Origin of the sequence: Mucilaginibacter sp. 3215 (assembly GCF_050433785.1) — a bacterium.
In the GTDB taxonomy this organism is placed as follows: domain Bacteria; phylum Bacteroidota; class Bacteroidia; order Sphingobacteriales; family Sphingobacteriaceae; genus Mucilaginibacter.
Genome location: NZ_JBNPWO010000003.1, coordinates 57672 through 114779 on the forward strand (window position 1 = coordinate 57672; position 57108 = coordinate 114779).

Annotated in this window: 59 protein-coding genes and 1 pseudogene (2 of these 60 running past the window's edge); 20 read left to right on the plus strand and 40 right to left on the minus strand. The window is 41.7% G+C overall.

Features of this window, described 5'->3' with window-relative positions:
• The 9 genes from ABIC84_RS06735 to ABIC84_RS06775 all read right to left on the minus strand — a co-directional run.
• Window positions 1-1035, minus strand: partial view of an acetyl-CoA C-acyltransferase gene (locus ABIC84_RS06735; RefSeq protein WP_429263086.1) — the 5' portion only. It extends 141 nt beyond the left edge of the window; only the first 1035 of its 1176 coding nucleotides appear in the window; its start codon is at window positions 1033-1035; its stop codon lies off the left edge, out of view.
• Window positions 1036-1062: 27 nt separating this feature from the next.
• Entirely contained in the window at window positions 1063-3441 is a 2379-nt protein-coding gene (locus tag ABIC84_RS06740) for a 3-hydroxyacyl-CoA dehydrogenase/enoyl-CoA hydratase family protein (protein ID WP_426589685.1), read from the minus strand.
• A 39-nt stretch (window positions 3442-3480) separates the two neighbouring features.
• Entirely contained in the window at window positions 3481-3933 is a 453-nt protein-coding gene (locus tag ABIC84_RS06745) for a DUF2147 domain-containing protein (protein WP_429263087.1), read from the minus strand.
• A 241-nt stretch (window positions 3934-4174) separates the two neighbouring features.
• Window positions 4175-4444 carry an acyl-CoA-binding protein gene (locus ABIC84_RS06750; protein ID WP_429263088.1) on the minus strand — a complete coding sequence of 90 codons (270 nt, stop codon included), beginning with the start codon at window positions 4442-4444 and terminating at the stop codon, window positions 4175-4177.
• An 84-nt stretch (window positions 4445-4528) separates the two neighbouring features.
• The gene (locus ABIC84_RS06755) at window positions 4529-4972 is read right to left on the minus strand and encodes an acyl-CoA thioesterase (RefSeq protein ID WP_413322265.1); all 444 of its coding nucleotides are present in this window, start codon (window positions 4970-4972) and stop codon (window positions 4529-4531) included.
• 12 nt (window positions 4973-4984) lie between these two features.
• Window positions 4985-5962, minus strand: a complete 978-nt coding sequence (locus tag ABIC84_RS06760; protein WP_429263089.1) for an electron transfer flavoprotein subunit alpha/FixB family protein — start codon at window positions 5960-5962, stop codon at window positions 4985-4987.
• A 214-nt stretch (window positions 5963-6176) separates the two neighbouring features.
• Window positions 6177-6920 (minus strand): electron transfer flavoprotein subunit beta/FixA family protein, encoded by a 744-nt coding sequence (locus ABIC84_RS06765; protein ID WP_429263090.1) that lies wholly within the window; start codon window positions 6918-6920, stop codon window positions 6177-6179.
• 225 nt (window positions 6921-7145) lie between these two features.
• Entirely contained in the window at window positions 7146-8942 is a 1797-nt protein-coding gene (locus tag ABIC84_RS06770; protein WP_429263091.1) for an acyl-CoA dehydrogenase family protein, read from the minus strand.
• Window positions 8943-9455: 513 nt separating this feature from the next.
• On the minus strand, window positions 9456-10343 hold the full coding sequence (locus tag ABIC84_RS06775) for a helix-turn-helix domain-containing protein (protein ID WP_112651847.1): 888 nt from the start codon (window positions 10341-10343) through the stop codon (window positions 9456-9458).
• A gap of 215 nt (window positions 10344-10558) precedes the next feature.
• Here ABIC84_RS06775 and ABIC84_RS06780 point away from each other — a divergent pair, with 215 nt between their 5' ends.
• Entirely contained in the window at window positions 10559-11782 is a 1224-nt protein-coding gene (locus ABIC84_RS06780) for an OmpP1/FadL family transporter (protein ID WP_426580645.1), read from the plus strand.
• A gap of 19 nt (window positions 11783-11801) precedes the next feature.
• Entirely contained in the window at window positions 11802-13121 is a 1320-nt protein-coding gene (locus ABIC84_RS06785) for an SGNH/GDSL hydrolase family protein (protein WP_429263092.1), read from the plus strand.
• A 95-nt stretch (window positions 13122-13216) separates the two neighbouring features.
• Here ABIC84_RS06785 and ABIC84_RS06790 read toward each other — a convergent pair whose 3' ends face one another.
• Together ABIC84_RS06790 and ABIC84_RS06795 are read right to left on the minus strand one after the other, a co-directional pair.
• On the minus strand, window positions 13217-13621 hold the full coding sequence (locus ABIC84_RS06790; RefSeq protein ID WP_426580647.1) for a VOC family protein: 405 nt from the start codon (window positions 13619-13621) through the stop codon (window positions 13217-13219).
• A 198-nt stretch (window positions 13622-13819) separates the two neighbouring features.
• Window positions 13820-14641 carry a patatin-like phospholipase family protein gene (locus ABIC84_RS06795; protein ID WP_188833119.1) on the minus strand — a complete coding sequence of 274 codons (822 nt, stop codon included), beginning with the start codon at window positions 14639-14641 and terminating at the stop codon, window positions 13820-13822.
• Between the two features lie 325 nt (window positions 14642-14966).
• Between ABIC84_RS06795 and ABIC84_RS06800 the strand changes: the two genes are divergently transcribed.
• Window positions 14967-16376, plus strand: coding sequence for a hypothetical protein (locus tag ABIC84_RS06800; RefSeq protein WP_429263093.1), 1410 nt, complete (start codon window positions 14967-14969; stop codon window positions 16374-16376).
• A gap of 176 nt (window positions 16377-16552) precedes the next feature.
• On the opposite strand, the gene ABIC84_RS06805 is transcribed toward ABIC84_RS06800, so the two are convergent.
• From ABIC84_RS06805 to ABIC84_RS06820, 4 genes are all read right to left on the minus strand, one after another.
• On the minus strand, window positions 16553-17209 hold the full coding sequence (locus ABIC84_RS06805; RefSeq protein WP_429263094.1) for a phosphatase PAP2 family protein: 657 nt from the start codon (window positions 17207-17209) through the stop codon (window positions 16553-16555).
• Window positions 17210-17413: 204 nt separating this feature from the next.
• Window positions 17414-17974: an isochorismatase family protein gene (locus tag ABIC84_RS06810; protein WP_429263095.1), complete on the minus strand. Its 561-nt coding sequence runs from the start codon at window positions 17972-17974 to the stop codon at window positions 17414-17416.
• Window positions 17975-17996: 22 nt separating this feature from the next.
• Entirely contained in the window at window positions 17997-19256 is a 1260-nt protein-coding gene (locus ABIC84_RS06815; RefSeq protein ID WP_429263096.1) for an MFS transporter, read from the minus strand.
• Between the two features lie 23 nt (window positions 19257-19279).
• Entirely contained in the window at window positions 19280-19717 is a 438-nt protein-coding gene (locus ABIC84_RS06820; protein ID WP_429263097.1) for a MarR family winged helix-turn-helix transcriptional regulator, read from the minus strand.
• 224 nt (window positions 19718-19941) lie between these two features.
• On the opposite strand from ABIC84_RS06820, the gene ABIC84_RS06825 reads away from it, so the two are divergent.
• Window positions 19942-20817 carry a glycoside hydrolase family 25 protein gene (locus tag ABIC84_RS06825; protein WP_429263098.1) on the plus strand — a complete coding sequence of 292 codons (876 nt, stop codon included), beginning with the start codon at window positions 19942-19944 and terminating at the stop codon, window positions 20815-20817.
• A 147-nt stretch (window positions 20818-20964) separates the two neighbouring features.
• Here the strand turns inward: ABIC84_RS06825 and ABIC84_RS06830 are convergent, their stop codons facing one another.
• Window positions 20965-21324 (minus strand): DoxX family protein, encoded by a 360-nt coding sequence (locus ABIC84_RS06830; RefSeq protein ID WP_429263099.1) that lies wholly within the window; start codon window positions 21322-21324, stop codon window positions 20965-20967.
• Window positions 21325-21416: 92 nt separating this feature from the next.
• Between ABIC84_RS06830 and ABIC84_RS06835 the strand changes: the two genes are divergently transcribed.
• Window positions 21417-21812 (plus strand): winged helix-turn-helix transcriptional regulator, encoded by a 396-nt coding sequence (locus tag ABIC84_RS06835; protein ID WP_429263100.1) that lies wholly within the window; start codon window positions 21417-21419, stop codon window positions 21810-21812.
• 61 nt (window positions 21813-21873) lie between these two features.
• Here the strand turns inward: ABIC84_RS06835 and ABIC84_RS06840 are convergent, their stop codons facing one another.
• From ABIC84_RS06840 to ABIC84_RS06850, 3 genes are all read right to left on the minus strand, one after another.
• The gene (locus ABIC84_RS06840) at window positions 21874-22056 is read right to left on the minus strand and encodes a hypothetical protein (RefSeq protein WP_176623380.1); all 183 of its coding nucleotides are present in this window, start codon (window positions 22054-22056) and stop codon (window positions 21874-21876) included.
• 81 nt (window positions 22057-22137) lie between these two features.
• Complete coding sequence (locus ABIC84_RS06845; protein ID WP_429263101.1) at window positions 22138-22641, minus strand: inorganic diphosphatase; 504 nt, start codon at window positions 22639-22641, stop codon at window positions 22138-22140.
• A 9-nt stretch (window positions 22642-22650) separates the two neighbouring features.
• Entirely contained in the window at window positions 22651-23436 is a 786-nt protein-coding gene (locus tag ABIC84_RS06850; protein WP_429263102.1) for a mechanosensitive ion channel family protein, read from the minus strand.
• A 143-nt stretch (window positions 23437-23579) separates the two neighbouring features.
• On the opposite strand from ABIC84_RS06850, the gene ABIC84_RS06855 reads away from it, so the two are divergent.
• From ABIC84_RS06855 to ABIC84_RS06865, 3 genes and pseudogenes are all read left to right on the plus strand, one after another.
• Window positions 23580-23777: a type II toxin-antitoxin system RelB/DinJ family antitoxin gene (locus ABIC84_RS06855; RefSeq protein ID WP_429263103.1), complete on the plus strand. Its 198-nt coding sequence runs from the start codon at window positions 23580-23582 to the stop codon at window positions 23775-23777.
• 61 nt (window positions 23778-23838) lie between these two features.
• Window positions 23839-24066: pseudogene (locus ABIC84_RS06860) on the plus strand (type II toxin-antitoxin system YafQ family toxin); the annotation flags it as partial.
• 122 nt (window positions 24067-24188) lie between these two features.
• The gene (locus tag ABIC84_RS06865; protein WP_429263104.1) at window positions 24189-27224 is read left to right on the plus strand and encodes a glycosyltransferase family 117 protein; all 3036 of its coding nucleotides are present in this window, start codon (window positions 24189-24191) and stop codon (window positions 27222-27224) included.
• Between the two features lie 61 nt (window positions 27225-27285).
• Here ABIC84_RS06865 and ABIC84_RS06870 read toward each other — a convergent pair whose 3' ends face one another.
• The 3 genes from ABIC84_RS06870 to ABIC84_RS06880 all read right to left on the minus strand — a co-directional run bounded on the left by ABIC84_RS06870 (window position 27286) and on the right by ABIC84_RS06880 (window position 31767).
• On the minus strand, window positions 27286-28188 hold the full coding sequence (locus ABIC84_RS06870) for a metallophosphoesterase family protein (protein WP_429263105.1): 903 nt from the start codon (window positions 28186-28188) through the stop codon (window positions 27286-27288).
• 213 nt (window positions 28189-28401) lie between these two features.
• A complete protein-coding gene (locus tag ABIC84_RS06875; protein ID WP_429263106.1) occupies window positions 28402-31515 on the minus strand; it encodes a lantibiotic dehydratase in 3114 nt (1037 codons plus the stop codon).
• Between the two features lie 87 nt (window positions 31516-31602).
• A complete protein-coding gene (locus tag ABIC84_RS06880; protein WP_426580663.1) occupies window positions 31603-31767 on the minus strand; it encodes a hypothetical protein in 165 nt (54 codons plus the stop codon).
• 442 nt (window positions 31768-32209) lie between these two features.
• Between ABIC84_RS06880 and ABIC84_RS06885 the strand changes: the two genes are divergently transcribed.
• Together ABIC84_RS06885 and ABIC84_RS06890 are read left to right on the plus strand one after the other, a co-directional pair.
• The gene (locus ABIC84_RS06885) at window positions 32210-33229 is read left to right on the plus strand and encodes a sensor histidine kinase (RefSeq protein WP_429263107.1); all 1020 of its coding nucleotides are present in this window, start codon (window positions 32210-32212) and stop codon (window positions 33227-33229) included.
• Window positions 33216-33953, plus strand: a complete 738-nt coding sequence (locus ABIC84_RS06890; RefSeq protein WP_429263108.1) for a LytR/AlgR family response regulator transcription factor — start codon at window positions 33216-33218, stop codon at window positions 33951-33953. The genes ABIC84_RS06885 and ABIC84_RS06890 overlap by 14 nt, the downstream gene beginning before the upstream one ends.
• A gap of 1 nt (window position 33954) precedes the next feature.
• Here ABIC84_RS06890 and ABIC84_RS06895 read toward each other — a convergent pair whose 3' ends face one another.
• Window positions 33955-36927, minus strand: coding sequence for a lantibiotic dehydratase (locus tag ABIC84_RS06895; protein WP_429263109.1), 2973 nt, complete (start codon window positions 36925-36927; stop codon window positions 33955-33957).
• A gap of 437 nt (window positions 36928-37364) precedes the next feature.
• Window positions 37365-38615, minus strand: a complete 1251-nt coding sequence (locus ABIC84_RS06900; RefSeq protein WP_429263110.1) for a DUF2130 domain-containing protein — start codon at window positions 38613-38615, stop codon at window positions 37365-37367.
• A 237-nt stretch (window positions 38616-38852) separates the two neighbouring features.
• Here ABIC84_RS06900 and ABIC84_RS06905 point away from each other — a divergent pair, with 237 nt between their 5' ends.
• Window positions 38853-39251, plus strand: a complete 399-nt coding sequence (locus ABIC84_RS06905; protein WP_129568859.1) for a hypothetical protein — start codon at window positions 38853-38855, stop codon at window positions 39249-39251.
• Window positions 39252-39423: 172 nt separating this feature from the next.
• Complete coding sequence (locus tag ABIC84_RS06910) at window positions 39424-39645, plus strand: hypothetical protein (protein WP_429263111.1); 222 nt, start codon at window positions 39424-39426, stop codon at window positions 39643-39645.
• Between the two features lie 77 nt (window positions 39646-39722).
• Here ABIC84_RS06910 and ABIC84_RS06915 read toward each other — a convergent pair whose 3' ends face one another.
• The 3 genes from ABIC84_RS06915 to ABIC84_RS06925 all read right to left on the minus strand — a co-directional run bounded on the left by ABIC84_RS06915 (window position 39723) and on the right by ABIC84_RS06925 (window position 41928).
• Entirely contained in the window at window positions 39723-40298 is a 576-nt protein-coding gene (locus tag ABIC84_RS06915) for a YceI family protein (protein WP_090523809.1), read from the minus strand.
• Between the two features lie 171 nt (window positions 40299-40469).
• Window positions 40470-40691, minus strand: coding sequence for a YdeI/OmpD-associated family protein (locus ABIC84_RS06920; protein ID WP_429263112.1), 222 nt, complete (start codon window positions 40689-40691; stop codon window positions 40470-40472).
• Between the two features lie 415 nt (window positions 40692-41106).
• A complete protein-coding gene (locus ABIC84_RS06925; protein WP_426580677.1) occupies window positions 41107-41928 on the minus strand; it encodes an alpha/beta fold hydrolase in 822 nt (273 codons plus the stop codon).
• Between the two features lie 223 nt (window positions 41929-42151).
• Here ABIC84_RS06925 and ABIC84_RS06930 point away from each other — a divergent pair, with 223 nt between their 5' ends.
• Together ABIC84_RS06930 and ABIC84_RS06935 are read left to right on the plus strand one after the other, a co-directional pair.
• On the plus strand, window positions 42152-42973 hold the full coding sequence (locus tag ABIC84_RS06930; protein ID WP_426580679.1) for an N-acetylmuramoyl-L-alanine amidase family protein: 822 nt from the start codon (window positions 42152-42154) through the stop codon (window positions 42971-42973).
• A 251-nt stretch (window positions 42974-43224) separates the two neighbouring features.
• On the plus strand, window positions 43225-43872 hold the full coding sequence (locus tag ABIC84_RS06935; protein ID WP_426580681.1) for an autotransporter outer membrane beta-barrel domain-containing protein: 648 nt from the start codon (window positions 43225-43227) through the stop codon (window positions 43870-43872).
• Window positions 43873-43924: 52 nt separating this feature from the next.
• Here the strand turns inward: ABIC84_RS06935 and ABIC84_RS06940 are convergent, their stop codons facing one another.
• From ABIC84_RS06940 to ABIC84_RS06975, 8 genes are all read right to left on the minus strand, one after another.
• Window positions 43925-44323 carry a GNAT family N-acetyltransferase gene (locus ABIC84_RS06940; protein WP_426580683.1) on the minus strand — a complete coding sequence of 133 codons (399 nt, stop codon included), beginning with the start codon at window positions 44321-44323 and terminating at the stop codon, window positions 43925-43927.
• A gap of 167 nt (window positions 44324-44490) precedes the next feature.
• On the minus strand, window positions 44491-44862 hold the full coding sequence (locus tag ABIC84_RS06945) for a DMT family protein (protein WP_426580685.1): 372 nt from the start codon (window positions 44860-44862) through the stop codon (window positions 44491-44493).
• A 90-nt stretch (window positions 44863-44952) separates the two neighbouring features.
• The gene (locus ABIC84_RS06950; RefSeq protein WP_429263113.1) at window positions 44953-45603 is read right to left on the minus strand and encodes a hypothetical protein; all 651 of its coding nucleotides are present in this window, start codon (window positions 45601-45603) and stop codon (window positions 44953-44955) included.
• A gap of 284 nt (window positions 45604-45887) precedes the next feature.
• Window positions 45888-46103, minus strand: a complete 216-nt coding sequence (locus ABIC84_RS06955) for a hypothetical protein (RefSeq protein ID WP_354481347.1) — start codon at window positions 46101-46103, stop codon at window positions 45888-45890.
• Window positions 46104-46228: 125 nt separating this feature from the next.
• Window positions 46229-46444 carry a hypothetical protein gene (locus ABIC84_RS06960; protein ID WP_426580689.1) on the minus strand — a complete coding sequence of 72 codons (216 nt, stop codon included), beginning with the start codon at window positions 46442-46444 and terminating at the stop codon, window positions 46229-46231.
• Between the two features lie 106 nt (window positions 46445-46550).
• Entirely contained in the window at window positions 46551-46832 is a 282-nt protein-coding gene (locus ABIC84_RS06965) for a hypothetical protein (protein WP_426580691.1), read from the minus strand.
• 39 nt (window positions 46833-46871) lie between these two features.
• Entirely contained in the window at window positions 46872-47255 is a 384-nt protein-coding gene (locus ABIC84_RS06970) for a VOC family protein (protein WP_429263114.1), read from the minus strand.
• Between the two features lie 5 nt (window positions 47256-47260).
• Complete coding sequence (locus ABIC84_RS06975) at window positions 47261-47851, minus strand: TetR/AcrR family transcriptional regulator (RefSeq protein WP_429263115.1); 591 nt, start codon at window positions 47849-47851, stop codon at window positions 47261-47263.
• A gap of 315 nt (window positions 47852-48166) precedes the next feature.
• Here ABIC84_RS06975 and ABIC84_RS06980 point away from each other — a divergent pair, with 315 nt between their 5' ends.
• Window positions 48167-48388 (plus strand): hypothetical protein, encoded by a 222-nt coding sequence (locus tag ABIC84_RS06980; RefSeq protein WP_426580697.1) that lies wholly within the window; start codon window positions 48167-48169, stop codon window positions 48386-48388.
• Between the two features lie 204 nt (window positions 48389-48592).
• Window positions 48593-50827 carry a tetratricopeptide repeat protein gene (locus ABIC84_RS06985; protein WP_429263116.1) on the plus strand — a complete coding sequence of 745 codons (2235 nt, stop codon included), beginning with the start codon at window positions 48593-48595 and terminating at the stop codon, window positions 50825-50827.
• Window positions 50828-50935: 108 nt separating this feature from the next.
• Here the strand turns inward: ABIC84_RS06985 and ABIC84_RS06990 are convergent, their stop codons facing one another.
• Window positions 50936-51298: a hypothetical protein gene (locus tag ABIC84_RS06990; RefSeq protein WP_429263117.1), complete on the minus strand. Its 363-nt coding sequence runs from the start codon at window positions 51296-51298 to the stop codon at window positions 50936-50938.
• A 170-nt stretch (window positions 51299-51468) separates the two neighbouring features.
• Window positions 51469-51804, minus strand: coding sequence for a hypothetical protein (locus ABIC84_RS06995; RefSeq protein ID WP_429263118.1), 336 nt, complete (start codon window positions 51802-51804; stop codon window positions 51469-51471).
• 198 nt (window positions 51805-52002) lie between these two features.
• Between ABIC84_RS06995 and ABIC84_RS07000 the strand changes: the two genes are divergently transcribed.
• Window positions 52003-52341 carry a hypothetical protein gene (locus tag ABIC84_RS07000; RefSeq protein WP_091163246.1) on the plus strand — a complete coding sequence of 113 codons (339 nt, stop codon included), beginning with the start codon at window positions 52003-52005 and terminating at the stop codon, window positions 52339-52341.
• A 359-nt stretch (window positions 52342-52700) separates the two neighbouring features.
• Here the strand turns inward: ABIC84_RS07000 and ABIC84_RS07005 are convergent, their stop codons facing one another.
• Both ABIC84_RS07005 and ABIC84_RS07010 read right to left on the minus strand, forming a co-directional pair.
• Complete coding sequence (locus tag ABIC84_RS07005) at window positions 52701-53117, minus strand: hypothetical protein (RefSeq protein WP_429263119.1); 417 nt, start codon at window positions 53115-53117, stop codon at window positions 52701-52703.
• A gap of 41 nt (window positions 53118-53158) precedes the next feature.
• Window positions 53159-53377 (minus strand): hypothetical protein, encoded by a 219-nt coding sequence (locus ABIC84_RS07010; protein WP_429263120.1) that lies wholly within the window; start codon window positions 53375-53377, stop codon window positions 53159-53161.
• A gap of 205 nt (window positions 53378-53582) precedes the next feature.
• Here ABIC84_RS07010 and ABIC84_RS07015 point away from each other — a divergent pair, with 205 nt between their 5' ends.
• From ABIC84_RS07015 to ABIC84_RS07025, 3 genes are all read left to right on the plus strand, one after another.
• On the plus strand, window positions 53583-54284 hold the full coding sequence (locus ABIC84_RS07015) for a S24 family peptidase (RefSeq protein WP_426580709.1): 702 nt from the start codon (window positions 53583-53585) through the stop codon (window positions 54282-54284).
• Window positions 54285-54493: 209 nt separating this feature from the next.
• Window positions 54494-55027, plus strand: a complete 534-nt coding sequence (locus ABIC84_RS07020; RefSeq protein WP_426580711.1) for a GNAT family N-acetyltransferase — start codon at window positions 54494-54496, stop codon at window positions 55025-55027.
• A 182-nt stretch (window positions 55028-55209) separates the two neighbouring features.
• Window positions 55210-55557, plus strand: a complete 348-nt coding sequence (locus ABIC84_RS07025; protein WP_426580713.1) for a hypothetical protein — start codon at window positions 55210-55212, stop codon at window positions 55555-55557.
• Between the two features lie 35 nt (window positions 55558-55592).
• Here the strand turns inward: ABIC84_RS07025 and ABIC84_RS07030 are convergent, their stop codons facing one another.
• Window positions 55593-57108, minus strand: the final stretch of a protein-coding gene (locus tag ABIC84_RS07030; RefSeq protein WP_429263121.1) for a gliding motility-associated C-terminal domain-containing protein. 2792 nt of this gene lie beyond the right edge of the window; only the last 1516 of its 4308 coding nucleotides appear in the window; its start codon lies beyond the right edge, outside the window; it ends in the stop codon at window positions 55593-55595.

Consider the following 57108-nt stretch of genomic DNA (forward strand, 5'->3'; position numbering starts at 1 on the left):
AAGGGATATGGCACCGCCGTTTACATTTACAATGTCGGGATTAAGCTCCAACCCTTTTACTATGGCCAATGATTGTGAAGCAAAAGCCTCATTCAATTCTATCAGCTCAATATCCTGTTGTTTCATCCCGGCCATTTTCAACACTTTGGGGATAGCCACCAGCGGACCTATCCCCATGATCCGCGGCGGCACACCTGCAACGGCGTAATTAACCAGCCGGGCTATGGGTTTAAGGTTGTTCTGTTTCATAAAACGTTCGCTAACCACCATGACAAAGGCCGCCCCATCACTGGTTTGTGACGAATTGCCGGCAGTTACCACGCCCTTTGCATCAAATACCGGTTTAAGCTTTGCCAGCGCGTCAATTGAGGTATCGCTGCGCGGACCTTCATCCGTATCTACCTTAAACTCTCTTTTCGCTTTTTTGCCGCTCTCATCTACATAGGTTTCCACAATATTTACCGGCGCTATTTCATCTTTAAACTTGCCTTCTTTAATAGCGTTGATGGCTTTTTGATGTGAATTGTAGGCAAACTGGTCCTGCTCTTCGCGGCCAATATGATATTCTTTAGCTACAGCTTCGGCAGTAAGGCCCATGCCCCAGTAATAATCGGGATGGGCAAGGGCAATATCGGCGTTAGGAACAATGCGCCAGCCCCCCATCGGGATCAGGCTCATACTTTCCACACCGCCCGCGATAATACAATCGGCAATGCCGCTGTGTATTTTTGCTGATGCTATCGCAATTGTTTCCAACCCCGACGAGCAATAGCGGTTCACCGTCATACCGGGTACTTTATCGGTATCAAGCGCCATTAATGAAATCAGCCTCGCAACATTCAATCCCTGTTCGGCTTCGGGTGTAGCATTGCCTACAATTACATCATCAATCTGCTCTTTATCAACATTAGGCACCGATGCCAGCAGATGCCTGATCACATCTGCCGCAAGCGTATCCGGACGGGTAAACCTAAACCCGCCCCGGGTAGCTTTTCCAACAGCGCTGCGGCTGGCTGCCACTATATATGCGTTCATTTTATTGAGATTTTATACTTAAAAAAATTAGTTCCTTAACACTTTTCCGCCGGTTAAAATGGATTGGATCCGTTCAAGCGTTTTCTTTTCGGTACAAAGCGAAACAAAGGCTTCACGTTCCAACCCCAGCAAATATTCCTCGCTCACTATGGAAGGCTGGGACAGATCGCCGCCCGAAAGCACATAAGCCAGTTTCTGCGAAATTTTCACATCGTGCTCGCTTATGTAATTACCGCTGTACATGGTATTTGCCCCTACATAACCTAAACCCAGGGCCTGCTTACCCAGCACTCTGATATCTCCGCGCGGAATAGGCTGTATGTACCCTTCGTTCGCCATCTGCAGGCATTGTTGTTTGGCTTCGGCAAGTAACCGCTCGCGGGATACCACAACAACGTCCCTACCCTTTTTAAGATAGCCAAATTCAAAAGCCTCATAAGCCGAAGTGGATACTTTTGCCTGGCCGATGGTTAAAAAACGGTCACGGAAATTATTGAGTTCTACGTCACCTTCCTGTAGTTCGTCTGAAAGGCGCAGGGCAAACTCTTTCGTTCCTCCACCTCCGGGAATCAAACCAACACCAAACTCAACCAAACCCATATACAGTTCGGCATGAGCTACCACTTTATCAGCATGCAGGCACATTTCGCAGCCACCACCCAGGGCCATTTGATGAGGCGCTATCACCACCGGGATCGATGAATAACGGATGCGCATCATCGTATTCTGGAAGGCTTTGATCACGATATTGAGTTCATCAAACTCCTGCTCAACAGCCATCATAAATATCATACCCACATTGGCCCCGGCACTGAAATTGGCCCCTTCGTTTGAGATCACCAGGCCTTTGTAGCTTGCTTCGGCAAGAGTGATAGCTTTATTTATACCTTCAATCACCTCGCCGCCTATCGTGTTCATTTTGGTATGAAATTCAAGGTTCAAAATACCATCACCAATATCGGTAATGGTAGTACCGCTGTTTTTCCACACGGTATTTGTTTCCCGGATATTGTTAAGCAAAATAAGCCCCTCGGTACCGGGAATCACCTGGTAGCTTTTCGATGGGATATCATAATACAAGCGTTTGCCATCTTCTATTTTATAAAAGCTTTTTGCACCTGCCGCAAGCATGTCATATACCCATTGGGCCGGTTTGTGCCCTGCTGCTTCCATGGCTTTTACCGTCTCCTCAACACCAAGCGCGTCCCATTTTTCAAAAGGGCCCAGCTCCCAGCCAAAGCCTGCATTGGTGGCAGCATCTATTTTATAAAGCTCGTCGGCTATTTCGGGGATGCGGTTACCGGCATAGGCAAATAACTGGTAAAAGGTAGCGCGGTAAAAATCGCCGGCTTTGTCTTTTGCCGCAACCAGGATCCTGAGCCTATCTTTTAAGTTATCAACCGCCTTTGTAGTTTCAAGCGAAGCGAATTTTACTTTTTGAGAGGGCTTGTACTCAAGCGTTTTCAGATCGAGCGCATAAAACTGGTTTCCACCTTCGCCTTTTTCTTTCTTATAAAACCCCTGGCCGGTTTTGCTGCCCAGCCAGTTATTTTTTAGCATTCCCTCAACAAATGAAGGAATTTTGAATAATTCCCTTGCCTCATCATCAGGAGCGTTTTTGTAAAGACCGTTGGCAACGTGTACCATCGTATCTAAACCTACCACATCATTGGTGCGGAAGGTGGCCGATTTTGGGTGACCTATTACCGGCCCTGTCAATTTATCAACCTCTTCCACCGTCATGCCGGTTTGCTGCACATAATGCAGCACACTCATAATGCTGAAAACCCCGATGCGGTTACCGATAAATGCCGGCGTATCTTTGGCTAACACTGTAGTTTTTCCCAGGTATTTTGCGCCATAATCCATCAAAAAACCCACAACGCCCGCTAACGTATCTTTTGTGGGAATAATTTCCAGTAGTTTTAAATACCGGGGAGGATTAAAGAAATGGCTTCCACAGAAATATTTTTTAAAGTCATCGCTCCTGCCTTCTGCCATTAAATGTATCGGGATACCGGATGTATTGGAAGTGATCAGCGTGCCGGGTTTCCGGTATTTTTCTACTGTTTCAAACACATGTTGTTTTATATCCAGCCGTTCAACTACTACCTCTATCACCCAGTCGCAATCCGCAATTTTGGGCATATCATCTTCAAAATTGCCGGTTATGATACGTTTTGCGAATGATTTAAGGTAGATGGGCGAGGGGTTTGACTTTAACGCGAAGTCCAGCGCGTCATTAACAATTTTATTCCGCGCTTTTTTATCTTCCGGGGCATCCTTGGGTACAATATCAAGCAACAGTACCTGTACGCCGATATTTGCAAAGTGGCAGGCGATACGACTGCCCATTACTCCCGACCCCAATACTGCAACCTTTTTTATAATTCGTTTAGCATTCATTAGTATCTGCTTGTGTTATTAAAACTCTTTATCTTTAGTTTACTCTGCCCGCGACCAGGTTGTTGTTCGCCCGAAAAGCGAAATGCCAATGTATCCGCGGATATCCAGGGTTTTACCTTTATAGGTCATTTTGCAGGAGTATGTTTTGCCGTTATTAGGATCGTAAATTGTTCCGCCCGAGTATTTGTTATCCCCATCTTTCACAAAATCAGCCAGTACGGGTAAGCCCAGCCTCGGCCTTGAACGTAATTTTTCGTCGCTATTCATTTCGTCAACTTTCGGCTTCCCATCTTTTAATGGTTCCTTAAGCCATACCACCTTACCATAAAACTTACCGTTGCTTTCTTTAGAGATCTGGATTTTGGCGGTTTTTACATCGTTGTACCATAAACCTTCAATTTTATCGGTTTGCGCTTTTGCGTTGATGCTTACCGCCACAATAGTTAGCAGGATTAATACAAAACGGGTGAAATGTTTTTTTGATGTTGACATTGTCTTAGGTGTTTTTTATCGTTAAAAACAAGTCGGTTTTTAGATCATCTGTCGCATTTACCCCATATCAATACGGGTATCAGAAGCCACCTAAAAAGAGACAGAGTAGAATTATAAAATGGTTAAATAATTTAGTCCCGGCATAGTTACCGGGATGGTTTATAATAACAAATATCTATTTCTGCGGCGCTTTATAAAGGTCTAAACGGCGGAAACATTTGTCAATATTTCGGAATTAAAGTTAGCTGGTTTTATTTGATAATTGCGTTACAAGCTGGATATATTGCTGCATGGCGTGATCGCCGGTAGTGCCCTTCTGTTTTAGCCAGGCATCATATTTTGCTTTAGCTACAAAATCAAACATACCCGGAGGGTTTTCTGTATTTATATCGCCTTCCGTTGCTTGCTTATATAAACTATACAGGCGTAATAATGTTTCATTGTCAGGTTTTGAGGGCAATTGTTTACTTTGTTTAACTGCTTCTTCAAAAGCACTATTTAGATCAGTCATAGTTAAATTATATAAAAGCTAAAAGCGGAAGGCATAAAGCTTAAAGCTGATTATTTTTTTCGGTTAATTGCTATATTAAATTATTCAGGCCGGGTTCACATCTTCTACATAATCGCTGCTCCGGGGCGCCTTCATAAACATCTGGCTTAGTTCGGAGGGCAATATGGCCAACTTACGCTTTTCCATATCTATCCATGAACCTTCGGCATTTACTATTGCAGCTTTAACACCATCGCCCCGGTACAGTTCATGCCTGATTGCCCAGCGCGAACCATCAGGCCGGGATTTGATAAGCTCACAGGTTACCCCGATCTGCTCATTGATCCCTATTTCTCTGAGATAAATCATCTCTTCCCTGAATAATACCGGCCCTATTTTGTATTCATAAAGTGTTGGCAGCTTTAAGCCCAGATTTTCCAGCATAATTATCCGGGCCTGCGCCGCAAAATCGGCATAAGCAGAATGCCGCATGTGCTGGTTCGAATCTATCTGCGACCACAGCACCTGTCCTTCATAAAAAAACTCCATAACCCTGATTATTTATTGATGATGTTCCTTAAACTTTTTTACGGCAGCAGTCAGTCGTGGCAAAACCTCCAGCGCGTCACCAACTACCCCATAATTGGCTGCTTTAAAAAACGGAGCTTCGGGATCTTTATTGATCACTACAATAGTTTTTGAACCGTTAACCCCGGCCAGGTGCTGGATAGCCCCGGATATTCCTACCGCTATATACAGATTTGGACGAACGGTGCCACCTGTTTGCCCCACATGTTCGTGATGCGGTCGCCAGTGCAAGTCGGCCACGGGGCGCGAGCAGGCTGTCGCGGCACCCAATTCTTTTGCCAGATCCTCCAGTATGCCCCAGTTTTCGGGACCTTTTAAACCACGTCCACCCGAAACAACCAGCTCGGCATCGGCCAGCGGAACCTCGCCGGTTACCTTGTTTACCGACTTAACTTTTACACCAAAATCCTTTTCGCTAAAACTTACATCCAGTTGTTCAACAACTGCCTTACCCTCCTGTTTTTCAGGTGGAAATGTATTCGGCATCAACATAATTACCTTTACATCACTCAAAATATTTACATAGGCAAATGCCTTGCCCGAAAACACGGCTTTTTTGATCACAAATCCCTTGTCCAGATCAGGACGTGAAAGTGCACCTGCTACGAGGCCTGCTTTTAACTTCACGGCCACCCGGGGAGCTACCGCCCTGCCCTTAATATCATGAAGGGTTATAATTACTTTACTATTCTCCTTTTGTGCCGCGGCTATTAAGGCGCCGGCATAGGCCCTTGAATGTAACTCGTCCAACCGGCTATCGGCAACGTGCAGCACTTTTTGAGCACCATACTGGCCAAGGTTTTCCATTTCGGCAACTGCAACGCTGCCTAAAGCAACTGCGGTTACTGTGGTTCCCATTTTTTTGGCTATCTGAGCGGCATATTGCACGGCCTCAAAACTTTGTTTTTTTATAATTCCTTCGGTATGTTCTACCAATACTATTACAGACATTTTTTGTTTTTTTAGTTAGATACTCCAGCTCGCACATCATGGGTGTGCGGAAGATACAGATCAGTTGTAAATGTTGGTTTAAAAAGCAATGTCATTGCGAGGAGAAACGACGAAGCAATCTCGTAGCTATACAGATCGGACAGGCCATATTTTTTAGAGGTAATTTCATCTTCCAAACATCTGTGGTGCGCACACCGGGTAATAAATATGATTATTAAATAACCTTTGCCTCTGTATGCAACAGCTCTACCAGTTCATCCATATCATCCGGGCTTACCAGCTTGATACCGGCCTTGGCAGGCGGCAATTCATATGACAGTATTTCGGTTACAGCAGCTATTCCTGAAGGCGTAATGACCTTTAACGGACGCGTACGTGCTGCCATGATGCCACGCATGTTAGGAATGCGGGCTTCGGCAACACCTTTCTGGCAGGAAATAACCAGCGGTAAATTACAGGCATCTGTTTCTTCACCGCTTTCTATTTCACGATTTATCACAGCGGTATTGGCCTCTATGCTGATCCCAGTTGCAAAACCAATGTAATCGAGATCAAGCAATTCGGCCAGCATGGCACCTGTAGTTCCGTTATTGTAATCGATAGACTCTTTGCCGCATAAGATAAGATCATAACCAACACCGGCGGCATATTCAGCTATATAATGGGCAGTTTCATAAGCGTCATTGCTCTCGGCATCAATGCGGATAGCTTCATCACCACCCAAAGCCAGCGCCTTCCTGATCACAGGTTCAACATCTGCTTTACCTACTGTTACCAAATGAATTTCGGTAGCGATACCGCTTGCTTTTAATTCGATAGCCCTAATCAACGCGTACCATTCATCATACGGGTTGATCACATAAGTAACACCATCGCTGTTAACCGAGGTATTGTTATTTTTCAATACAATTTTGGTGCTGGTATCCGGCACCTGGCTTATACACACTAATATTCTCATTATTAGATTTTTGTTTTTCAGGTTGATATTATTCGGAAAATAACAGCGGGATCGTCGTTATTGGCGTTTAACGTAAAAGGCAGGGGATTGTGCGATTCCCCTCTTGAGAGGGGTGGAGGGGTGTGTCTCTGCTTTGATAAGCATACAGCATAAACACACCCCTGCTATCACTCGTTCCTTCGCGCCCCCTCTCAAGAGGGGATTTTTTTTAGCTTAAACGCAGCACTAAAAACAATATTTATTTTCAGCAATCAATTTTGAAGCGATATTTCTGCGTGCCTGGGTAGTATTAATATCTTCGGTTTTGGTGAAACGCTTAAGTCCCATGAGCATCATCCTTCTTTCATCGCCTTCGGCAAATGAGTTCAGTGCTTCTTTACCCGATTTGGCAATATGTTCGGCCGCGTCATTGATGTACACCCGCATCATATCCAATTGTTCTTTACAGGCTTCTTCGCCTCTTAGGCCAACCAATTTCTCTACCCGCAATTGCAGCGATTCGCTTACATAAAGCTCTATCAGCATATCGGCCAGGTTCATCAATACTTCCTGCTCTTTGCTCAATTGCATCATTAGTTTTTGAACAGCGCTACCGGCTACCATCAATATGGCCTTTTTAAAATTGGCTATGTATTTCTTTTCTTTAGTAAACAGGCCATCTTCTTCGGTTGCGCCAAAATCGGGGATGCTCATCAATTCACCGGCTACTTTCTGGGCCGGTCCCATCAGGTCAAGCTCCCCCTTCATGGCGCGTTTCAGCATCATATCAACGGTTAGCAACCTGTTGATTTCATTGGTGCCCTCAAAGATCCGGTTGATCCTCGAGTCGCGGTACGACCTGTCCATCGGTGCCTCGGCACTATATCCCATACCACCATAGATCTGCACACCTTCGTCAGTTACATAGTCCAAAACCTCAGAAGCATGAACTTTTAAAATTGCAGCTTCAATGGCAAATTGCTCAGTGCCTTTCAGTTTGGCTTTGTTTTCATCAAGACCCGATGCCATTAACATTTCTGTAGCCTCTTCCATATTCTGGCTGGCCCTGTATACCGCCGATTCAGCAGCGTAGGTACGGATAGCCTGTTCGGCCAGTTTATATCTTATCGCCCCGTATTTGGAAATAGCGCGACCGAACTGTTCCCGCTCATTGGCGTAACGTACCGATGAGGTGATCACATCCTTACTGGCCCCAACTGTTCCGCCTCCTAATTTAATGCGGCCAAGATTAAGAATGTTAACGGCTATCTTAAAACCGTTTTGCCGTTCGGAAAGCAGGTTTTCAACCGGCACTTTACAATCATTAAAAAACACCTGCCGTGTTGAGCTCCCTTTGATCCCCATTTTATGTTCTTCCGTATTTAACGAAAGACCCTCAAAATCCTTTTCAACAATAAACGCGCTCAGGTTTTCATCGTCATCTATCTTGGCAAAAACCGTAAACACATCGGCAAAACCAGCATTGGTGATCCACATTTTTTGCCCGGTGATAAGATAATACTTACCATCTGCAGAAAGCTTTGCCCTGGTTTTACCCGAATTAGCATCTGAGCCCGCAGCAGGTTCAGTAAGGCAATAAGCCCCCTTCCATTCGCCGCTGGCCAGTTTGGGGACGTACTTTTGCTTTTGGGCATCATTGCCGTAGTATAATATAGGCAGGGTACCTATACCTGTATGCGCCGAAAAAGCAACCGAAAATGAATGGCCTGCACCTAACTTTTCTGTAACCAGCATGGCCGTTTTGAAATCTTTACCAAAACCGCCATACTCTTCCGGTACAGATATACCTAACAATCCAAGCGCACCGGCTTCGTCCATTAAATGGCGCATTAACCCCTCCTCCTGCTCGTCAATACGCTGCAGGTTTGGTGTTACCTGCTGTGCCAAAAAATTGGTACATGTTTCGGCGATCATCAACTGCTCTTCATTCCATTCTTCAGGAATAAAAACGCTTTCCGCAGAAGTTTCCCTGATCAGAAACTCCCCTCCTTTTATGGCTTTCATCGGTTCTGTGGCATTCATAAAGTTTTATTGGTTTATAATCAGGAGTAAAATTAGAGGCATTATGAAGCCAAAGAAAGGGCAGCAATGCGGAGATATTAGTCAAAAAGTCGGAAAGAAGAGGGGATGATCAGGTTTGAAAATGTGGTATATGGATAAAGCAGAAGTGCTCAGAGGAAAAAAGTGTCATTGATAGAAAGATTAACCTATCCCTTAGTTTATTTCGTGAGCGAAGGCTTTGCATGTTACATGAGATGGGTACACTTCTGTGTATTATCACACTCCGCCTATAATGGATATGTTTTAAGTAGTTGATTATCAAATACATTACAGGATCCGCATTAATTATGGCGTTGCCTGCGGCCCGGGCTGTACGCTCATACTACACAGGCCTTAGCCACAGGCCGGTATCCGCTCCCATCCCTAACGCAACCCCTCGCGCCATCGCTAAAAAATATTTTATACGTTATCACGATTTTTCCAGGTGCCCTGATCGTTATTTGCAATGAGATGTTTTTGTCTAAACGACAACAATCAATGCGCAGATATCGCCCTATAATCAGAAGGCGACATGCCGGTATGTTTCTTAAAATATTTACCAAACGATGATTGGTCGGGGAAATGGATGCTCTCGGCCGCGCGTGCAATGCTGATCTCATGATTTCGCAGTAATACTTTGGCTTCCAATATTACCGCGTCGTCTATCCATTCCCCCGCGGTTCTCCCGGTTACTTCCTTAATGGTTTCGGTTAAATGTTTGGGAGATACATACAGCGCGTCGGCATAGTATTGCACGCTCCGATGTTCTTTATAATGATGGAAAATGAGGGATTGGAAAAGCACGTTTAGTTCCTGTTTCCTGGTTTGTTTACCTTTTATTATCAGGTGTTGCTTTTCGTAAATGGCCTGTATTTCATAAAGCAGTGTCATCAAAATGCTCCTGGATATTTCAACATCATAAGGATGCCCTTCGCGCGCTAATTTTTGCTGGATCAATAAATAAATTTCCAGGATCATTTTGGCATCGGCATTGCCCGGATAAATTACCGGGATAGATGCGCTGTTAAAATAACTGAATGATTCAAGGAAATGGCTATTGGCGTTATTTTCGATTAAAAAGGCTTTGCTGAAAACAACAAACCGGCATAAAAAATCGGCACTGCTATCGTAAATCCTCAAAACATGAAAGGGGGTTGCCAGAAGCATGGCATCCGGCCGGGCATCGTAAACCTGCAGGTTTACTTCTACTTTGGCTGTGCCCCTGGTACAAATGCCTATAATATAACCGTCCGAACGATAAGGATATTCGCTCAGGCTCAATAATTGCTTTTCGTCAACAACAAAAAAATCGGCACCAGCCAGCTTGTCTGCATAAAGATCTGCAAATTTCGACAGGCTTAATTGTCCAACTTTATTATTCATATAGTTTAGATATATAATTTTAACTATTGTATTTATTAAAGACGATTGTAAAGCAATTTTCTTATCTGATATTAAAAATAAGCTTTATCCGACTTTTTGACTAATATCTCCGCATTATAGCCCTTTTTTTCTTTTTAATCCAAACTAATTTTATCCCTGACAGTTTCAAATTGTAACCTACAAGCAATTTCCTGTCACGAACCAATTATATTTTTATGAGAAAAATTCTACTATTGGTGCTCACCGCAGCACCGCTGTTAGCTTTTTCCCAGGGATTCCAGGTGAACCTTGGGGGGCAAAAGCAAATAGGAATGGGCCATACAGGTACGGGTATCGTACAGGATGGCGCTTCCGTATTTTTTAACCCGGGCGCGGTAGCCATGCTGCCCGAAAATTACATACAGGGAGGAATAAGCCCTTTACTGTTCAAATCTGTTTTCAACCCCGCAGGGACATCAATACAGGACCATACTTCTAATAAAGTTGCTACTCCGTTCCATGCTTATGCGGTATGGGGCCCTAAGTCTTCCTTCTGGAAACTTGGACTTGGCGTTTATACCCCTTTTGGCGGCTTAACCGACTGGGGCAATACCTGGCAGGGCAAATATGTGCTGGAAAGCCTCGACCTGAAAGCCATTTATATTCAACCAACACTAAGCATAAAACTGGCCGACTGGATTAGCGTCGGCGGAGGCTTCGTATATAACCATGGCAGCGTTGATCTGACGCGGGCCATTCCACTGGCAAACAGCAACGGCGACGCAGGCCAGGCCCGGTTGAAAGGCAGCGGTAAGGGCTACGGGTGGAACGCGGGCGTTTACTTCAAAACGGAAGCAGGTATTACCATAGGGATCACACACCGGTCGCAGGTAAATACCACAATTTCGGCAGGGAACGCTATTTTTACTGTGCCTGCATCGCTGCAAAGCAATTTCCCTCAGCCCAATACCTTTAGTTCAACCATACCCCTACCAGCCACTAACTCCATCGGTTTCGGCTTTTACCCCAGCAGCAAATGGATATTGGCCCTGGATGTTAACCTTGTAAACTGGGATAGTTATAAAACGCTATCGTTTGATTATAAAAATAATACGGCTGTGTTACAGGACACCCACTCCGCCCGGAATTATCAACAGGCGTTTAGCTTACGCGGGGGCGCTCAATATAAGGCTACCGATAAACTGGCCCTGCGTTTTGGCGGCGGCTATGGCGGCACCGCTGTTTTAGATGGCTATGTAACCCCCGAAGCTCCGGATGCTAACCGGGTTTATGGTACCCTGGGCTTAGGTTATACCGTAGCCAAGCACCTCGATATAGATATCTCCTTTGAGTACGAGCACCTGATGCAACGCACCCAAACCAATATCGAATCGCAGCTATCGGGAACATTTAAAACCGATGTTTATATACCAGGTATCTCATTAGCCTATCATTGGTAATCCTTAAAGAAATCAGTTCATGAAAACGTTTAAATTACATATTTATATTGTTGCAGGGTTACTGTTATTAGGTGCCTGCAAGCCCGAAATCCATACGCCAAAGCCGTCCGCAGGTTCTGTTGATTTTTCACGATACATTGCATTAGGTAATTCGCTCACTGCCGGTTATGCCGATGGGGGCTTATATCTTGCAGGTCAGCAGGTATCCTATCCCAGCATCATCGGCAAGCAAATGCAATCGGTTGGAGGGAACGCATTTACGCAACCGCTATTCAGCACGGCACAGGCAAATGGGTCCGGGTATTTATCACTTACCGGCTTTAATGCCGATGGCACACCAATTACAACTCCTGTAACTACCAATCTGGCAGTACGCGGCTTATTGCCTGTACCCGGCTTCGGAAACGTGACTTTATATACCAAATACACCGGCGATATCAATAATTACGGTGTGCCCGGCATTAAGCTGATGCATATCACCTACGCACCTTATGGCAACCTTAACGGGTATTTTGAACGATTGCTGCCTGGTAACGCGCCAACAAACTCCACCACCTATCTTGATTTTGTAATGTCGAAGCCATTCACTTTCTTCTCAAACTGGCTGGGGAATAATGACGCGTTAAGTTACGCCACATCCGGTGGGGCCGGCGACGTGCTGACAGATAAAAACACTTTTGCTGCCTTGTATAATGTATTGATCAACACCCTCACTGCCAAGGGGCAGAAAGGCGTAGTTGCAACCGTACCCGATGTAACCTCAATACCTTATTTTAATACCATCACCGTTTCTGCAATACTGGCCGGGGTGCAAAAAGCCAACCCGAATGCAAAAGCATTGTATATTAACGCGCTGGTTTCTGGCAGTACTTATGCGCCACGTGCAGCAACACCTAACGATCTTATCGTACTTACCTTCCCCACAAGCAAGATCGGGCAGCCTGTTGCAACACCTGTCGGCAACCTGCCTTACGGTTTAACGCCTTATACGCCGATAGATAACCAATATGTACTTGACGAAAAGGAGGTTGCCCTTACCGGGGATTATGTAACTTCTTATAACACCACCATAAAATCTATAGCTGCAGCAAAAGGCCTGGCGGTATTTGATGCCTATACCTTTCTGCAAAATGTTAAACTGAACGGTCTGGTGGTTGACGGTGTAAGCGTTAACTCAAATTACATCAGCGGCGGTTTGTTCTCATTGGATGGGGTTCACCTTACACCGCGGGGCTATGCAATTGTGGCCAATGAGTTTATTAAGGCTATTAATGATAAATACAACTCATCAATACCAGAGGTGAATATATCAGATTATAACGGGGTTAAGTTTCCCTGATCGTTAGTCAGAAGTCTTAAGTCGAAAGTCTTGAGTTCTAAGTCGATAAGGGTAAATCCTGACTTAGAACTCAAGACTTTCAACTTAGAACTAAATTATCCCGCAGCACTATCCGGCTCCGATTCATCGCCTGGCTCCCAAAGCTCAATAATGTTCCCTTCCGGATCGAGAATATGAACAAATTTGCCATAATCATACTCAGCAATCTCGTCAATAATGGTTACGCCACCTTTTTTTAATTCGTCTACCAGCGCAACGATATTTTCTACCCGGTAATTAATCATAAACGGCTTGGCGGACGGATTAAAATATTGGGTATCCTGCGGGAACGTACACCAGGAGGTGGACCCTATTTTCGACGGATCATCTGCATGCCGCCACTCAAACGTTGTTCCGTACTGGCCGGAAGGCAGTCCAAGGTTTTTGACATACCATTCGTTCATACTTTTCGGATCGTCGCATTTAAAAAATACGCCTCCAAGGCCCGTTACTTTTTTCATAGTTTATTGAGTTTGTATGATTAAGGTGCTATAACACAGAGAAATTTGTACACATCTTAAAGATTATTAACATCAATTAAATACTTTATGATGTACAACGTTTTGAGCAATTTCCATCTATTTTAAAACATTACCAAATCCGTTTTCAGATTTTTGCCCACTACTGTGTCAATCTTTCGTTACAGTGCTGTATCGTTTTCAGATAGGTTTTTTACTTTTTAGAGCCTGTATAACCTCTTTTAACTTTTCGTTGCTGTTGATGGTTTTTAAACCCTCTTCATATCCTATCATATAAATTTCTTCGGCGGCATCGGTATCAAAAATACCATAACCACCCAAGCCACGCGGCTCGATAACTATATCGCACAACATTTTATGCGCATTGAGGCCCGAATTAATCGTTATCATGGCCGCCCTGTCAACCAGGTTCACAAAGGATTTAATTGTTGAAACAACAGGTAAATGGTTACAGCATGAACCTATGATAAGGTCACAATTACCCACCAATGGTTCAACCGGAAAATTATTGAGTATGCCGCCATCAACAAACATATGATCGTTAATGATGATGGGCCTAAAAATACCTGGCAAACAGCATGACGCTAAAATTGCTATATCCAACTCGCCCTCGGTAAAATAAACCAGTTTTGCTTCTCCAATGTCGACCGCCGGAATGGTAACACGTGTTTTGAGGCTTTGAAATGAATTATGCGGAATATATTTATTGATCAATACCCTGGCATGTGTTATTGAGATCAAACCGTTGCTGCCAAATGCCGGGCGCAGCAATTTGAGCAGGCTGTTGTCTTTGATGACGCGTAAAATTTCTTTTGGGGTATATCCCTCTGCAAAAAAAGCCGCAGCTATTGCGCCTGCACTTGTGCCCGAGATATGCGAGAATTTGATACCATAATCGGTTAGGGCCTGCATCACCCCCAAATGGGCCACCCCTCTTACCCCCCCGCCAGACAGCACTAATCCTATCTTTCTTGAGCCGTTTTGATCAATATTTGTATTCATTTTATATAGGTTATCATCTGCCGTTGTTTATGGCAAGCTATGAGAACGATTGAGGTCAAGATATTACTTTTTTAATTTAAATAATGTTAATTTTTTTAATGATCAACTTTATTAATCTTATTCGCCGGACGACAGATGGCATAATTTCTATACATCAACTGTACCAAATGGTGCCGCCCTTGTTTTTTGTTATCAATCAAGAATACAATCAATATATCATATACGTATTTATCTCACCGAAGAAAATATCATATCTTTTAAAGATTTAACGGAAAATTAATTTTACTACAGGTTCTTTGGTACAGTTTTTCGGGTTCTTTACCTGATGACAAAAAACCTTCTTCTCTTCCTGTGCCTGTTTATTGTAAAAACCTCTTTAGTGTGCGCACAATCACCAACGCTCAATGGCGTATACATTGGTGCAGAGTTATACAACACGCCTTTTAACGGCATGCAGATCAACAATATCGTGATCAGTTTCCGGAGCGATGGCACTTTCAATAACGCATTGAGCCAGGCGGACTGGAAAACGAAATCCAGCGGTTTTTACACAGTTAAGAACAACCTTGTACAACTCACATTTAAAAACGGCGACGAAAACAAAAAATATAAACTGGCAGCTAATGGACACCTTGAAAGTACAGCAGGGATAAAACATACCTTGTATAAGGTTAAAAAAGTAATTGTTATCCCTGCCGGGCTATATGAAAAAAGAAGCGCTTCCACCAGTGGGGGAATAGGTACGGGAATGCCGGCGGTGGGCGCTTTTTCTTCTGATTTAATTTATTTTGATGGTAAAGGAAATTTTTCAACAGAACGGTCGAGCGTTGTTGGTGTAACGGGTGATGCAGTGGGCGGTACTATAGGTGGTAAATTTGAAAAAAATGGTAAAACCAGCGGAACTTATAAATTGGGCGATGGAGAAATAACTTTAACATTTGGTAATGGCACTGTTGCCAAACAAAGCTTTTTTTACAGTCCGCCAAATGAAGAAGACCTGGTTTTGTTGAATGGTGAATTCTATTTCAGAAAGGACGACGAAAAAGAAAAGCCTGCAATTACACAAAGAACCACCGTTGGTTCAAAGACAAATACAAGTAAACCTGCAACAACCGGCCTGCCTGCGCCAGCCAGTCTGCTTACCCAACTCAGGGCACAATATGGTGGCGAAAACATAGACAAGTTAACAACTGTTAGGGAAACGGCTACGGTAACAGGTAACATGCAAATTATCGCTTTAACCGATATCCTTAATAACAGGATCCGTGCAGAAGTAAGGCAGAACGGGAAGTTACTACTGGTAAAACAGCTGGACGGAAACGAAGGCTGGCAATGGATGAACGGCACAAAAAAGCCTTTAACGCAGGATGAAAAAGACGAACTAACCTTAAGCCTGTACCAGGGGATCCTGGGCTTGCATAAAAAACTAAACAGCTCTTTCCTTACAGGCACAGTATCCGCATCGGGCGATGATTATATCGTCACTTTTTACAGAAGTAAGAATAAACTGTTGTACCTGATTGGTAGTGATTATAGCCTGAAAGGAAATGCTTACTCCATCAATTCAGCGCCTGCTAATATTTCTATCTACAAAGATTTCACAAAAGCCAATGGCATCATCTATCCTGCTACCACCGAATCATCCGATGGAAAAAACAAACTGGTGTCAAACACGACCTCTATCGAGTTTAATCCTGTTTTAACCGAAGATAGTTGGAAAATGCCGGGAAGCTAAGTGTATACTTAGCTGTTGCGGTTCCATTTAAGCCTGTGGATACGCTTCCAGTCGGTGAGTAATAATCCAGCTAAAAAATCAAGTATGGCAATCATATATCTGACAATTGATAACTAAAGATAGGGATTAAATCATAACTAAAAGACTTTCAGGCAATAAGTTGCGCGATGATCTTGCTATTTCTTCAAAAACGACATAGCCGCCGCGCTTCCCGCCCCTAATGTTAACCCGGCAGCCACATCGGTAGGATAATGAACCCCGAGATACATTCTTGAATAGCTGGTGGCGCCCGCCCAAAAGAAAGATGGCGCTATCACATACCATTTAGGATAAGCTGCCGATAAAGCCGTAGCCGTAGCGAAGCTTGATGAAGTATGCCCCGAGGGGAACGAGGTACCGCCCGCCCGGTAAACCGGCGTGATATTGATATTTTGAATAAATGGCCGCGGCCTTTTCACCAGATGCTTGATCAGCAGCATAAAACCGTATGATATGGCCGTGCTGCTGGCCACGTAGCCCGCGTTTTGGCGCATTTCTTTATTATTGCTTGCAATACCTCCTACCAGTAAGCCCGCCGGGATCCCGATATCGCCGTACAAAACATTCTTGCTCAGGGACATGAAAAAACCTGTTTGGCCGGGTGTGCGTTGATTTTGCAGATCGATCATGACACGGTCGTCCCAGCGCTGAACAGCGGGTGAGATAAATGCAGGACTATTTACGGTGACTTTCGCCGAATCGGCCTGCGCAAAAGCTTCGCCCGCAAAACAAATCAACAATCCCTGCAAATGAATTAAAACTACCAGGAATTTAAGCGGGAAGATCTTTTTCATAGGCGGTTTAGTAGCAATATCCACACTGCTAATTTAACTATAAATGCCTATTACATGGAGATTGTTTGTTCGCCGAAAAAGTAGAACCACAAAGAATGGATGACCAGAAGAATAAGACTTTTGAAACTTCGTAAGTCTGGGTTCTTCAACTTACTAAGGGCAGATACAAAGCAAAGATGCGTCCTATTATACACTTACCCTCATCTATCCCAACTTCTCAATAATCTCGGCGGTAGTACCCACCTGCCCTATTCTCGGGAAAATGTATTTAAAGCTGTGGGCATGCGCTTCGGGAAACTTATCGGTCATGGCATCACTGGCAAAGGCTATATTGTAGGCATGCTCGTTGGCCGAGCGGGCTGTAGCTTCAACACCTATGCTGGTGGCTACTCCAGCCAGTACAATTTGTGTAATGCCCCTTTTTTGCAGTTCTTCATGCAGCCCTGTATTATAAAAAGCGCCCCAGGTTTTTTTGGTGATAAAAATATCTGTTGGTTCGGTTTTAATTTCGGGAGCTATTTCGTTCCAGTCGGCGGGGAGTTCGGTCATGCTGTTTCCTTTGTTGTCGCGTCTTGTTTTAAAAGCCGCACCTGTTGGTTCTACATGAACAACGGCAATAGGCTTACCGGCCTTGCGAAAAGCTTCAACCAATTCAGCCGACTTTTCCAAAATGCCGGCCATTGGGTGGGCACATGAAAGTTGTACAATGTATTTCTGCAGATCTATAAGCACAAGTGCTGTGTTTTGATCAAGTGTAGTTATCATGGTGAGTTTTATTGTTTAATGTTTAAGAAATCGCTTCGGCGGGCTGCTGCATGGCTTCCATAGCTTTGTTTTTAAGCCTGCTGCGCCTTAAAAAGGCAAAATGTAAAACCCCTAAAAGCATTGCTATCATGCCTTCGGCCATAACGGTATCGGGCACGCCTATCTTTTGCGAAACCGCGCCAATAAGCAGACCGCCCAGCGGCTGCATTCCAAAAAAAGACATAGCATAAAAGCTAATTACCCGGCCGCGCATTTCCGGGCTTGCCGTGGTTTGGATAATAGTATTACCTATAGTGATCTGCGACATCATGCCAAAACCTGTAATAGCTGAAAAAATCAACGCGACGGGATAATTGTGCATATGTGAAAACGCTATCAATCCTATGCCAAATACCAGCGTATTGATAGCGAGGATCTTTTTCAGATCGGTACCGGCACTTAATGAGGCCAGGAAAACCCCTCCGCCAAAAGCGCCAAGGCCTATTATACTGTCTATTACACCAAAGGTTGACGCTGTACCTTTAAATATATCTTTGGCATACACCGGGATCAACGTACTAAAAGGGAGTACAAGCAGGCTTACTAAAGCCAGCATCAACAATATGAACTTTATAGTAGGAGTATTTTGAATGTATTCAAAGCCATCTTTCAGATCGGCAAGTACATTTTTACCATGAGGTTTAACAGCAACTTTAGGCAAACGCATCATCAGTAACGAACCAATTACCGCAATAAAGCTTACCGCGTTAGCTCCAAAACAAACCGAATCGCCAAATTTTTCAATGATCAGGCCCGCTATCCCCGGCCCTATCAAACGCGACAGGTTCACCATTGACGAGTTAAGTGCAAGCGCGTTAGGCAAATCGGACTTATCATCAACCATTTCATACACCAATGATTGCCTTGCCGGCACATCAAATGCATTGATCAGCCCTAAAACAGCAGTCAAAGCCATGATGGCCCAAACTGAATAATAACCGAAAAACATCAGCCCCGTAAGTAAAACGGCCTGTATCATTGACGCCACCTGTGTAACCAGCAGCACTTTAAAGCGGTTATACCTGTCAGAAACCACACCACCCAGAAACGAGAACAGGAAAGACGGGAACAGGCTTGCAAATAAGCTTAATCCAAGCATAAACTTGGAATGTGTTTGCGAATAGATCACCCAGCTTACGGCGGTTTTTTGCATCCAGGTACCCAACAATGAAACGGACTGCCCGGCAAAATACAGGCGATAGTTGCGGCTTTTAAAAGCGCTGAATGTACTTAACTTACTCATTTATCCCTTTCTGTCAGTTTTTATTAATCAAAGTCAACAAGTTTGGCCAGGGGTGCCAGCGCTTTTTTCAGGATCTCCTGCTCTTCGGCAGTGCAGGTAGCTTCGAGGGCGCGGTTAAGCCATTCATCTTTTTCACTTCTTGATTTATGGATGAGGCTGATCCCTTCTTCGGAAAGTGAAATGATCACCTTGCGTTTATCCTGTTGGGAGATGCGCCTTTTGATCAGCCCGAGATTGAGCAGGTTACTTAATACCTGCGACATGGATTGTGTGGTGATCTTCTCCATAGCTGCCAGCTCGTTAGGCAGGATCTCTTCATGCTGAAAGATCAGTGCCATGGTTGATCGTTCGGTCAGCGAAAGCCTTTCGGCAGTGGCCGAAGTCTTCCTGATCTTTTTACTCAGCCGGCCTATAATAAGCCGTAGTTCCGAAGCCAGCTGGATCTCTTTTTCGTCGCTCATATAATTAATCAGTTAAACTTGTAAGTTTACCTTACAAATATAGAAATTGTTTTGTTAAGGGAATGTAAAACCTTGAACCGGGATTTGGGTGGATTTTCGAGATTTAAGGGATTTGATTTGCACGCTGCCCGGTAGCTTATCGATCTAAAATCAAAATGAGTTAAGAAAATCCGGTGAATCCGAAAAATCCATCCAAATCCCGGTTCGTTTTGTAATTTTACCGCGTGCCTGCTCCTGAAAAGAAAACACCCGTAAGAAAGAAAGCACCTGCCCGTAAAAAGCCGGTAGTTAAAGCAAAACAGCAGGCCAGTTTCTCCACCCAGTGGATAGTGGCTATAGGCGCGTTGCTGCTCATCCTGCTTTCTCCTTTTTATTATGGCTATATTTTAAAATTTGGCAGCGCTACCTGGCGGTGGATCATGGATGCCGGGGAAGACACGCATTATCGTAAATACAAGGACTTTAATATTCATATCCCCGATGGCTATACAGTATACGGCATTGATGTATCCTCATACCAGGGCCGCATTAACTGGAAACAGGTAAAGGCCATGCGCGAGGGCGATGTTCATATCAATTTTGCATTTATAAAAGCTACCGAGGGCGTGCTAAGCGTCGACCCATATTTTCAGCGTAACTGGCGCGAAGCACCTAAGGCCGGAATACTGTGCGGAGCTTATCATTTTTTCCTGCCGCAAAAAAGTGGTGTATGGCAGGCCAAATTTTTCCTGCAAACCGTAAAAACTGAAAAAGGCGACCTGCCTATGGTGGTAGACGTGGAACGATTATATCGTACCAGTCCTGAAAAAATGCGTGAGCAATTAGAGAGTTTTATCAAAACAATTGAAACCCGCACTGGCATCAAGCCTATCATCTACACCAACCTAAAATTTTACCAGGATTACCTGGAAGGTTATTTTGATGGTTATACCCTTTGGATTGCACATTACTACCAGCCCAAGCTGCTTGTATCCAACAAAACAAACTGGAAATTCTGGCAGCATTCAGATAAAGCCCATGTTAACGGCATTAACCATGTTGTGGATTTTAATGTGTTTAAGGGCGATAGTACGGAGTTTGAGAAATTGCTGGTGCCGTAAGTGACTATAACGAAATATTCTCTCACCATCATTGCACGAAGCAATCGCGAATTATACAGGGAGGACCTGCATAGCTGCTCTGAATTTGGGAGATTGCTTCGTACCTCGCAATGAGGTGGTGAAGATGCTTAGTTTGCATCTCCCAAGTTACTGCTGCTTCTTATAGTAAAAAAAATATGATCCTCCCAAAATTGCCAGAAACACCAACGGCATAACGCGATTTGCCACCGGATCGCCGGATGCTGTATGCGCTATAAATGCCGAAACAAACACAAAAGTAAATCCCGCATAAGCCCACTCTTTTAACCTTGCTGGTACAGGTACCAATAATAATATCGCGCCGATAAGCTTTGCAATTGCCAGTTCAACCCTAAAATAGTCGGGGAAACCTAAATGGTGAAAAGCGGCAGTCATTTCGGGTTTTGTTAAATAAGAGTAGCATGAAAATGCCATCATTAAAGCTATAATTGCGGTCAGTATCCAGTAAAAAATTTTAACAGTTTTCATTTTATAAATTATTTGCCGCAAACTTAGCTACCTTTGCTATCAAAAAGATACTACTATCCTAAAGGATACCGGTATCGTTAAGGATAGCAAGTATGGACCACAAAAATATCCCACACTCAAAAGAAGCCTGTAAAGCAAGTGTTAACGCAGTGCGCGATGCGCTTTATGTAGTAAACGGCAAATGGAAATTACCTATGCTGGTAAGCCTGATGAACGGACCTAAACGTTTTAAAGAACTACAGCGCGATTTGGAAGAAATTACCCCCAAGGTATTATCAAAAGAATTAAGAGACCTGGAACTGAATGGCTTTGTAACCAGAACGGTTTACGACACCACACCCGTGACAGTTATTTATGAGCGGACAGATTATGCCAATTCGCTTAGTAAAGTAATAGGCGAATTGCATGATTGGGGCATGAAACACCGGGAACACATTAAACAAATGAGCCGCGATGAGGCCGAAGCCAGAAAAGCTGTTACAGTTTAATTGGTCTTCAATGCAAAACGCCATTACCCGGTAAGCAATGGCGCTTTTATAAATAACAATACTAAGCTTTCTTCCTTTCGGGATGATGGGCACTATCCCTGCTTGATGTTTGATCGGAGCGTTGCCCGCCCGCGTTACTGATGCCTTTTTGCTTTTGGGCATCATTATGATTAGTAAAGGCACGATCGGCAGTTGGTTTGCCTTGTGCGTTAGCATTATTCTTAAAATCCTGTTGACCTTTCATAATAACTATATTTAAATTCAACAATGTTTATATCATAACTACAGCTAAAGCGCGATTGGGTTTTATTAATTTGATATAGTACTATTCATTGTGGGTAGTTGCGTTATTAACAAGTTCCATAGCGCCCTCTGCACCAAGGCGTTCCATCAAATTAAACTCTTTAGATTCAAGGCGGTTGTAGTTTGTAAAAAAAGCCTCTATCTGGTCGGTAAGGCTGTGCGGCAGTTGTGCCGCATCATGCAGATCGGTAAAAATTTTTGATACTACGGGCACTGCCAGCAACCTATCGTTCCGGTAACGTTTCCCATCCGCGCTGGCTTGTTCTACCTTAAAGGCGCCTATCAGCCGGCAATCTATCACACAGCCCGGAAAAGTACTGATCTCCGATATGACCAGCACATCTAACGGATCACCATCACCCCCTACTGTATCGGGTATAAAACCAAAATCAAACGGAAAAACCATACCTGCAGGCAGTAGCTTTTTAAGCCTGAACTGATTTGTAGTCGCATCATAATCATACTTGTGACCGCAACCCTTTGGTGTTTCAACAATCACACTGACCTTATTTTCTAAATTATTCATACAATATTTTTATAAACCAGGGATTTTTATCCCTGCCGATTTTATATCCTGCAAAATATTTTCCTGCACCGCCAGCTTGGTATCCTGAAAACCATGTGCATGTACCCATACATTCACGCCTACCCGGTAACCATCAGGATCTAAACCGGCTATACCTATCCGGCGATCCGGAGTTTCCAATATATTTTTTGATTTATCAATAGAGGAGTTAATGACCGACTTCACTTCGTTATAATCGATATTATTAGTAAACTTAAGCTCGATATCAAGCCTGCGGGTGCCTTCCCTGCTGATGTTAATAATCACTTCGTTTGATAGTTTGCTGTTAGGCATAATAACTATCCTGTTATCGAAGGTTTTAACAACGGTATAAAAGATCTGGATAGCGGTAACCGTGCCTTCAAGTCCCTGGGCTATGATATTATCACCAACAACAAAAGGTTTAAGCAAAAGGATGAGCACACCACTGGCAAAGTTTTGCAGCGTCCCTGAAAGTGCCAAACCGGCCGCCACACCAAAAGCACCAACAAGCGCGGTGAACAAGGTAATTGGCACACCCATTATCTGCACAACCCCTAATATCAGCAGCACACGTGGTATAACGCCCACAAGGCTTTGCAAAAAGGGTTTAATGGTAGGATCTATTTCCTTTTTCTGCATATGCCCCTGCCACCATTTCAGCAGCAGGTTAATCAGCCAAAGGCCGATGAACAAAACTACCAGCCCAATCAAAAAACTGGGCGCGTAACGGATTACCCATACGTAAACCTGGTCATAAAACTTCTCTATCTTCATAACATAAAATGTTAAGCTTCCGGATGAAAAACAATTAAAGCTTAACGCATATCCGGAGGAAGAGTTTGTTTTTATAGTTAACGGCATCCCCATCCCCACGGTAATTACTTATAAACTAAACAGATTATTGATTATTTTTGTATATGCAAACACTCGAGATAATAGTTCCTGATGATAAAACGCGTTTGGTTAAAAATATCCTGAAAGAGTTGGGTGTAACTATCAAAATAAAAAAAGAGAAAAAGACACCCAATGCCGAAACCATCGCGGCGATAGATGAATTAAAAGCAGGCAAAGGCAAAAAGTTCAAAAACGTAGACGAACTCTTCGATAGTATTTGATTTGATCATGTTTGAAATCGTCGCCTCAACCAAATTCCTCAAAGATTGAAAATTACTTAAAAAGCGTTCGCTTAACGATTTTCAATTACTCCAAAACGTAATTACCACCCTCGCCGATAAGGGACATCAGGGTCTCGACAAAAAGCATAAGGTCCATAAATTAAGTGGCAGCTACAAAGGTTATTGGGAATGCCACGTAAAACCTGATCTCCTGCTCATCTGGGATGAGAATGAACAGATCAATCTTTTAGAATTAGTACGAACCGGAACCCACTCCGATCCGTTTTAACAACCATTTAACACTTCAACCCGCCAAGTGTTAACAAATGTTAAAAGTGTTAAATTTCAGTACGTTACCAATTTTAAGCCCTAATTTGGTATTAACTATTTGAAAAAACTTTACACTTTATCATGAGCTACAACAAGATCAACAACCTTTTGGGCTGGCTTTGTTTTACCCTTGCATCCCTAACTTACATCCTTACTTTAGAGCCCTCTGTAAGTTTTTGGGACTGCGGCGAATTCATTTCCTGCGCCTGTAAACTCCAGGTATCGCACCAACCAGGCTACCCGCTTTTTGCCATGATTGGCAAAGCCTTTTCCCTGCTCTCACTGGGCGACAGGACAAAAGTTGCCTACTTCACTAACCTTGGTTCGGCATTGGCCAGCGGGGCTACCGTTATGTTTTTGTTTTGGAGTATAACCGCCCTTGCCAAAAAACTGCTTGCTATTAAAAATACCCCTGTTAACAAAACCCAAACCTTACAAATAATGGGTGCCGGACTAACCGGCGCCCTTGCTTTCACCTTTACCGATACGTTTTGGTTTTCGGCGGTTGAAACTATTGTTTTTGCATGGGCATCATTGTGTACTGCGATAGTTTTTTGGGCTATTTTAAAGTGGGATGCCGTTGCTGACGAACCTCGGGCCGACAAGTGGCTGGTTTTTATAGCTTATGTAATAGGTCTTTCTATCGGCATTCACCTGCTCAATTTATTAACGATACCAGCTTTGGTAATGGTTTATTACTTCCGCAGGCATAAAAACATCAATATTAAAAGCGGTCTGATAGCATTTGCCGTGAGCATCCTGATCCTGGCCTTCGTTCAGTTCGGGATAAGGGGATATACCATTGGTCTCGCGGCCCGGTTCGATCTGTTCTTTGTGAACAGCCTCGGCCTCGGTTTTGGCAGTGGCGTGTTGTTCTTCTTCCTACTGATCATAGGTTTATTTATTGTTGGGATCAGGTACAGCATCCGTAAGCAAAAACACCTGTTGAATGTAAGCCTGCTATGCATTGTGTTTGTTTATTTTGGATACAGTTCCTTTGTTTATATCCCTATCAGGGCATCGGCAGGAACCAATCTGAACAATTCGCACCCCAGCGATGCCTTTACCATGTATGAATACCTTAACCGTACCCAATATGGCGAAACTCCCTTACTTAAAGGCCCATACTTCGATGCTAAAATAACCGATGTTACCGATGGCACACCGCTGTATCGCAAAGGAAAAAGTAAGTACGAAGTTGCTTATAATAAGCCTAACTATGTTTATGACCATACGAGTATCCTGCCCCGCATGTGGTCGACAGAGGAAAATACTACTTATGCACAGGATGCCCAGTTTTACCGCGACTGGCTGCAACTAAGCGATAACGCCACCCCTACTTTTTCGGATAATTTACGGTGGATGTTTAGCTGGCAAATGTACCAGATGTACTGGCGTTATTTTATGTGGAATTTTGTTGGCCGTTATAACGATGACGATATTGAAGGTCAAACCAATATGAATGGCATTGGCGGCAACTGGACATCGGGTTTGTTTAACAACACATCAAATACCCCGAAATTTATATTGAATAACGTTACCTATACTCCGCTTTACGCCTTCCCATTGGTAGTTGGATTGCTTGGCATGTTCTATCATTTCAAAAAACGGAAGAAAGATGCTCTGGTAATAACGCTGCTATTCTTTTTCACCGGGCTTGCCATCGTTTTGTATGTTAATCAGCCATCAGTACAACCCCGTGAGCGCGACTACTCATACGTGGGTTCATTTTACGCTTTTGCCATTTGGATTGGCCTGGGCCTGATAGCCCTGATTGATATCGTGCCTAAAAAGATCAACCCACAGTTTGCCACCATTGGAGCATTTGTTATATGTACTATTGTTGGGCCTGTATTGCTGGCCAGTAAAGAGTGGAAAAACCACGACCGTTCAACCAAAATGGCGGCACATGATATGGCTTATAATTACCTGATGTCGTGCCCTAAAAATGCGATTTTGTTTGATCTGGGCGATAATGATACTTACTCACTGTGGTATGATCAGGAGGTGGAAAACATCAGACCGGATGTACGCATCGTAAATCTGAGCCTGTTAAGTGCCGACTGGTCGGTAAGGCAAATGCAACGCAAAATAAACCAGGCCGACGCGCTGCCCATTACCATGAGCTTTGATAAATACAAGCTGGGTACCCGTGATGTGATCAGGTATAACGATGCCAAAATACCGGGCTATGTTGATGTAAAAGATATTTTTGATTTTATCACATCAGATGATAAACGCACCCACGTTGAATATACCAACGGCACCACCGAAAATTATCTGCCTACCAAAAACTTCAAGCTGGCGGTTAATACTGATGATGTAATGAAAAATAAAGTTATTACACCTGAGCAAAAGGGCATGCTAACAGATACCATGAAATGGAAATTCCCTCCTAATTATATTACTAAAGAAAACCTTGCCATGATAGATATACTTGCCCATAATGACTGGAAACGGCCTATCTGCTTTACCACCTCCATCAGTCAGTCGAGCATGATAGGTTTGCAGCCTTATTTGTACCAGGAAGGTTTTGCTTACCGTTTGCTGCCTTTCAAAACAGATTCATCATTAGCCGATCAGCTTTCAAAAACAAACAGCCTGGTGATGTACAGCAACGTGATGAACAAGTTTAAATTCGGCAATTTTAAAACAGCCCGGTACCTTGATCAGCAATCAACCCAGGTATTTTATCCGCAATTGGTATCAACCTTTTCCGATCTTTCGGCAGGGTTATTAAAAGATGGTCAACCAAACCTTGCACTTAATGCATTGCATAAGTATGAAGAAGTGATGCCTGACATCAACCCTAACTTTATGGCTGCCCAGGGTAAAATAACAATGGCCGATACCTCTTATAAGCTTGATTATGCCAAACTGGGCAATAAGCTCATCAAAAGCGTTAACAATTATCTTACTGATAAGCTTGATTATAACTACCATCAGTTGCAAAAGGATACGGGCAGGTTAAGTCCGCGCGATGTACAGATCAGCATGTCACTGTTAAACAACATGGTTGCCATCACCCATAACGGCAATCAAAAAGAACTAAGCGGACAATTAGTTGCCCAGCTTAATGATTATGCCGAAAAGTTTAAAAGTATTCTCCAGCTCTAAACAACCAACATATATATGCTATGGGGCGGGCTATTTGATTTGGCCCGCCCCTTTTTATACTTTAATAATTCACATACTTCTCTTCAAAAGTACCATCGGCATACAGGTCGATCAAACCATAGCCGGGAGCTGTTTCCCGGCGGTTACCTTCCCACCAGGCCCCCGAAACTGCGCCGTTGCACAGGTAAGTAACATTGTTATAAACCACCTTATCGCGCATGTGCAGGTGACCGCTCACACATAATTTTACGTTAGGGTGCTGGTAAAACAGGGTGATGATCTTAGCAGTATCAGTATGCATATCGCCGCCGAGCATTGTCCACTTGTTTACAATATCATCCTCTATCATCAATAAAGCCGTTAGTATCGGAATGTGAGACATTACCATTACAGGCATATTGGCGTCTGTAGCTTTCAGTTCGTCACTTAACCAGTTAAGCTGCTCATCGCCCAGTTTGCCAATGTACCAGGTATTATCAATATCTAAATGAACACTGTCCAACACAATGATCTTCCAGCCGTTTTTAACCATACTGTAATAAGGCTTTACTAATTGCAGCTTATCAAGGGCATATTTTTTTCCGTAAACGGCCTGCCCCTTGTCATCTTCATACCACCAGATATCATGGTTGCCCAGGCAATAATGAACGGGCAGGCTGCATTCGTTTTTCATGATGTTTTGCACCAGCTTCCATTGATCATTGATAGTGCCGATGTTTTCCTTGTTCATATCAAAAACAATGTCGCCGCCATTTAATACCATATCAACCTTTGGCGTTTGTTGCTGCAGGTGGTGAAGGCACCTGGTAAACCTGGCAGGGGCGTCAAACTTATCCTTCAGGTGCACATCGGTAATGTGTGCTATTCGCAATGATGGCTTTGCAACCGGTGTTGTATTGCCAAGCGCTAATGAAGGCGCCAAAAGCAGGCCGCCTATATTTTTTAATGCTGATCTTCTTTCCATACTGTAAAAGCTGCCTCCCGGGTTCTGGCAATTTTGGAGCTAAAAATACATTTATAATTATTGATGAGCCGCCTGAATTTCTGTTAAACTTTTATTAAGAAAACAATAATCTAAACATCTGTATAAAACAAAAAGCCTTCCGCGTTAGCAGAAGACTTGATGAGATTTGTGTAGGGAAGGTTAAAATATTATTTCGGGGCACTTAGCCTTTATTTATTGAAGATATGGCCTGCCCGCCATGTACTCATTTACAGCCCCGGCGATGTATTTATTATCGTAACCCGTTTCTTTGTTTTGCAAAACTGATTTATAATAAAGCAGCAGAAAATCGTACACCCCCAGTTCGTGAACCTGCTGCCTGGTTTTAAATAAGCGGTTCATACTCATTTGAATAAGGCTGATCACAAGCAGGTTCAGATCCTGCGGTACCGTGCCGGATGAAATAAGCTCGGCAAGCAATAAAGCTGCCGGTCTGTTGTTTAAACTCCGGTACCTGAGCAGGTCGTTGCCTGCAACCGCGGCACCTTCGGCAAAAAGGCCCTCAATCTGTTTCCGGTAATGCCTGTATTTAAAAGTCAGTTGCTTTGAAAGCAGGTTATCATAATTAACTTCCGGATATGATGAAGCTACGAGCAACTCCATAAGCTCGTTTTTTTGTTCGATCTGAAAATCAAAATCATTCAATAGCCTGTCAATTGATAACAGCCCCCAGAGCCACTTTGCCTCTTCAAAGTTTTCGGTCACATCTGCTCTTGATAACAGACTGGCTATGGCAAGGCTATCGTTAAAAAACAACTGTTCAACAAGCTCAATCGACGCCTCCCCATAGCGTTCCAATTCGCGCTCATAGGTATCAAACTGCACCTTCCAGATCTGCTTTGATTTAATTAAGGCCGAAAAGCAATAGTTAATATTTTGAATGACCCTGCCCAATGCAAATACAGAAGCCAGATGGACCCTAAAACGAATATGAGGTTCAGGGTCAGCATAACGTACATAAAACCACTGATCAATCAAATCTTCATGGTAAAGCTTTTTGCTTAGCTGTATCAGCTCATTACCTATCACATGTTCGGCAGTTTCAATACCACAATACAGTTTTACGTACAACCATTCATCACCCGGGAAAAACTGGCGTTTAGCTGCATTTGTACTAAGCGGCCCCATACCGGTATATTTGCCGGCTACTTTTTCGCCCCGTTTTAAAACAGCCACAAACTGGTTACCGATAAGCTTCTCATCCTTCTTTTTAAGCATGATATTATCGCGTTCGCCAATGTATTCCTTTAAAATAATTTCATTCTTTTTCTTGCATGACGAAAGCCATGCAGCAACCTCAAGCCTGCTGTTGGTATGTACAACCAATTCACTGTCAATATCTGTAAAAACAAAAGCCTCGGGCAGATCCCAGTATTTAACAAACTTCGCCCACGCTTCGTTGTAATCAACAGCCAATTCTTTTAACAGCTGCTGTAAATCAGCATTGGTGATGTACCAGGTTTTTAAGGCTAATATTACGCCTTCATAAACTACCCTTGGCGTTTTGGTTACCCCAAGTTTAGGTAATATGTCAAGATTAAACCCAAGCTCGTATTTTGAATCCTGGCGTTGCAGATCGGCCAGGAACCGGTACACAGGTAAGGCCGTCATACCGTAATTACATGCTGTATTTAAGCGGGGGATAATCCGTTTGCCTAATTTGGCCGAACGCAGTACAACGTTGCTCCCTTTAACAGATACCAGCAGATCTGTTAAATTAACCTCCTGGTCAACGGCGCCTACCGGTGTTTGAAACTGGTAATCCCGATATGGTACAGAGCTAAAGCTCCCTAAGCAGTCATCAGGCGTGTGTACAATTTCGGCAACTATGGCCGGCTCATAAATACGGGCTTCCGTTTCGGCCATTTCATCAAGCACCTGGCCAAAATTCCGCTCGGCATTGGCCAAACGGCCAAACATAGCAGTGCCGGCCGGCCATCCGCAATGTTCAAGGTACAGCAAGGGCTCATCATGGCCAGAAATTCGGAACATTACCGAAAAACTTGGCGGCAACTCATCATCGTAAGCTTTAACGTTGTTAAACTGTGACTTTTGCAAATGGATAATTTCCTGCCCGGGGTTATTAACAATTTGTCCGATAAGCCACTTCACGGCACTGGTATATTGCAGATCTTCCTTATCAGCTGCCAAGCCAGATGGTTCTGTATAACAGTTTATGGCATAGCCGATACCTTTTTCAGGATCAAGCGCTTCTGTTAGCAAAATCTCCCGCTCATGATAGCGGTCGCGGAAACGTTTTATAAACGTTTCCAGGTTTTTACTTTGGTGCCTGGGTGTGATCCGGTTAAGCAGATCAATGGCATCAAGCAATTTATCGGCATACACTTTATCAAGCGTAGCCGAATCTGTCTGCCTAAAATAATCAACCTGCAGCAATGTCCCCTCTGAGGCATCACCTGGCAAATCTTTCAAAATCATAGCAACCTTATTATTTTTTGTAATTACATTATCGATGCCGGTCAGCACCTGCTTAACGGTATTCAGTTTTGATAAATAGTTTTGTGCCTGTGCACTTTGATGTGACAACCGGGTAAAAATGCCAATAGCCTGGTCAAGGTATTCCCCGCTCTCAATACACGGTTCAAGCTCACTCCACAAAACCTGGTTTTTAATCAATTGGTCCAAAAAAGCAGCGGCATCTTCCGGAGCTCTGCCAAGTGTTTGCGTTATAAATAAGTCTATCGAATTATATGTCCTGGCGTTTTCACAAAACCCGATAACCGCCTGCAGATCGTCAGATATCTTTACCTGCGATGCTTTGTATTGACCACAGTTTACAGTTTGCCGGTCAACTTTATGGTAGGTACCGTTTAAGGTATACAGTGTTTTATTTGCCCTGTAACTTAACAATGTCCGTATGACACGGTTATTTAAAATTTGACTGTTCAAATTAACCGCTGCGGCAACATTAAGCCTTACGTGCTGGTAAGCATCCCCAAGCTGTAAATCGGTCGTATCTCCCCAGGTAACAGGAGCGCAACCTGCAAATAACCCTGACGGATTGGTGCCGGTTGCGCTCCTGTTAATAAATTTGGCAAGGGTTATTTCAAGCCTCTCCAGTTTTTTCGCGTCGGTAATATTATCTATATGCAAAACCGCTTCATACAGATCTTTAGAGGTAAGCCAAAGCGCCTGCATAAACAATTCATCTTTTGTGAATGCCCTGATGGTTTCTTTATTAATTGTTTCCACGCAATCAAATGCAGGAAACCTGAGCATCAGGCCCGATGAGAATTTATATTGCTCGGATAATTTGGCTGTTTTCATAGTGGTTACCTCTAATGGTGGCCGCTTTATTTAGGCACTAATCCTTCACTACAATCACCCGTATTTAAACAGGTTGATACCTCTCAATTAAAAGGCCGTGCCTGTGGTAGTAGTCGTTGTATCAACAGTAGTAGTACCAGCAAGCAAATACCCTGCGTTATTTTTTAATGTAGGATTTGAAATTATGCGATTTAAAATCTGTACTTGTTTAATTTGGATTTTTGGTAAAGAAGCTTTGTCATGATTTTTCATAATTTTAAACTTTTAAATGGTTATGAATTATTAGTTATTTATCCGTGATAGGATAAATGTGGTTAACAGGCTTTTACTCGAGAAAAATTTAGTACCAATGCCTGTTTATGAATGACCAAAACCGTATTTAAGAGTGACAAAAAAATAACGAGAGGCCCTTACAGCGAATAAGGAGAGTCCCAAAACAATATCTCAGAGCTTGTTTTTGGGAGATTATTTATATTTTTTATGAGGGAGTAATTATTTTTTTAGCAGGCTTGAGTATTAAGTTCTTTAACACTTTTTTCGTCTCTTCTTTACGAATTTGAAACGCTGATCAATGACATACACAATACTATGATTGTGATCTCGCAATGCTTTGGAGATTTAAGAAAATTTGACAATAAGCTCTTTAACTAACCTGAATATCAACAATTAACAATATCAAGTTGCACAATATATAATGAAGCTAAAAATAATAATGCAGCATTTGCTGTTTTGGTTCGGCTATATGCTTTACGAATCAATCATAGGCTTTTTTGGCGTTGGTGTAAATGTTTTAGGTACGCTATTAGCATTTACTGTAAATACCAGCGTATTTTATGCAACCAGTAGTTGCTTTAGCTCATTAAAAAAGCGTATAAAAAACCCCGTACTACTATTTTTATTGATGTTTTGTGCCGTTTCTGTTATTGTAGCAATATCTATGATATTTAAAATATTTGTAGATATGATCCTTGACCATATCAAATTCAGCGATGATATCAACAAAGTACGGATAACTGCTCTTATAATGCGTTCAATTTATTTTGTGATGATGGGTTTAGCTTACTCAGTTTTTAGAGAGGTTTTACAAAAAGAGAGAGAAGTAGCAACACTGGCAAAGAAAGCCCTTCAGGCCGAACTAAACGTCATCAAATCACAGATCAATCCGCACTTTGTATTCAACACACTCGGCTTTTTATATGCTGAAACTTATAAGAAGCTTCCGGAAGTAGGGCAGTCAATCATCACACTTTCGAACATTATGCGGTATGCATTAACCAAAAATGAGGACGGGTTTAGCAGCCTTGAAAGTGAGCTTGCCTATATCAAAGACTTCATAAAAATTCATGAAGACCGCAGCAAAGCTTTTTTCATGAAGATAAGTATCGAAAGCGATATTGTTCCGTATAAGGTAGTATCATTGGTTTTAATTACCCTTATCGAAAACATGTTTAAGCACGGCATTTTCAATCAAAGCACAAAGGAGGCTGTGCTGAGCATTACTGTTGAAGATGGGATGCTGCATTTTTATTCGCTTAATTATAAAAACAATAACAGCATTAACAAAGTACAGTCGAACGGGATAGGGTTAAATTATATTCGCGAAAGATTAACGGACGAGTATGGCCGGGACGGATATGAACTATTGGTGGATGAAACGCATAACAGCTATGAATGCAAACTTACCATGCCTTTAAAATATCATGAAAGTAATTAACTGTATTATAGTTGAGGACGAGCCTTATGCCATTGATATTTTAAGCGATTTTATATCAAAGGTGCCTTTCATTAACCTTACCGAAACGTTTACCAATCCTATTGAAGCACTATTATATTTAAAAGGATCAGCCACTGACCTCATTTTTCTTGATATAAACATGCCTGAGCTTTCGGGTATCGACCTGATCAAAATGCTGCCTAAAAGCACGGAGATCATCATAACATCAGCCTTTAGTGAATTTGCGCTGGCGGGATTTGAAAACAATGTGCTCGATTACCTGCTTAAGCCCTTCGCTTTCGACAGGTTTTTACAGGCTTCACAAAAAGCCCTTGATAAGCTAATACTGCTTTCATCTAATAAGCCAGCGCCGTTAATTGACATGCAGCCAAAGCCCGACTCATTTTACCTGAAAACCGACCACGGTAAAATTGTGCGCATCAACTTTGAGGATATCATTTATATAGAAGGACTTAAAAATTACTGTTCGGTTTTTACAGAAAATGAACGGCATATCTCGCTGGTGAGCATGAAAACCTTGGTTGATACCCTACCCCAGGAAAATTTTGCACGGACCCATAAATCATACATTATTGCTTTAAAGCGCATTAAAGCTATTGATGGCAACATGGTGATCTTTGATAAGATCAAAGAAAAGATCCCGATAGGGGTTACCTACCGTGACAGCTTTTTTGCACTGCTCAATAACAAGATGTTCAAGTAAGCTATACTTTCCCGCTCCGGGCTTTTTCCGATTTAAGGAACTTTAAGAGCATCCCGTACAAGATGCACTCATGCAGGCGCTGCCGGCTGCTAAAATAGCGGTTAACTGCCATGTGGATCACGCTGCTCAAAAACTTCGCATTCCAATCAATAGTGTAGTTTTGCAGCAGTAATTCTACCTGCATTCTTTTTTGCTGAAGCAGGCCATCGTATGCCAAAAGCAGGTTATTTAAACTACCATGATATTTCCGGTATAACTGATCAATTTGTATTTTGACAGCCTTATCATCAAACTCGGCAAAAAAATAGGCCTGCTGCCTTTCAACAAATTGCAGCTGATCGTTCAGATCCGGGCTCATCAGGTTTAAGTAATCCTTGATCAGCCAAAAAATAAGGAGCCAGTCTTCAGTGTCGTAACGGTTACTTTCAAGCAACCTGAACACGTTGCAGCAAAATGAAGTTTCAATACAAAAAAGCGCCTCGGCCTGTTCAATCTGTTGCCCATAGCGTTCCAGCTCACGTACATAGGTATCAAGCTGCACAACATGTACCTGTCCGCTGGTTAAAAATGGTGACAGTGCCTCCCGAACGGCCAGGTAAACATTCTGAAAATCAACCTCATCGAGCAAATTAATCCTAACCCGAATGTGATTATCCGGGTCATGATACCTGATAAAAAACCATTGCTTTATTTTAACAGTACCGGAATACGTTAACAGTTCATCCAATTTTAACAGCACCTCGTTGGCGATATTACTGCTGAGATATAGCTTGATAAACAACCACTCGCTGCCGGGAAAAAAATTACGCTGAAGTGTATTTTCAATATATTGGAAATATAGGGGCTTCAAAGGCCTATCGAAATGGAAGGGTGCAACAAACTGGTGCATATAAGGATCGCCATCCACATCTTGTACAATAGCCTCATGCTGAAGGTGAATACACTCAGATAAAATCAAAACCGGGGACTGCTTTGCTATTTCCTTTGCAAATACCTGTATACTAATTTCATTTGCAGTATCAATCAGTAATTCATTATCGCCCTTTATAATATAAAATTTATCGGGCAGCAACCACTCATCCCTAAAGCTATTAAACAAATCGCTGAATTTTTCAGCCTTGCAAAGTTCATCTAAAATAGCGGGCGTAAACTTCCAGGTGGCGCGGTGCAGGATAACGCCAAAGCTGGTTTCAACACGTGGAAAAAACACAAAATCTTTTGAAAGTGCACCCCAGTTAAAACTTAAGCTGCCATTGCCCCGCTGGTGCTGGATATCGCACAAAAAGGTGTAAATGGGGTGCTGCGACCTGTTATAATTATAGGCACTGCTTAAGCGCGGAACTACTTCCCGCTGATGTTTTTTTGAAAACAATTTAAAAACGCCCTGCTCAAGCTTTATGTAGATATCGTCAAGCTTCAAAACCGAACTGCCCTTGGCATCATCAATATAAGCCAGTTCATGAGGCCAGAAAGGCGGGTGCATCATAACGTTTAAGATCCGTTCTTCGGGCATATGGATCACTTCGGCAAACATGGCATCCGGGCAGTTGGCGATCTCCTTTGCCGCTATCTCTAAACCTGTTTTATAAATTTCGGTATCCCCAACTGCAAACCTTGCTATCATGCTTAAAGCGCCGGGCCCGGTAACTCTCTCCAGGTATACCATATCGTTTTCAAAAAGCTGAAAAACCGCCGACATGGAAAACGGCAAATGATCCGGGCTGCGTTCCTTGGCAAAATCATCGGGTATAACAACTTTATACTGTTTTTCAATTTTGGCGCGGTTTAACAGATTAAGCATTTTAAAATCTATCTCTGTATAATCCACCCATGAAGGCCCCCCTTCGCTTCCGGTATACAGCCCTTCTGTAAAAAGGGTTTCATGCTCATACCATTGCCCGTATTCAATTCCCGTATCGGTGTCAAATGCCTCCAGGAGCGGTACGCTCTGCTCCTCATACCTTTTCCCGAACCTGCCTTTAAACTGCTCAATCCTTTTATTGAGAGCCATGGCACTCATATTATTAAGCAATGCAATCGCCTTAGCTATTTTCCATTGCAATGATTGGTCAAGTTCCCGGCTTTCCGGCTCGTTAAACCTGGTTACATGTACCTGGTCTTTAAGTTCCTTGCCGGTTATTTGATTAGCAATTTGTTCAATAGCGGTATATAACGAAAACCAGTTTGAGCTTTCAGCATTTCCATTATTAACTTTGTTAAGCAAATCGACCAATTCATTAATGGTATCGCTTAATTCCGGATCATCAGTCTTTTGCAAAAAGACCGGAAAATCATACCCTATTGCCGGTTCAAATGCTGGTTTTAGCAGTTGCCCTTCAATAAGGTCATTAATAAACACTATGAAATCATCAGGCTCAAAATCCGGGAATTTTTCGAGCAGTTGTTGTTTATTCCATATTTTATCACCAACAACAGCAACTACATCATCAAGTACCTCATTGCAGGCAATCGCACTCACCTGGTAAACCCTTTGGTTATCAATAATTTGATAAGTAATAAATCGTAAATCTCCCCCCACTTTATAAAGGGTATTATTTAGCTTATATCCTGCAGATAATTGATTGGCATTTTCAATTTGTTTGGCAAGCGAAAAACTCACCACAGCGTCGGGCACTGCATGTCTCCTGAACTTTGCCGTAAGTTTTACTTTATTTGCAGCCCCCCAGTAAACTGATGAACAACCCGCAAACAGCCCAAACGGCGTAGCCCGGTTTGCCATACGGGCCATATATTTATAAAAACTTGATAGTAATTGAGCTTCTTTAGCTTTTGTTTGCTGCCCGTTTGCAAAAAAAGCATCCAGCTCATTATAAAGCGATTTACTTGCCAAGTAGATACTTTCCTTGATTAACCTGTTATTCCATAATGTAAGCAAGCTTTTTTTATCAAGCTTTTGCCTGTACGACAAAGCAGCCGAGCGTAAAATTAAACCGTTAATAAAATTAACTTTCATTTGGATGTACAGGCAAGGTTCAGTATGTAAACAGCTAATTTAAGTAAAAGCTATTTTTATTGGCAGGTTTGTTATGAGTGTTGTCTATTTCTTTGTTTATAATATGATTACCACAAAACTCAATTGATTAATCATTCTTGTTGAAATGATTAATCAATTGAGTTAATATCGCCCTGCTTTCATGCCTTTGCATTTAACGCAAAAATTGATATATAACAAGGCGATCAAAATAACTGCCATACAAGTATACTATCCAAAATAGGACAGCAAAAACTTACAAAATATCATCCTTCGGTAATTAAGAACATTTGATTCCAGGGCCTTCACTTATAGCCGAGGTTCAGGTTATCAATTTGCAAGCAATCCGCATGACACAGCATGATAACCACAAGCGACAACGTTCGCGATAGCATATGGACCGACTGAAACTACATTAATTACTCCAACAGCAACGCATCCTCATCATCGGTAAGGTTAAGCTGAATCGTATCACTCCCCGCAATCCCTTCAATACTGCCGCGGATGTGAGCGGCACTTAGCAGCACTTTATCCAATTGCTTTTCGCGGGCTTTCCAGAGTTTTTCCATGGCATCGCGTTCGCGCTGAATGGATTGGCGCATGCTCATATATCCTTCACGAATAGCCTTCCATTGCTCCGAAAACTCGCTGCTGGTAAGGTAATCATACAAAAGGTGCATTTTATCACCTTTATTATCCTGCGATTTGGCCAGGTTTGATAATTTCATCACCCCATCCCTTAAAATATAGGATACCGCCTTCACCTCATCAAAACTACAAATCCAAACCCCGTCACGCTCGCCAAAGCAATCCATCCCTTTCGGGTAGCACTGGGTTACAATAACGGCTACATCAACCCCCATGCTGCGCATGTCTTTTTTAAGCTTCTCGATCCAGTCTGCCGAAAAAGCATTGGTACGCTTGCTTTCATAAATAATGCGGCCACACTCCTGGCCAAACTGGTTACGCACGGTTTGTACGCAGTCGGCACCGCGTACGCCTTTCCCTACTTCGCTTATGATATCGAACGGGAAATAATTTCGTAATAACTCTTCCAGTATCAGCTCCTGGGCTTCGCCCTGCAGTTGCATAGAACCCTGCTCGGCTTTGCGCTTCATTTCATCGGCCAGTTTCTTCTGGTCGTCAAGCTGTTTTTCGAGCTCTTTTACCTTTAGCTGGTATTCAGTATCTTTTATGCTGTGGCGTTCGGCTTCCTGCTTTCGGATCTGGTCGGTAAGTTCGTTCCTCTGCTCCTGCAGCTTGCGCTGTACGGCAAGCTCCATTTCCTCTTCCTTTTGATGCAGTTGTTTCTCGCGCTGCAAAAATTCCAGCTCTTTCTGGCGTGATAGTTTTAGTTTTTCCTCAGTTTCAGCGGCTGAATTTTTGAGCAGTACAAGCTGGTTCTCAAAATCCTGGCTTATGGTTTTACGCAGGTTGTTTTCAAGCGTTTGCTGCAATTGCTTTTTTTCGTTGTTAAGCCTTTGTTCAAAAGCTGCCTGCTGCTGGCGCTCCTTATTTAAAAACTCCTCATCCTTTTTGCGGTACTCTTCTTCTTTTTGACGGGTATAATCCATCATTTTAACCCTGAGCTCTTTTTTATACTCCTCGGCCATTACCTCCTCTATCGGAAAACCAAAACCACAACTGGGGCACTTAACTTCTGTAGCCATATTATTTATATAAAAGCTGAGAGCTGAATGCACAAAGCTTTAAGCTAATAACTTGATTATTGATATTATTCAATTACTTAATAAAAGGAAAATATTTCCTGTAAATCAAAGATAGGGATTTTACTGTTTAGCAGATGATATGTAACTCATGAGGGGTATTAACATTATTGTAACAAAATGAAACTACAATGATAACAATCTGTTGTAAATGCCGTTTAAAATACCGAAGTTTATAACATGCAGATATTGAGAATTGGAAAGGTAATGTGGAGTCACGATTATGACCTGGCCACATTAGGGTTGGCAAATGACGGAGGAGCATTATTTGCATTTACCCCGCCACCACACCATTATAACGGCGAAATTATACTTACCCCTAAAAGCCTTGTACTTGACGGTGATAGTTATGAACATATCCCCCTTGATAGCCTTGAGCAATTATATTTAGGTTTTGACGAGCTATACAAACGTTCGATGGTACGGAACAATGGTTTATTCTGGCAACCGTTAAGATTGCGCTACAGGCTAAAAGAAGAGCTCATCACCTTATATCTTATTGTTGACCATACCCTTTTTGGAGCTAAAAATCAATTGTGGTTTAATACCCTAAAGCAACTGCTTTCCCGCAAAGCCTAATTGGACTTTCTTTTCTCCCTCTTTTTACCGGCGCTTCTTTCAAAGCTAAGCAGCTAATCAGCAAATTACCAATTCAGGTTGTAAAAATACCGTGTAACGGGTATTTTATAAAAAGAAACATAGTGGCATATTTACAGCGCATTAGTTGCGCTAAATACCATTATCACTTTTTATGAAAAAACTTGGTTTCCTGAGGCTATTCTCCTGCCTGCCCCTCATCGCCATCATCATTCCTGACATAACCGAAACGCTGATTAATCCGGAGTTTAAAGTACCCTTTACACATGTCTTAGCGAGCGCCGCCCTTATTGCAATAATTAGCATCTGTACATTAATAATCCGCTATCAAAAAAAGCAAGGATTAAAAATGCAGTACCTGCACTCCCAAGCATAGTTCTTCCACTGCCTGTATCATAAAACAAGAAAACGGCGCGGGTTATCCGCGCCGTTCCTGTTAATATATTTTTGCAATTATTTGGCTTTGCCAAACTCACCATTTGCTTTAATAGCAACTTCGTCGCTTACCATAGCGTTACCAAATTTTGAACCGAAGTTAAAATCAGAACGTTTGATGGTGCCGGTTAACTGGAAACCTGCGTCATCAGCTTTGCTCATTGGGTTTTGGATAGTACCACGGTACCATAAATCAAATGAAGCCGGTTTGGTTACACCGTGTAAGGTTAAGTTACCGGTAAGCTTGTAGTGCTTATCAGATGTTTTGGTGATACCGGTACTGGTAAAAGTAATAGTTGGGTAAGTAGCAACGTCAAAAAAATCAGGGCTTGTGATGTGCTTATCGCGCTGATCGTTATCTGTAGTTACTGAAGCTGTTTGTATGCTGATCTGGAATTTAGCATCGCTGAAATCAGGTTTAGCGGCAGTAATGGTTGCATCATAGTTTTTAAAAATACCATCAACATCAGATACCATTAAGTGGGTTACTGTAAATTTAACGTTTGAGTGAGCTTTGTCTACAGTCCAGGTAGTTTGTGCTGATGCCGCCGTGTAGGTGAATGCTGCAGCTAACAGGATAAAAATCTTTTTCATTGTTTTAATTTCTTTTTTGTTTTTGATTTATGCCTCAAAAGTATATAAATGATCCGGACTTCAAATAAAATAAATGTTTAAACATGTTTTTATTGAAATCGGATGACAATATACTACCATTTTAGTAGAACTTACAAGAAAAGTAAACTATTTCCCGGCGAGATTTATACCTTAGGTTTTTAAGGTTTTTTGTTTGTTACGGAGCATGATCAATGCCTTATCGGCCCTTACTTTACGGGTAGCTTCCTGCTTAGCCGAACCTATCCAATCACAATACCCTTGTTTGTATGATTTGGACAGGCTTTCAAAAAATGCATTGGCTTCAGCATCGTTATCAAGCAGGGCCTGCAGTTCGGCAGGTGTACCTTCAATATGTTCGCCGGGTTTAAGCATGTTTTTTATCTGGGTTTACTTCCAGATAAAGATATATTAATTGGAATAAACACCGGGTTGAAAAACCATAATTACGGCAAGTAAAACCACTAAAAGAAATGAGATAGTTAAAAGCGTGTCGATAAGCAGCCTTTGGTTTTTTGATTCCATATTACTTTACTTAAACAGTAAAAGCTGCAGGTTAGCTTGCGGTTGAGTTATTGTAAAAACGGTATCAGTCCGTAATTATTATGGTGCTTTTACCAAAAAGCATATGTAACGCAAATTCTATAAAACCTAAGGCAAATAAAATTGTTACCTAAAATAATTGAGATTTACTAAATTAAAGTAATTATGTGAGATAGCCCGGCCTAATAACCGGGCCATCTTTTTTTAAAGGCTTTATAACCAATTACCCCCCCTTTTTTATATTCCTTTAACGCCGGTGAAACGGTTGCTCAAAAAACTCATCCACTTTTTTATTAAACTCATCGGTATGTTCAACCAATGTGCCATGACCCGAGTTGGGCAGGATCCATAAATAGGCGTTCGGAATATTTTCGGCTATCTGAACGGTGTGCGTTGTTACAATAAGGTCATGGTCGCCGGCAATAATCAGCGACGGGCATTTAATAGCTTTCAATGCCGACAGTTTAATATGGGGTTCTTTATAATCAAGCATAAACACTTTCCTGTCGTTCTTTTCTTTGGCGGTGATAAAATGATAATCCTTTTTGCTGGCATATTCCTTTTCCATATCCTTCCATAAGGAAGGGATCAGCGCTGTAGAATCGGGCCAGAGGTTGGCACCTGTAGAGGCCAGCTTTATTACTTTTAGGGGATGGCGCATAGCCATCACCAGGGCGTTGATGCCTCCGTCGCTCCATCCTATCACATAAGCCGAATCGATATGCATTACATCGAGCAAAGCGGCAAAATCATCGGCCATCATTTCAAAAGTAAGTGAATCGCGCGGATCGGTGGATTTGCCATGTGCACGGCTGTCAACAGCTATCACCTTGTACTTCTTTGCAAAATAGGGTATATTTTTTTTAAAGGCATTGATGCTGCTACTGTTGCCATGTATCATCAGCAGGGGTTTGCCTTTACCATAAACTTCGGCATAAAGTTTTATCCCCCTAACATCATAATACTTACCGGCAGCGGCATTATCGCCATAAACAATACCTTTTTGCTGGCTGCAGGCCAAAAATGCCTGACATACCAATACAATTAACAACAGCTTTTTTAACATCATGATCACACCTGTTTAAGTCATTAAATATACATACATAATGCAAAGTTTGAACTTCTGTTGCGGACCCAGGCTATTATTTTTTAGATAGTGCTGTAAATCAAACATGTATTATATTTGCGCACTTTAACAAATGCGCTTTTTAAACCATACGGTTAAAACAATATCATACCTATAATTATTTGTTATAGAATGAATGTTTATAAACCTGTATACATATATGTTCATGCCTGCTTCCTTTCCTAAAAAATATAAAATATTTATTTCGCTTTTTCCTTTACTATGCGTGCTTTTCACTGCCAGGTGTTTCGGGCAACAGTCTGCACCAGCAAGCCCCAATCGTTTCAAATTTAAAACGGTTATTATCGATGCCGGACACGGAGGCAAAGACCCGGGATCGCATGGGACTTATTCAAAGGAAAAAAACGTTTCATTAAGTATCGCCAAAAAGTTAAGGGATGCCATAAACGATGAAATGAGCGGTATTAAAGTAGTAATGACCCGCAGCACCGATGTTTTTATTGAGTTGCATAAACGTACCGACATTGCTAACGACAATCATGGTAACCTTTTCATTTCCATCCATTGCAATTCATCGCCCCAGCGAAAAGGATCATCGCGGGGAACATTGTTGCTTGTATACGGCTTTCACCGCAGCCAGGAACAGCGTGAAGCATTGCGCGAAAATGCTTCGATATTTATAGAAAAGGATTACAAAGAAAAATACAATGGCTATGGCGATGATGCTGCGGTAAATACTATTGTACTTAACGCGTTTCAGCAAAAATACCGCAAACAAAGTATCCAGTTTGGCGACTTGGTTGATAACCAGTTTCGTAAAACTAATGGAAGGCATAGTTTGGGCGTAAAGGAACAGGGTGTTTTGGTATTGGCGCAAAGCGGCATGCCTGCCGTACTGGTTGAAACCGGGTTTATCAACAATCCATCTGATGAAGCATACCTGAACTCGGCCAGCGGACAAAACGAAATCGTACGATCAATCCTAACAGCGCTAAAGCAATACCGTAATAATTTAGAGGGGAATTAATAGTAACCGACCTTATTTCATCAACCTAATTAAACATTTACGCTTCGTTCTGATATTTATTTTATTGCTATTCAAATATTTATATCGACATAACTATAAAAAATCCATTTCAACGAGTTTTTCTAACTTATATTATCTATTTCAGCTCAAATTAAATTTATTTTATAAATATTATTAAAAGCCTTTCTCGGGCAAAATATCTTTTGTGTTTTTCCGTTTCAATGGCTTAACAAACCAAAACATTAACACAAATGAAAAAAATCCTAATCTTAATCCCCGCATTTTTATTGGCTTTTCAAATATCAAAAGCCCAAACCGAAAAAGGTTCACAAACATTGGGTATCGATCTGCAATTTATGTATCAGAAATCGACGCAAAACGCTTTTCAGTCGGTCCCCAACCCTTACGAATCTGAAGTTAAAAATACAAATTTCAGTATCGGTCCCAGCTATAGTTATTTTATAGCAGATAAACTTGATATTGGAGTAAATCTTAATTACGCCCACACCTCACAAAACAGTAAAAACAGTAATTATCCCAACAACGTAACTTCACATCAATATGGGGCTGCACTATTTCTGAGGAAATATTTTATGTTTGGCGATAAATTAGGGCTTCGCGCAGGACCATATCTCGGATACAGTCGCTACAATTTCAGATCAGCTGATACAAGTACTCCAACTAAAACTGACAGTTATGCAGCAGGAGCAACTATGGGTCTTGTTTATTACCCTACAAAAAAACTTGGTTTAGCCGCCACATTGGCCAATTTCTCTTACAGTCACAGCAAGATCAAAGACGATTATAACAGCCGGATTGGAAGTACTAATAACGTTAATTTCAATATAATTAACAATGGCGTATTACTCTCTGTATTTTATGTATTTGGTGGTAAATAAACGCTAAATCAGGGTAGGATGAAAAGATATAAATCATCGTCCTGCCCTCGTTTTATTTTACCCTATGGATGATAAAGCCGTTATGAACAGTTTCCATACCTACTTTAGGGTAATATTCCATAGCGGTTGTAGCCGAAAGCAGTAAAAGCATAGTTTCATCGCCAATGGCTTCCTTAGTTAGTTTAATCAGCTTTTTGCCTATCCCTTCTTTTTGATAAGCTTTAGTAACCGCCAGGTCTGAAAGATAGCAGCTGTAACAAAAATCGGTTAGCGCGCGAGATATGCCTACCAGTTTATCACCATCCCAAGCGCTTACCACAAGGTTTGAGTTTTGGTACATCCTGGCAATCCGTTGCTCATCATGGGTTGGGCGTTTCAGCCCTGCTGTATCATAAAGTTCTATCACTTGCCGGGCGGATGGTATTGTACCAGTTTTATAAGTTATTTCCATATTGTTATTGAGTTGTTTACAAGCTTTTAATCAAATGTAAACAGCATCTGCATTATCCCAATAAGCCAGGATTAAGAAAGCAGGTAGTCCAGCAAATATGAAAACGAAAAGGGGGCGGTAAGTTTTGCAGCGTATCATTCAGACCGCTTTACCTAAGTGTTAGCTAATTACCATTTTTTAAAAATAACAAATACCGCCAGCACAATTAGCCCGAAACCTACCAAATGGTTCCAGCCCAGTTTTTCATTTTTGAAAAGCAGGGTTGTGAAAATCATAAATACCGTAAGCGTAATGGCTTCCTGAATGGTTTTTAATTCAACCAGGGTAAAGGGGCCGCCGTTTTCCTTAAAGCCTCCTTCGTTAGCAGGTACCTGGAACAGGTATTCGAAAAAAGCCAATCCCCAGCTTATAAGTATAATGGCTATTAAGCTTAGGTTTTTGCCCCAGTCATACTCCTTAAACTTAAGGTGCCCATACCAGGCAAATGTCATGAAGGTATTGGAAATAAACAGGAATGTAATAGTACGTAAGCCTTTCATTAATACAAATATTTGGCGTAAATATCAGTAAATTGAGATTCATATCACCAGCAATTGCAAATTACTATACGTAACGCTACAAACCGATTATTAAAATTTGAAAACCAGCTCGGCCCCAAGCGAAAGAGAATTCCAGTTTTGTTTTGCCGAAACATCGCCCAAAGTTAGTTTCTGAGAGAAGAAGTTATATTTTGATTCGATGCTGATCCCCAACTTAGGAGTTATCGGAAATATTACCCCTACTTTGGGAGCATAATATAATGATTGCGACCATTTATCATAAACAAATGGATCTACGCCGTCAATTTCATAACCTACAGCAAAATCAGTAAAATATACCCCTAAGTTAACACCGCCATATACCCTGAAGTTATCGGCTATATCAATATTGTAAGCAGCACCGCCATATGCGGCAATTACGGGCATATCCGCATAATACGTATTAGCAGTTGAACCTGTACCTTCAACTTCCTCTGAAATTAAATATTCATCCGGCTTAAAGTTCATGTACCCTAAGCTTACACTTGCGGTAAAAGGCCCTAAAAACCTGTAAACGCTGGCATTAAAATTAATGGCAGGTTTAAAGGTATAATTAAAATTACCTTGCGGAATATCGACACCTGTACCTGCGGCTATGCCCCAGCCATCGCTAAAATTAACAGCGCCGCTGCCTCCGCCACCATACGTTAACGCCCGGCTGGAACGATGCTGGGCCATAGCATCGCTAAAACAACAAAACATTATAACTATTAAAAATAGCTTAAAACAGATAGCTGATTTTTTCATGAGGAGTAAGTACGCCTTACGGGGAGAAGTTAGATAATGGTGTTTAGGGTTCATTTACCCGTAAAAATAAAAAAATAAAGTTAACCCGGAACACTAAATTAATTTCAAACAAGTAAGGCCACAAAAAAACCTGGCTTAAATAAACCGGGCAACAGGGCTTTTAGGGTACTAAACAATATATCTTGTTTATAATGATTAATGTTAAAAACTACGGGTAACTGGCTGAGGCCCGTAATTTATTATTGCAACTGCGAACCAGGCCTGTCGCCAAATTTCCGGATATAGGCTATGCCCAATGTACAAGCAATTATAAAAAGGAATAAAAAACATTCAATATAAATATGAAACGGCGAAATATCTTGAAAGCGGCCGACTATAAAAGTAGAAATATCAGGCAGTAATAAGCCGAGCAATGGAAAGCCGGCAAACATTCTTAAAATTGCTAATTTTTCCATAATATTTAAGGTATAAGTTTAATACGTCTAATTTAAAACTTTAAAGATTAATAAAAAATAATATTTATTAAAAAGCAATAAATATTTTCGATATGGTTAATGGAAGTTTTTAATAATTAACAGCATCAGAGTTTATAATACTCCTCAATTGAGCGGCCTATTTCCTGCAGAGGGATCAGATGATCTCCGAAACGATGCTCAATAATTTCCCAGCAACCTTTTGTTAACCGGGTTATGGTGTAAAAAGCCGAGTAGTTTAATACACTGAAGGTGGTTTCATTAACAACCGAAGGTATAATTTTATAAGTCCGCTTATTAACTCTTAGTTCAAAAGGCTCCATGGGCATCCGTTTACACAAAAATATTGTGCAGTATACGGATATACAAGCACGACGCACCCCGTATTTTAACCCATTTTACACTACGTATTTTCACCCTAAAAAAGGGTTAAAAAGGCATTGCTTTTACCAATTCAAGTACATTTTGTTTTATTGCAGGATCGTTTTCAATAATACGAACAAGCTCATTATCGTCTGAAACAGAAACAATTACAAAGTTTTTATCCTGGTTCCAGAAACTACCGCTTATAACAACCTTGCCATTGCTTTTAAGATCAGCGTAATAACCATTTCTATCAACTAAACATTGTTCGTTATCCGCAAGGTTGCCAATCTCTTCAAAAAAAAGCATCACGTGATGCGGATCTTTATAAGCTGATGCATGTACCATAAGTTGATTATTTTATTTAATACTTAATTATTAAACTTATTAAGCTAAACAGGTAACCTCCGTTAATATATTGCCCGGAGCATTAAAATAAAACCCAAAACCACCACGCAAAGGTGCCGGAGCTTGCGTTACAGCTATTCCACCTTTTATCAGCCGGTCATAAACTTCGGCAACCTGCTCATGGCTGTCAACCAAAAAACCGATATGAAAAGCATCGGGGTAACTGTTGTTGCCATTCCGGTTAAAGGTATCAGCCATAAGCACCAGGATAAAGCCATCCTCGCCTTCCATTACGGCCAGCATATTATTACCTTTTACACTGGTACATTTAAAGTTAAAATATTGCTCAAAAAAATCAGAACAGGCGGTAACATCAGTCACCGGCAAATTAACGTGATTAAGTTTAATAGTGATTGCTGACATACTAATCAAGGCTTTAATGCTTTTAATACCAGACCCAATGCTTGCTCCATCAGTTTATCATCCAATTTAAAACTGCTGTTCACATAGCTGTTGCCCTGGTTATGAAATTTGATAAGCTGATAAAGCGGCGCATATGCTACTGCCCAATAAACCTCAAAAGGCAAAGGGATCAGTTGCTGCTTTTCTTCGGCATTACGCATAAATGCGCCCAGTACCTGCCCAAAATTAACGGTAAGCATAGCAGTTACTTTTTCATAAAAATGGGTATAGCGCATAATTTCAATAAACTCCATGTCTAACGGACATTCTATGAAATATTCGAGGCGGTTGCGCCATTGTACCCTCAGCCCATCTGCAAAATCCATATCAGGCGAAAAATTTTGGAGACTAAAGGTCATCATCTTTTCGGCTACCCCAACGCAAATACTGGTTATTAATTCTTCTTTATCTTTATAATAGATATAGATGGTAGCCGGTGACACTCCCGCGGACCGCGCAAGCTTATTTACCCCAAAACCGTCAAGACCTTCAGCCACTATCAATTCTATCGCCTTCTGGCGTATTTGGCGTTCTTTATGTTCGTCGCGGGGTCTCATTTCAATACAAAAATAAGTGAGCGTTCGCTTATTTAAAAATTTATTTTTTATTTTCCCCTGATATGGGCTAAAAACCTATATCACCCCTAAAAAAATCTATAAAAAAACACGAAAGTTAAAACAATAACCGGCAAACAATGTTCTATGATCACTTAATTAATAATTATTAAAAATTGCAGAGGCATTTTATAAAACATGCCTTCAAAATTGTTACCCGGCTGGTTTTGAAGGTTTCAATTAAATGAATGCAAATTTTGTTTAAATTACAAAAAAATAATACGTACCTTAGCATTGTCATACTAAATGTTAATAATTATGGAAAAATTAATAATATTAAGAATGTTCTTTTGCTTCCCGCTGGTTGGTCTGTTGGTTCCGGACGCAGGTATTTTGTTGTCAAACTTCCCTGGCAACGTCCCGGTAATTCACGTTGTTATTGAGGTAGCATTATTGGTGTGCATTGCGCTTTGTACAGCCGCGATAGCATATGGAAAAAAACGGAATCAGGACAGGACAAACGAAGCCTCTTTTTCCTGATCACTGATCTAAAAAATAAAGGAATACTCCTGTTTGGTTTTAATTAAACTCTTTAACGTTGGGGCTTTTACGCCCCAATTTTACCCCAATACCCACTGCCCCTCATTCATTTCTTATTAGTTATAAGATATTTCATGATGGTATAAGTTTTGCCATAGTCAATAACAGATTTTTATTGATATTTGATAAACCGCTGCCGTGTTCATGAAAAAAATTCTATTTCTGCTTTTTTTGCCGCTATGTTCATTTGCCCAAACAGCAAGTAAATATATCCAGGAGGGAAACTCAAAAGCCAATGCAAGGAATTATAAGGATGCCATACAAGATTTTACGCGCGCTATAGAATTAAACAACAAAAACGCGGAAGTTTTTTATTACCGGGCAAATGCATATGGCAATCTTAAAGACTATAAAGCAGCTATTAATGATTATGCACAGGCTATTGCCCTGAAAGCCGATTTGACCAACGCCTACCTATATAAAGCCAATGCAGAGGCTGCCATACAAGATTATCAGGCGGCCATTATCGATTTTGACCGCGCGATTGCGTTGGGACCAAAAACTGCAGACATGTTCCACTACAGGGGCAATGCCAAAAGTAACATGAGTGATTATACCGGCGCCATTGCCGATTTTACTACGGCACTTCAATTTACACCAAACGACGCCGATCTGTATAAATACCGAGGCCTTGCCAAAAACAATAATAACGATTTTACCGGGGCCATTGCTGATTATAATATGGCTATTAAACTAAGCCCTAACAGCGCCGAAATCTATCAATACATGGCAGGCAGCAAGGCCAGCATAAACGATTATAATGGCGCCATTGCTGATTATACCAAAACACTATCGCTTAATCCCGATAACGCTGAAGCTTATTTTTATCGGGCAAATACGAGGGCAAAACTAAATGATTTTAAAGGCGCGGTTGATGATTATAAGAAAGCAGCCGCTATCAACCCCAACCTTAAAAACCTTTTGCTTTACATGGCCAATGCCCAAAGCAGCCTGGGCGATTCCAATGGTGCTCTTGATTATTTCAACAAGGCAATTGCGCAATTCCCCCGGAATTCAAATCTGTACCTATATCGTGGAATTATTAAAAGCGACAAAAAAGATAATCAGGCCGCTTTGGAAGATTTTAACAAAGCTATTGCCCTTGCCCCCAAAAACGGTGATGCATACCAAAGCCGTTCATTTTCAAAGCTGGCATTAGGCAATTACGAAGGCGCCAGAGCCGATGCCGATTCGGCAATTAAAATAAACCCTAACAGCATAAGTGCTTACGTAACCTTAAGCAAAGCTAAAATGGCCACGAAGGATACCGCGGGAGTGATTAGTGATTTAACAAAAGCAATCAGCCTGAACAGTAAAAGCGATGAAGCTTACCTGTCGCGCGGCGATGCTTATCGCGATTTAGGAATTCCCTCAGCTGCTATTAACGACTATACGAAGGCCATTGCTATAAATCCGATTTATACTTATGCCTTTTTAAACCGGGCTATTGAAAAAACCAAACTGGGTGATTATGCCGCGGCTGTAACTGACCTCGAAAAACTGATCAGTATTGCCCCGCAACAGCAAAATGGTTATTCACGGCTGGGTAAAATCAATAATTTTTATAAATACACTAACAATGGCGTACAAATATTTACCAGGGCTATAGCACTTAATCCTGCAAATGCTGATTTTTACCTTTATCGGGGTGAAGCAAAGGCCGCCATAGGTGATGCAAAAGGGGCCATGGCCGATTATAATACCGGTGTACTTAAAGCCCCTAAAAATATCACACTATTGTTGAAGCGGGGCCTCGCCAAAGCAGACGCTGAAGACAACAACGGCGCCATAGCCGATTTGAGCAACGCACTAAAAATTGACTCATTATCAGATTCAACCGCTTTAGTATGGCAAACGCGGGGTTTTGTAAAAGCCAAACTTAAAAACTATAAAGGCGCCCTCGCTGATCTCGACCGTGCCGTGTCAATTTACTCAAACGACGAAACCTTTTTAATCAGGGGCGATACTAAAATGGCTATGAAGGATTATGCCGGCGCTGCCGATGATTATCATAACGCCATTTATATGAACGATACCAATGTAAAAGCTTACTCGCATAGCGGTATTGCTAAAAGTAATCTCGGGGATGCCCAGGGAGTGAAAGAAGATTTTGCAGCCGTGTTTAAACTTGCCCCTAACAATCCTGATCTATATATTGACAGGGCTGTCGCCAAAATAAATTTAAAAGATTTGAACGGAGCAATTTTAGACTGTAATACCGCTATAAGCCTCGACGCGAAAAAAGGCCGGGCCTATTTACAAAGGGGCCTTGCAAAAATAACCCTTGATGATAAAACGGACGGTTGCGCCGATATGAATAAAGCGTTAAGTATGGGCGTACAAGAAGCGTCTGATTCTATTATAAAATATTGCAAATAACAATAACTTTTCGTTTACAATACTCGTATAATAAGTAACTATTAACTGATCTATAAATAACAACCAAGCCCCGAAAGGGGCTTTTACATTTACGCGAATTTGGAGTGGCTATACCGCCTTCTTGTCCTCTATATGTAATTGTGCGCGCAGCTCTTTCAATTCCATTTCGTAGGTGCGCATACGGGCCTGCAAAATATCAACCTCTGTACGCATCATTTGTATTTCGGTAATAAGCTTGGCCGATTCGGGTTTGTTGATCATTTTCTCGCCCGTACCAAGAATAAGCCATTCGGGCGAGTATTTAAGCTGGAAACAGAGCTTCCGGATAAGATAATAGCTAATATCCTGCTTTTTGTTGATCACCTTACTAATAAAACCCTGATCAACACCAATGGCCCCGGCAAGCCCCAGCTGGCCGCCGTGCTCTTTAACAACTACCTTTAACCGTTTTATAATCGCTTCGTCAGACATAAGTGACTGCAATAATAATCATTTTGTTTATCCATGCAATATATAATTGCTTTATTGAAGGCACCGAAACAAAAAAGGTCAAATGCCCCAACAGCAAATGACCTTAAAGTAAAACTAACCAACAAAAACTATATATGACAATAAAATAAACTCAGGTTAAAACCAATAAATTATTTATTTCCTAAATTTTCAAGCAATTCGCCAAGCTTATCATTATAAACCGGCAAACTGATCTTTCCTGCATGGTAATCACCTGCTATTTGTTGCAGGCTTGCCCCAATGTTTTGCTTCGCATTGTCGCGCATATGCGCATGACAATTATCAACAGTGAGCCCCGCATTAATTTTATTTATTTTTTGATCCATACACCGTTTCATCAATAACGGCTGCACATCATTCGCGTTTTTCAGCAATAAATTAACCCTGCTCCGTTGTTGCTTATCAAACTGTAAAATAACAAATACCAGTCCGAGCCCCGCAATCATAAACAAATAAAAATAATCCATATAAAGCTCTGATATTAAACATTGATTATACATTTTAATACGAAGCCAATAAAATAAGGTTGCATAATATTTAAAACTTTTTTCGAATATTTTTCTAACACAAAAATCCACCCTGCACAAATTTTAAAATACGCATAAAAAGCCGACCTTTACATTCATAATCCCTTAACAAAAGGGATACATAAAATTGCGATCATTATGAAACCGGGCGATAAGGTAATTTGTATAAACGACAAAATAGATCCTGAAAAGATGGCTGAAATACGGCAGGACTTTGAGATCTGGATCACTAAAGATAAGGAATACACCATACGCGAAATACTTGATAACAATGGTATTGTAACCGGCCTGTTGTTAGAAGAAGTACACAATTTCCCCAAATTTTTTAAACTGATAAACCGCTTCCAGGAGCCTGCTTTTGCCCAGTGGCGTTTCCGCAAACTAAACTACGCAAGTCCGGAAGCCGAAGCTGTTAGCGAAGATTTGGAGCTCGTTGAGCATATTGAAAAAGAACAACAGTTGGTAAAGGTAAAATAGCGTCGGGACCTGCGTCCCGGCCCTTCTTCATGCAACAATGATCGCTTTGTTAAAATAAGTTAAACGTTTGCTGCAACCTATTTCATAGACGGAATTTACATAGCGAAACTGCCGCATATAATTATCTGCCTGTATGAAAAAGTTACCCGCATTGTTTTCACTGGCAACCTCAATTGGACTGTGGTATGCCTGCACCCAGCACCCGCAAAACAAAAACGCAACTGATAAGTGCACCGTAAAAATCAGCAACCATGGAGTTATATTGCTTACAAAGATACGGGTAAAGGTGATACAACATTGCTTTTTGTACACGGGTGGCGATATGCAAACAATGCCAAACAGCATATTTTATAGATAACTTAATACGTATAATCGCTCGCAGCACCCTCTTCTACAAGTTGTGTAAGCAAAGCTTTCAATACAGCTTCGCGGGTCCAGTGCTGTTCAAGTGACGAGGCATCCTCTTTATACCATAGCAAGGGGGTGTTAATTTCGATGCGGGCCTTGTAAGCAAAGTTTTTGGTTGGGTGCAATTTGCTCCCCTCGTAACTATTCAGGTTTTCGGTTTTAATGATCCGGGCCAGGTCACGAACCCGGATATCTACTTGGAGGCATTCATCAATTGAGTTTTTAAAATCCTGTTTATCCTCCAGCCACAAAGTAAGTACTTCATCGGTAATATCGTGCTCGGCAATAGTTATCCGGCTGTAATCATAATCAACCGATATAATAAGCCACCAAAGCTGACTTTTAAGTTTTTGAGAAATTTTTATCATGATAATTAGTGTATTGATTCGTATTATTTTAATTGAGCATTTTAGGCCGTAATACCTGCAACCAGGTTATTACCGTTAAAAGCGGGCATCCATCCCGGCATATACTTTTGGATAGCAGCAATTTCATCTCTATATTTTTCACATGCAGTTTTGTAACCCTCAAAGCGCTGTAAAGCCTCATGTTCATTCACAGTATCCCGATTATCTTGATTGTTATTACCTCCTGTCAATTGCCGCAGGGCCGAAAATGCTATATGCATGGTAGTATGATATTGATTATTTATTGATATTATTTCTTGATTTTAAATTACAGAATATTGTATTTAAATAAAAGAATACTCTTTATAAAACGAACCGAACATTTTGATTTGTGAATAATTTGACTTACATTAGCAATTATCAACGAAACAAATATACAGAATAATCTTTATTATAATCAAGAAAAATCTTTAAATTATTTTCATCATGGAAGACGAGATAAAACCAAACAAAATAAAGATTGTACGCCCCGAAACATTGGAGTTTATCATACTTTATAACCAACTTAAGGGAAAAGCCTTTAACGGAAATGCTCAATTAGCTGAAGCGTTAGGCTTTAACTCGCCAAGCTCGATCACCGAAATAATAAAGAGCCGGCAGAACATAGACCCAGAAAAACTCCGTGTTTTTAAAGAAAAATACAAAGACTACATAACAGGGGACAAAAAACAGAATTTCTCTGAATCAAAACCTATATCCAAACACAGTGAGGGCATACCTATGTATGAAATTTCTGCAACCGCTTCAGGCGTAGAAGTATATAACGACATTAATGATTCACAGCCGGTTGGTCATATGAATTTCCCGGGCATTGAGGATTGCGATTTCGCACTTCCGGTTTGGGGGCACAGTATGTACCCATATCTTGAAAACGGCTGCTGGGTTGCACTAAAAATAATTCATGACAAAAAGATCCTGCCCGGCGAGGTTTATTACATTGAGTGGGGAGATTACCGAATGTATAAACGCCTGCTTGCAGGTGATAGCCTTGATGAAGTAATTGCACATTCAGATAATACAACCGAAATGGTTGGCAACCGGCTCAAATATGCCCCATTTATTATAAAAGTAGCCGACATTAAAAAACTTTGCCTTGTTAAAGACATTCACAAAAAGCATAACCATTAACCCGCATGGCGGTAGAATTTATTAAAAGAACAACAAATTCCACCGCCATTGTTACCTGCCCGGTGAGCGGTTATCATACTTATAAAATCAACATCGAAAACCTCATTAAAAAACGCCCATGGTGAAATAAACTGGTCATTTGTTACAAAAATTAGCTATCATGACTTAAAACTTCCCTATTTTTAATTACGATTTGCTTGACAGATAAAATGATAATCCGGCTGGCTACCCTCAATGATATACCGCAGATATTAGCTTTTGTAGCTGAAGTAATACCTGGCATGAAGGCAACAGGTAATTTTCAATGGAATTATGACTACCCCAATAAACAAGTATTTACAGAAGACATTAACCTTAACCAGCTTTGGGTAGCCGAAGCTACAGGAGCAATAGCAGGTGTGGCTGCCATAACTACCGATCAGGATGCAGAATATGCACAGGCCGGGCTTGATATCGACGAAGCTGCCATAGTTACGCATCGGCTTGCTGTAAACATTAACTACCGGGGTCGGGGCGTCGCTGCAGCACTTCTCATGCAGGCCGAACATGAAGCTGCACAGCGAGGAATAAATATATTACGAATTGACACCAATATTGCGAACCTGGCAACGCAAAAGCTGTTCCCAAAGCTGGGCTATGTTTTGGCGGGCGAGATTAGCCTGGATATAAGGCCGGGTTTAAGATTTCTGTGCTACGAAAAACGGCTCAATAGGCAACCTACAACAGCTACCCGGCATAGCTAACCTGTTTCCTTAAAGCTTCACATATTTACACAAAACCCACAACCATTTCTCAATAGTTATTCACAAATGGGGATTTTATCAACAATGCCTTTTTAGTTTATTTTTTATTCAATTATATTTATAGTAATTATAAACCGCAGGCCTCTGCCGGGAGTGATAAAGTTGTAATAAAAGAGAAGAAGATGGAACCTATCATGATACTGGTAATCGCGGCTATCGTTGCTGCCATAATTTTAGTTGAATTTAACAAACGGCAAAACACAAAAGCTGGCGACAATAGTCATATAACCGCCGATGTGCAACAACTATACCTGCTTAAAGCTGCAGAACATAAAATAGAAGTAATTGAAGATTTGCAAAAGAATGGCGCTAATGCCAATAATGCCATTGTAACAAGTATTGAACAGGAACTGACACGCTTAACAGGAGCTTTTGAAAGAGGTGATATCAAATTGAAAGAATTTAACCTCAAGCTTGACAGCTTACTTAATAACCTCGATATTAATAATTCACTGGCACAAGCATCATAAGCAACAAGTTACTTAATTGCGCTGGCTTGCATATATCACTTTAAAAGTGTTACGTACCCCGACAGCGGTTTCTTACCATCTTTAAGGTCAACTACATAATAATAAGTCCCGGCCGGCAGCACATACCCATTGAAAGATCCGTTCCAGTTTTTAGCATAACCTACCGAACGGAATATTCCGGCGCCATATCTGTTAAACACATTCACGATGCAATTTGGATATGCGGCAAGCCCGGCTATACTCCAGGTATCGTTAATACCATCCCCGTTAGGGGTAAAAGCATTCGGGATAACCATTTGTTCAAGCACGTTAACTTTGATGGCGGCTGAGGCCTGACATCCGCCTGCTGTTGTTACGGTTAACCTATAAACAGTGGTTACCGTTGGCGACGCAGTTGGGCTTGAGATAACTGAATTATTTAATCCAACTGAAGGCGACCAACTATAATCTATAATATCATCTGATTTAACTGGGGACAAGGCAATACTTTCACCCCTTTTTATAGTAAGCTCTCCGTTAAATGCCACAGTAGGCAACGCTTTAGTTTCAATGGAAAGCTCATTGCTGGTACCAGGCATTGTACATTGTGCAGCGCTGCTTATTGTGCAGGTTAACACATCACCGTTTTTCAGGGTATTACTTGTAAACTTATCGCTGTTTTCGCCAACGTTAACATGGTTCAATTGCCACTGGTAGGTTGGGGTACTGCCCGCATTAGGCGATACGGCCATAAAGGTTTGATCTGCCCCCTCGCAGGCGGGATAAATCGACGAAGAAGCAATAGTTACAATTGGAGTAATTTGAGGTTTATATACAGGTGATACCGGAAGAGAGGTTACACCAGCGGGATTATCGGTACAATCACTGGTATTGACGAGGGTAACAGTTACTTTATCGGCAGCGGTAATAGTTGCAGGTGCCGGAAATGTTTTTTCATTATTATTTTGATCGATACCGTTAACCCGCCAGCGATATACAGGGTTAATACCTTCGCTCCTATTGGTATTAGCCACAAAAGTTACAGGCTGGCCCGAGCAAACTATGTTGAGCTGTTCCACTGTTACTGTTGGTGTTACTAATGGCTTATATACAGGCGATACCGGAAGAGAGGTTACACCAGCGGGATCATCGGTACAATCACTGGTATTGAGGAGGGTAACAGTTACTTTATCGGCAGCGGTAATAGTTGCAGGTGCCGGAAATGTTTTTCCATTATTATTTTGATCGACACCGTTAACCCGCCAGCGATATACAGGGTTAATACCTTCGCTCCCATTGGTATTAGCCACAAAAGTTACAGGCTGGCCCGAGCAAACTATGTTGGGCTGTTCCACTGTTACTGTTGGTGTTACCAATGACTTATATACAGGCGATATCGGAAGAGAGGTTACACCAGCGGGATTATCGGTACAATCACTGGTATTGACGAGGGTAACAGTTACTTTATCGGCAGCGGTAATAGTTGCAGGTGCCGGAAATGTTTTTCCATTATTATTTTGATCGACACCGTTAACCCGCCAGCGATATACAGGGTTAATACCTTCGCTCCTA

What these genes read in the sequence shown, in the direction of transcription:
- ABIC84_RS06820 (WP_429263097.1), bottom strand. Translation starts at nt 19,717, where the DNA reads ATGAGCGACGAAAAAGAGATCCAGCTGGCTTCGGAACTACGGCTTATT.
- ABIC84_RS07005 (WP_429263119.1), bottom strand. Translation starts at nt 53,117, where the DNA reads ATGATAAAAATTTCTCAAAAACTTAAAAGTCAGCTTTGGTGGCTTATT.
- ABIC84_RS07020 (WP_426580711.1), top strand. Translation starts at nt 54,494, where the DNA reads ATGATAATCCGGCTGGCTACCCTCAATGATATACCGCAGATATTAGCT.
- ABIC84_RS06960 (WP_426580689.1), bottom strand. Translation starts at nt 46,444, where the DNA reads ATGGAGCCTTTTGAACTAAGAGTTAATAAGCGGACTTATAAAATTATA.
- ABIC84_RS06985 (WP_429263116.1), top strand. Translation starts at nt 48,593, where the DNA reads ATGAAAAAAATTCTATTTCTGCTTTTTTTGCCGCTATGTTCATTTGCC.
- ABIC84_RS06990 (WP_429263117.1), bottom strand. Translation starts at nt 51,298, where the DNA reads ATGTCTGACGAAGCGATTATAAAACGGTTAAAGGTAGTTGTTAAAGAG.
- ABIC84_RS06830 (WP_429263099.1), bottom strand. Translation starts at nt 21,324, where the DNA reads ATGAAAACTGTTAAAATTTTTTACTGGATACTGACCGCAATTATAGCT.
- ABIC84_RS06910 (WP_429263111.1), top strand. Translation starts at nt 39,424, where the DNA reads ATGAAAAAACTTGGTTTCCTGAGGCTATTCTCCTGCCTGCCCCTCATC.
- ABIC84_RS06890 (WP_429263108.1), top strand. Translation starts at nt 33,216, where the DNA reads ATGAAAGTAATTAACTGTATTATAGTTGAGGACGAGCCTTATGCCATT.
- ABIC84_RS06780 (WP_426580645.1), top strand. Translation starts at nt 10,559, where the DNA reads ATGAGAAAAATTCTACTATTGGTGCTCACCGCAGCACCGCTGTTAGCT.
- ABIC84_RS06750 (WP_429263088.1), bottom strand. Translation starts at nt 4,444, where the DNA reads ATGACTGATCTAAATAGTGCTTTTGAAGAAGCAGTTAAACAAAGTAAA.
- ABIC84_RS06975 (WP_429263115.1), bottom strand. Translation starts at nt 47,851, where the DNA reads ATGAGACCCCGCGACGAACATAAAGAACGCCAAATACGCCAGAAGGCG.
- ABIC84_RS06855 (WP_429263103.1), top strand. Translation starts at nt 23,580, where the DNA reads ATGCAAACACTCGAGATAATAGTTCCTGATGATAAAACGCGTTTGGTT.
- ABIC84_RS06950 (WP_429263113.1), bottom strand. Translation starts at nt 45,603, where the DNA reads ATGTTTTGTTGTTTTAGCGATGCTATGGCCCAGCATCGTTCCAGCCGG.
- ABIC84_RS06755 (WP_413322265.1), bottom strand. Translation starts at nt 4,972, where the DNA reads ATGGAGTTTTTTTATGAAGGACAGGTGCTGTGGTCGCAGATAGATTCG.
- ABIC84_RS06915 (WP_090523809.1), bottom strand. Translation starts at nt 40,298, where the DNA reads ATGAAAAAGATTTTTATCCTGTTAGCTGCAGCATTCACCTACACGGCG.
- ABIC84_RS06795 (WP_188833119.1), bottom strand. Translation starts at nt 14,641, where the DNA reads ATGAATACAAATATTGATCAAAACGGCTCAAGAAAGATAGGATTAGTG.
- ABIC84_RS06980 (WP_426580697.1), top strand. Translation starts at nt 48,167, where the DNA reads ATGGAAAAATTAATAATATTAAGAATGTTCTTTTGCTTCCCGCTGGTT.
- ABIC84_RS06805 (WP_429263094.1), bottom strand. Translation starts at nt 17,209, where the DNA reads ATGAAAAAGATCTTCCCGCTTAAATTCCTGGTAGTTTTAATTCATTTG.
- ABIC84_RS06965 (WP_426580691.1), bottom strand. Translation starts at nt 46,832, where the DNA reads ATGGTACATGCATCAGCTTATAAAGATCCGCATCACGTGATGCTTTTT.
- ABIC84_RS06770 (WP_429263091.1), bottom strand. Translation starts at nt 8,942, where the DNA reads ATGAATGCCACAGAACCGATGAAAGCCATAAAAGGAGGGGAGTTTCTG.
- ABIC84_RS06995 (WP_429263118.1), bottom strand. Translation starts at nt 51,804, where the DNA reads ATGGATTATTTTTATTTGTTTATGATTGCGGGGCTCGGACTGGTATTT.
- ABIC84_RS06895 (WP_429263109.1), bottom strand. Translation starts at nt 36,927, where the DNA reads ATGAAAGTTAATTTTATTAACGGTTTAATTTTACGCTCGGCTGCTTTG.
- ABIC84_RS07025 (WP_426580713.1), top strand. Translation starts at nt 55,210, where the DNA reads ATGGAACCTATCATGATACTGGTAATCGCGGCTATCGTTGCTGCCATA.
- ABIC84_RS06955 (WP_354481347.1), bottom strand. Translation starts at nt 46,103, where the DNA reads ATGGAAAAATTAGCAATTTTAAGAATGTTTGCCGGCTTTCCATTGCTC.
- ABIC84_RS06940 (WP_426580683.1), bottom strand. Translation starts at nt 44,323, where the DNA reads ATGGAAATAACTTATAAAACTGGTACAATACCATCCGCCCGGCAAGTG.
- ABIC84_RS06845 (WP_429263101.1), bottom strand. Translation starts at nt 22,641, where the DNA reads ATGAATAATTTAGAAAATAAGGTCAGTGTGATTGTTGAAACACCAAAG.
- ABIC84_RS06810 (WP_429263095.1), bottom strand. Translation starts at nt 17,974, where the DNA reads ATGATAACTACACTTGATCAAAACACAGCACTTGTGCTTATAGATCTG.
- ABIC84_RS06865 (WP_429263104.1), top strand. Translation starts at nt 24,189, where the DNA reads ATGAGCTACAACAAGATCAACAACCTTTTGGGCTGGCTTTGTTTTACC.
- ABIC84_RS06740 (WP_426589685.1), bottom strand. Translation starts at nt 3,441, where the DNA reads ATGAATGCTAAACGAATTATAAAAAAGGTTGCAGTATTGGGGTCGGGA.
- ABIC84_RS06835 (WP_429263100.1), top strand. Translation starts at nt 21,417, where the DNA reads ATGGACCACAAAAATATCCCACACTCAAAAGAAGCCTGTAAAGCAAGT.
- ABIC84_RS06790 (WP_426580647.1), bottom strand. Translation starts at nt 13,621, where the DNA reads ATGAAAAAAGTAACGGGCCTTGGAGGCGTATTTTTTAAATGCGACGAT.
- ABIC84_RS06800 (WP_429263093.1), top strand. Translation starts at nt 14,967, where the DNA reads ATGACAAAAAACCTTCTTCTCTTCCTGTGCCTGTTTATTGTAAAAACC.
- ABIC84_RS06880 (WP_426580663.1), bottom strand. Translation starts at nt 31,767, where the DNA reads ATGAAAAATCATGACAAAGCTTCTTTACCAAAAATCCAAATTAAACAA.
- ABIC84_RS06935 (WP_426580681.1), top strand. Translation starts at nt 43,225, where the DNA reads ATGAAAAAAATCCTAATCTTAATCCCCGCATTTTTATTGGCTTTTCAA.
- ABIC84_RS06745 (WP_429263087.1), bottom strand. Translation starts at nt 3,933, where the DNA reads ATGTCAACATCAAAAAAACATTTCACCCGTTTTGTATTAATCCTGCTA.
- ABIC84_RS06885 (WP_429263107.1), top strand. Translation starts at nt 32,210, where the DNA reads ATGAAGCTAAAAATAATAATGCAGCATTTGCTGTTTTGGTTCGGCTAT.
- ABIC84_RS07010 (WP_429263120.1), bottom strand. Translation starts at nt 53,377, where the DNA reads ATGCATATAGCATTTTCGGCCCTGCGGCAATTGACAGGAGGTAATAAC.
- ABIC84_RS06925 (WP_426580677.1), bottom strand. Translation starts at nt 41,928, where the DNA reads ATGATGTTAAAAAAGCTGTTGTTAATTGTATTGGTATGTCAGGCATTT.
- ABIC84_RS06970 (WP_429263114.1), bottom strand. Translation starts at nt 47,255, where the DNA reads ATGTCAGCAATCACTATTAAACTTAATCACGTTAATTTGCCGGTGACT.
- ABIC84_RS06815 (WP_429263096.1), bottom strand. Translation starts at nt 19,256, where the DNA reads ATGAGTAAGTTAAGTACATTCAGCGCTTTTAAAAGCCGCAACTATCGC.
- ABIC84_RS06850 (WP_429263102.1), bottom strand. Translation starts at nt 23,436, where the DNA reads ATGAAGATAGAGAAGTTTTATGACCAGGTTTACGTATGGGTAATCCGT.
- ABIC84_RS06840 (WP_176623380.1), bottom strand. Translation starts at nt 22,056, where the DNA reads ATGAAAGGTCAACAGGATTTTAAGAATAATGCTAACGCACAAGGCAAA.
- ABIC84_RS07000 (WP_091163246.1), top strand. Translation starts at nt 52,003, where the DNA reads ATGAAACCGGGCGATAAGGTAATTTGTATAAACGACAAAATAGATCCT.
- ABIC84_RS06930 (WP_426580679.1), top strand. Translation starts at nt 42,152, where the DNA reads ATGCCTGCTTCCTTTCCTAAAAAATATAAAATATTTATTTCGCTTTTT.
- ABIC84_RS06775 (WP_112651847.1), bottom strand. Translation starts at nt 10,343, where the DNA reads ATGAATAATAAAGTTGGACAATTAAGCCTGTCGAAATTTGCAGATCTT.
- ABIC84_RS06875 (WP_429263106.1), bottom strand. Translation starts at nt 31,515, where the DNA reads ATGAAAACAGCCAAATTATCCGAGCAATATAAATTCTCATCGGGCCTG.
- ABIC84_RS06905 (WP_129568859.1), top strand. Translation starts at nt 38,853, where the DNA reads ATGCAGATATTGAGAATTGGAAAGGTAATGTGGAGTCACGATTATGAC.
- ABIC84_RS06760 (WP_429263089.1), bottom strand. Translation starts at nt 5,962, where the DNA reads ATGTCTGTAATAGTATTGGTAGAACATACCGAAGGAATTATAAAAAAA.
- ABIC84_RS06900 (WP_429263110.1), bottom strand. Translation starts at nt 38,615, where the DNA reads ATGGCTACAGAAGTTAAGTGCCCCAGTTGTGGTTTTGGTTTTCCGATA.
- ABIC84_RS06920 (WP_429263112.1), bottom strand. Translation starts at nt 40,691, where the DNA reads ATGCTTAAACCCGGCGAACATATTGAAGGTACACCTGCCGAACTGCAG.
- ABIC84_RS07015 (WP_426580709.1), top strand. Translation starts at nt 53,583, where the DNA reads ATGGAAGACGAGATAAAACCAAACAAAATAAAGATTGTACGCCCCGAA.
- ABIC84_RS06945 (WP_426580685.1), bottom strand. Translation starts at nt 44,862, where the DNA reads ATGAAAGGCTTACGTACTATTACATTCCTGTTTATTTCCAATACCTTC.
- ABIC84_RS06765 (WP_429263090.1), bottom strand. Translation starts at nt 6,920, where the DNA reads ATGAGAATATTAGTGTGTATAAGCCAGGTGCCGGATACCAGCACCAAA.
- ABIC84_RS06785 (WP_429263092.1), top strand. Translation starts at nt 11,802, where the DNA reads ATGAAAACGTTTAAATTACATATTTATATTGTTGCAGGGTTACTGTTA.
- ABIC84_RS06870 (WP_429263105.1), bottom strand. Translation starts at nt 28,188, where the DNA reads ATGGAAAGAAGATCAGCATTAAAAAATATAGGCGGCCTGCTTTTGGCG.